Source organism: Calothrix anomala FACHB-343 (assembly GCF_014696435.1).
Lineage (GTDB): Bacteria > Cyanobacteriota > Cyanobacteriia > Cyanobacteriales > Nostocaceae > Aulosira > Aulosira anomala_A.
On the sequence record NZ_JACJQG010000025.1, the window covers coordinates 1 to 57,671 of the forward strand.

Consider the following 57,671-nt stretch of genomic DNA (forward strand, 5'->3'; position numbering starts at 1 on the left):
CCCCATTGTTCAACTGCCCAAGTTTGGAGGTCTGTGAAATTTTCTAATTTCATACTCTGACTCTAATACACCCCATTTCCACTTTAAAAGATGTTGGTAATGACAAGCCCTATAAGGGTGGGGCTAGAAATACGAAGCCTGCCTTCGCAGGCTAAAAGTTTGATGGGAGCATCCCAAATGTGCAAAAACGCCCTCACCCTATAAGGGTGGGGCTAGAAATACGAAGCCTGCCTTCGCAGGCTAAAAGTTTGATAGCCTGCGAAGGCAGGCTTTGTTGGTATAGCAATACCCTAGAAGGGTATTGCGTCAAAATTGGGATGCTCCCAGTTTGATAGCCTGCGAAGGCAGGCTTTGTTGGTATAGCAATACCCTAGAAGGGTATTGCGTCAAAATTGGGATGCTCCCCTTGGTAAGTTAATGATTGGGATACCATGCAAAGAGACAGGGAAGGGGATTGCTTAAAACTACTTTTAGGGTTTTGCTAAGATTGGTTACATAATGTAATGTTAACCTGGCAAATTGCACCCATACTTGAGCAAGACACCTATGCAAACTGCGATCAAATCCGATGAAGAACCCAATAATCGCTTGTTTTCTAATTTGGAATTTGATGGTAAGCGGCTAAGTCATCAACCAGGAAGCGTATTAGGTAGCACAGCATTAATTGCGGGAACTACGGTAGGTGCGGGAATTCTCGCCTTACCGGCGGTAACTTTACCCTCTGGTATTGTTCCATCCACAGTCTTATTAATTGCGGTTTGGGTATACACTCTAGTGTCTGGTTTATTGATTGCAGAAGCCACAGTCAATACTATGAGGCTAGCAGGGCGTCCAAATGTGGGGATGTTAGCGATGATTGAGAACACCCTGGGCTTAATTGGTGGGCGAATTGCGGCGGGTACTTACTTATTTTTACACTATGCCTTACTAGTAGCTTACACCACCCAAGGCGGCGAGATTTTAGGAAATGCGATCGCTAATTTATTCGGCGTTCACAATGTTGTACCTGCATGGGTAGGAACCACTGCGTTCACCCTGGTATTTGGTGGGATTATGTATTTTGGGCGAGATAAGTTTGTCGAAAAGCTGAATAGCGTATTTGTTGCCATTGTTCTAGCTTCATTTTTAGGACTATTATTACTCGCAGGCGGACAAGTTAAGACTACACAGTTTTTCTTTCAGAATTGGAGTGCAGTAGGTAGCGCTGTATCTGTCATGGCAGTAGCCTTGTTTTACCATAACATTGTGCCAGTGGTCGTGACTCAGCTAGAAGCAGACACCAAAAAAATTCGTCAGTCGATTGTCATTGGTTCAGCGATTCCCTTAATTATGTTCCTAGCCTGGAATGCAGTCATTTTGGGAAGTGTCAGCCCAGATATTCTGCATAATGCTGGTAATAGTCAAGGAATATTTGACCCCTTAGAAATTTTGCGCTCTGGTGGTGCGGGAGAATGGTTAGGAGTGCTAGTGTCAATTTTCTCAGAATTTGCGATCGCCACATCATTCATCGGCTTTGTCTATGGATTGCTAGACTTTTTTCAAGAGATATTTTTATCAACTCAAATCCAATTTACCAGCCGCTTGCGCCTCTACTCCATGATTCTTTTACCAGCGATGAGTTTCGGCGTCATCAGTCCCAAAATTTTCTTTACGGCTTTAGATTATGTTGGTACATTTAACATCTCAGTTTTAGGCGGAATCATCCCCGCATTGATGACATGGAAACAACGACAACAACATACAAATAAAGTATATCAATCACTTGTCCCCGGTGGTAAAGCTACACTCACTATCATGATTTTCATCGCATTAACCATCATCAGCAAACAGATTTGGTCAACAATCATCAATAATTCGTAATTCGTAATTCCTAATTCGTAATTCGTAATTTGTAATTCATAATTAAATTAACAAATGACTATTGACTATTGACTATTGACTATTGACCAAAATAATGACAAACCGTTTAATTAAAATCAGTAAATTTCTCAGCAAATATCTGCGCCATCAACCCGAAAGCCTGGGAATTAAACTAGAATCTGGTGGCTGGGTGAATGTCCAAGAATTATTATTAGCTTGTGCAAAACATCAATTCCCCATCACATTGCGGGAATTACAAGAAGTAGTGGCTAATAATGATAAAAAACGCTTTTCCTTCGATTCTACAGGTACTATGATCCGTGCAAATCAAGGACATAGTGTAGAAGTTGATTTGCAGTTAGAACCAGTGACACCGCCAAATGTGTTGTATCACGGTACAGGACACAAATCTGTAGAGTCAATTATGCAAACAGGAATTGCCAAAATGTTACGCCATCACGTGCATTTATCTGCCAATATTGCCACAGCTAAAACCGTTGGTGCAAGACATGGAAGACCTGTAGTTTTTGCTATAGATGCGGCGTCAATGTATCAAGCCGGTTATCAATTTTATTGTTCCGATAATGGTGTTTGGTTAGTTGATAATGTACCGCCTGAATATTTGCAAATAATTTGAAATTCTACTCTGTGTTCTCTGCGGTTCTATAAATCTAAATGCGTAGGTTGGGTTGAACGTAGACGCGGAGCGGCTTCCCGTTCGACGAAGTCGTTCCCGAAGGGTAGGGTAGTGAAACCCAACACAACCCGGAAATGTTGGGTTTCGTTCCTCAACCCAACCTACATCTAATGACTAATGACCAATGACTAATGACCAATGACCAATGACAGCTATCTTTAATCGCGCCTATCTACTTATCAGTATTGTCACTGATTCAAGTTAGCTAAAAACTTGAATAGCATATATATGTAATGTAGTCGGGATAAAACTATGTCGGAATTGTCGCTTCATTGCCAAAATTTAAAAGAACAAGTTGAGTATATCCTAAAACTTTTACAGCAAGAACCGACATTTCGCTCTTACGATATTACACCTATTCAAACTTCTTTAGATAAAGCTATTTCTCCGCAATTTGAAATTGTCTTTGCTGGTGCATTTAGTGCTGGTAAATCAATGCTAATTAATGCACTTTTAGAAAGAGAATTACTATATAGTGCTGAAGGACATGCTACAGGTACAGAGTGTAAAATTGCCTATGCTGAAGCCGAAAAAGAAAGAGTAGTATTCACATTTTTGAATGAAGCGGAAATTCGCGAACAAGCTTTATCTTTATGTAAAGAATTAGGATTTACCACCGTTGCTAATATTAATCAACCAGATGTCATTAATTTACTCAATCAAGGTTGTAAAGCAATTCTCCAACAAGAGGGTGGGGAAAATAAATCGGAACGCGCAAAACAAGCCAAGGCTTTAATGTTATTGCTGGAAGGATATATCGCCAATCGTCAACATATCCACACAGTAAATAATGCTACTTATTCAATGGCACAATTTAACTTTAGCAATATTAAAGAAGCAGCAAATTATGCGCGTCGTGGTAGTAATAGCGCTGTATTAAAACGAATTGAATATTATTGTCATCATCCGCTTTTACAAGATGGTAACGTACTCATCGATACGCCGGGAATTGATGCGCCAGTTGAAAAAGATGCACAGTTAGCTTACGAAAAAATTCAAAATCCAGATACTTCCGCAGTGGTATGCGTGTTGAAACCTGCGGCGGCTGGTGATATGACGAAGGAAGAAACAAAGCTGCTGGAAACGATGCGGAGTAATAATGGAATTCGCGATCGCATTTTTTATGTCTTTAACCGCATTGATGAAACTTGGTTTAATGCGCAACTCAGACAACGCTTAGAAGATTTAATTAGCAATCAGTTCCGCGATACCCACAGAGTTTATAAAACCAGTGGCTTGTTAGGATTTTATGGCAGTCAAATTAAACAAACAAGTCAGCAAGATAGATTTGGTTTAGATTCTATTTTTGCAGCTAGTGTGAAAGCCATCAATGGTGTAGAAGAAACGCCACAGTTTGTCCATGAATTTAACCGCTACTGTGCTGGTAAGTTATCAGCGAGTAAATTCCGGATTGCGGTAAATAACTTTGAAACTCCTAACGAGAACTATATTAGAATTTTAACTGAACAAGGTACGCCATTAATTTTACAGTTAATTCAAGATAGTGGCATTGAAGAATTTAGAACCGCAATTACGCGCTATCTTACCCAAGAAAAACGCCCGCAACTTTTCTTGAATTTAGCGGAAGATTTACAATCTATTTGTATTCAACTAAAAAATCATTATCAAACTGTCTATCGGGAATTAGCGAGTCAACCCCAAGAACTTGAGCCGATGAAGGTACAGGAATTGCAACGCCTGAACCAGCAATTACAGCAAGTTTCCAAAGACTTTACACAGCATATTACAGAAGAAGTCAACCATTTAGTTAATAATACCTGCGATGAATTTGAAGCAGATTTTCGCCAATTACAAGCCAGGATGATTCGCCGTTTAGATGAATTACTAGAAAGCTTTTCTGTAGCTGATGCTTATCGCCGCGCAACTCTCAGCCATCCCCGGAATGCAACTGCACCTTTACTCGCTATTTTAGTAGAAGCATTTTATTATTTATCCAATCAATTGGAAGATAATTTAATGATGTCTTCTCAGCATTTAATTGCTAATCTATTTCAGCAGTTAATCGAAAAAATTCGCAAATCCGAATATTATCGCCAATTATATAGTTTATTAGGTAATGATGGCGGCATTGAAGCTGAAGTTAAAATTGCCGAAAAAATGGTTTCTCAAGCTTTAATTATTGCTGCGAGTGTAGAGTGCGATCGCTTTGTCAGAGAAAGTCCCAGATTTTACGATGAAGGCACTTTTTCTATCTATCAATTTCGCAAAACATTACAGCAAACTTTTCAGGGTTACGACTGCGAAAGCATGATTGAAGCTGAACCAGCTATTAAGCAATTATTAAAATTAGATTTTGAGCCAAAAGTCTCCCACACCGTCCGTAAATCCTTCCGCCAAACTGTCAATCAAATCCTGAAAAATCAGTTATTAGAAATGGCGGATAATCAAGCAGATTATATCTTGCAGCAGAATCCCCAAGCCCGGAATTTTCTAGAAAAAACTCTCGAACAAGAAGCAGAGAAAAAGATTGCTAATAATCACCGTTTATTGCAAGAAGTGAAACAGAAAATTGCTGCATATAATTTAGCTGCGTCCAGTATTAATACAGGTTTACAACTCATGGAAGTAAACGAGCATTTATTACCCTTAATTAAGGATATGGAAGCAGTAGAAGAAAATATCGACCCCAGGACTACTAGCAACGGTTTTCTAATTTCTGATGGTTTGTTAGATATTGTCGATAGGGCATAGGGCATGGGGAAGAATTTACCTCTGTGTACTCTGCGCCTCTGTGGTTTAATAATACCAATTTAAATAGTTTTTGCAGCGCATCAATATATTCTACAGGTCATGGCAATGTCTATTCGTGAGGCTCCGCCTCGAAAGCTGATAAATTGAGGCGGCAGCCCACAGATCATAGCTCCCACGCAGAGCATGGGAGCTAGATGGAATCGGGGTTTCACCTTAAATATGAACGACGTTTTTTAACTAGGCAATGTATAATATTGAGCGATCGCGCTTTTAATTGCTTCCCGACTTTCACTAGCAGAGTTACCATTACCCTTTTCTATTTTCGCCACTTCATCTGCTAAAGATTCATCTTTAATCGCCTCTTTTAACCAACACGAATAATCTCCTTGTTGCAGGTGAAATAACCAAGTTTCATCATCAACACCTTCAGCTATTTGGGTAAATAAAATTAAATTTTGCGCGCGCAGATTTAACTTAGAATCTGGCCCCCGGAAGTAAAAGCTTTTATCTTCCCCTAACTCCCCTTCTGCGTATTTGCGTACATGACGCCGACGTTCAGTTTTTCCTGGGGTAATACGAAAGCGGAAGGGTTCTGCATCTTTTTTACTAAACCAGGCTAATGCTTCCCCTGGTTCTAAGGTTTGGGGTGTTAATTGTGGCGGACAATGACCAATAGTTTCGCAGAATAATTTGATATTCTTTTCTGGTGAGTTCCCCACAGTGAGAATCGTATCCACCAATGATAAACCTGCTGAGGCTACATGATCGGGATGGACTGTAATTAACATCATCCCGTGGAGTTGTTGGGGTAATGTCAGAGAAGCTGGATTCCAAGATGCAGGGATGAGATGATGAGCTTCATCTACGACTATCCAGTGAGGACGACCAGTACGCGATCGCAATTCTAACAATACTGCTAAAAGTTCCGCAAAAAACGCCGGACGATCCTGTAACGCAATACCCAGCAGGTTAACTACCAAATTTTGCTGCGGCTGTTCTAATAAATCTTGTACCTCTGCAATGCGGGGCGATCGCTCAGTATCGCCTAAAATTACTCCAGGCTCAAAGTTTTCGTAGTCTCCCTCTGGATCGATAATACAAAATTGATAGTTTTGCTCGGCAATTCGTTCTAACAAAGCTGTGGCTAAGGTGGATTTTCCGCCACCAGAAGTCCCAGCAAGTAAAATACTTGTACCGTAGGCGTTCATCTGCACTTCGGAACCGTCTGCTTGGGTACCCAACAAAATTTTGTGTCTTTGTAATTTTTCGTCAACTTCAGACACATCATCAGCAATCATTTTGTCGATTAATTCAACGACGCCATCACCCCGATTACCTTGGGTAACAAAATCTACCCGTTCTTTCACCATCGGTAATGCATTTCCCACCGCTACAGATAACTCGCATAAATTGAGAAAAGCGTGGTCATTTTCCGCATCACCCACCCCAACAACGTTATGTGGCGATAACTTCATTTCATTTAAAGCTGCTAACAATCCGGCGGCTTTGTTAATCCCGGAAGGTAGCACCATGACTGCACCTTTGTTAAAAATCACCTGCAATTCTAAACCTAAATCACGGATGGTTTGCAGTACAGTAGTTTCATGGGGATGCCAAGTCGCAACTATGACTTTACCAACTGATAGCGGCTCGACATGGCGATCGCGTAATGCTTGAATAAACTCCGATGGTGGTTGAGAACCTAATAACTTTTCCTGACGAGTAGCTGGTGAATAAAGCAAAGCACCATTTTCTGCTACTACATAGTCAAATAAATCGATATGTTGAAAAACCTGCTGTAAATCATCTAACTGTCTCCCAGTTACTAATATTAGCTTTCTACCAGAAGCCCGCAGACGTTCTAATGCTGCTAACGTGTTTTCGCGGACATGACCATCTGTAGCGAGAGTACCATCATAATCGGTAGCTAATACAAAGTAACGCATAGGAAAATTAGAAAACTGGTAATTTGGTTCACTTAGGGAATTCTAGGTAAAAAATATTTTATTGCTCTTGTTCACCGTCAACCGTCAACCGTCAACCGTCAACAACTGAAAGCGGAATAATTTATTTTTTGGAGTTCCCTTATTAGAATGACTTGCCCTACCAGCTTTCTTTATCCAGCCTGAGAGGTAAAAATTTAGCTGAAAAATCAGCCTTTGAGAAAAGATAAAATATCGTTGTTTAGCTGTTCCCTATGGGTATTGGTTAAACCGTGAGGTGCGCCGGGATAAACCTTGAGGGTAGCATTCTTGACAATTTTAGCCGATGCGATCGCCGCCGCAGCAATCGGTACAATCTGGTCATCATCGCCATGAATAATCAAAGTTGGGACATCGAACTTTTTCAAATCTTCAGTAAAATCTGTCTCCGAGAAAGCCTGAATACAGTCAAATGTATTTTTATGACCAGCCAGCATCCCTTGCAACCAGAACCAATCAATCATACCTTGGGAGACTTGCGCACCCGGACGGTTAAAGCCGAAAAAAGGGCCGCTAGCTAAATCTTTGTAAAGTTGCGATCGGTCGCTTAGGGAAGCAGTGCGCAAACCGTCGAACACTTCAATAGGTGAACCATCGGGATTATTCTCTGTTTTCAGCATCAACGGCGGTACAGCAGATATCAATGCAGCTTTAGCGATTCTACCTGTACCATGACGACCGATATAACGCGCCACTTCACCACCACCTGTAGAGAAACCGATTAAGATAACTTCTTTTAAATCTAGGGTTTCTATCAACGTAGCCAAATCATCAGCATAGGTATCCATCTCATTCCCATCCCAGGGTTGACTTGAACGCCCATGTCCTCGTCTATCGTGTGCGATCGCGCGATAACCGCGATCGGCGACAAAAAGCATCTGATATTCCCAACTATCAGCATTCAGAGGCCAACCGTGACTAAAAATCACAGGTTGTCCAGCACCCCAGTCTTTGTAATATATCTGCGTGCCATCTTTCGTGGTAATTGTACTCATGAAATTCCTCATAAATGGGTAGGGATTTAATTGGATGAATGCAATTATTCAGCCAATAGAAACTCAAAGTTGCCCATAATCGCAAGCAAGCAATTAAATAAATTGCACCAATCATTAAGGTGGGGTGCTTTATGTTGCTTATTTGCCCTTTTTCATATCCAAGCCAATTATGCAGCGTATATACCCACACTTAAAGCAAAAATAGCAATATCTATCTAAAGTAGGAATTTTTGTCCCAATTTGTAAAAAAATGCGACAGATGGTAAGGGCATGGCATTGCCCATTGGTGTCAACTTAAGTTCAAAACCTTTCTCTATCTCGTTTCCAGCCTCCGGCTGGAAATGCGTATTGCGAGGCTCCGCCTCGGAAGCTGATAAATTGAGGCGGCAGCCCACAGATCATCGCTCCCACGCAGAGCATGGGAACCAGTTATATATTGATGTTCTACAAAAGCTATTTAAATTAGTATTACTACAGCAGTTTTCAGCTATTTGAACCACATCTGTCGTAGTAGGGAACATAGACAATCTTTTGGTACATACAATAATTTTACTGGTGCCGTGCCCCTACAGCGTGGTCTATTTACCTAAAAATAGCTGTAAGTGCAAGTTTGCAGACAACATGAAATACAACCAAACAAAAACCCTCACCTTCATCGCAAAAAATAGAAGGTGAGGATTTTCAAATCAGAGAATTAGTTTTACACTCGCGCAGGTAAAGATAACCGTGCTGGCTGGGTTAAATTACCACTTGCACTAGGATTAACCTCATCTGCTGCTAACAAATCCCGAATTAATTTAGTTAAAGCCTTTTGCAACAAGCGATTAGTAATTTGTTGCCCTAAACGCTGTACTCCAGGATTTAAAATTAATTGCGCAAGCTGAGGCGCAAATTGCACTGGATCGAAACCACGAGTATCTCGGAGAATATTCAAAATTCGTTTGATATGCTCTAAGGTTTGTTGTTGTTCAACTGTGGCTGCTGGAGTTTCGTTAATTGCTGTAATTCCTACCTGTTCGCGTAGTAAATAGGTAAAGTTATGCAAAACATTTTTACCTACAGCATTGAGTCCATTGACAAACTCATCTACCAATTTGTCGCGAATAAAACCGCCACGTTCGGAAGCTAGAAAATCTACACCTTGATTGAGTACCAAATTGAAATCGTAGTCTTCATTACCCCGCGCATTTTTTAAGAGGTTTTCTAAGCGATTCCAACGGAATTTACCTTCTTTAAACAGTAAATCTTGCAATGATGCTCTCAATGCTGGTGCGGGATCGGTTAACAAACGTTTGGCGACGTAAGGATAAGCTTCACTCAACACTTTAAAATTGGGATCGATAAATATTGCAATCCCTTCTAAAGTGACTAAAGAACGAATAATTAAAGCGTAGTAAGGCGGAACGCGGAAAGGATATTCATACATCAAAGCTGAGAGTTCATCGGTGATGCTTTTAATATTCAAATCTGCAACGCTTGCACCTTGAGCATCTGCAAAGACTCTAGCAAAGGCGGGAATAATTGGTGTTAAGTCGGTTTCTGGGGAGAGAAAATCTAACTTAACGTAGTCTTTGGCTAAACCATCAAAATCACGGTTAACAACATGGACGATCGCCTCAATTAAACCATAACGCTGGGGTGGCTTAATCTCGCTCATCATGCCAAAGTCGAGATAAGCTAATTTACCGTCAAAGGTGGCTAATAAGTTACCAGGGTGAGGATCGGCGTGGAAAAATCCATGTTCTAGCAACTGACGCAGCGAACACTGTACCCCCACTTCAATTAAATAACGAGCGTCTATCCCTCTGGCTTTAATTTCCGGGGTTTGGGTTAATTTAATCCCGTTAATCCACTCCATCGTCAACACGCGACGATTGGTGTATTCCCAGTATATTTTCGGAACGTAAATGTCTTTAAGATGACCATATAACTGGAAAAAACGCTCGGCATTTTCTCCTTCATGTATATAGTCCATTTCTTCAAAAATGCGATCGCCTAATTCATCAAGAATCCCAACTAAATCGCTGCGTACTCGTTTAAAGCTTTTCTTTGCCCAACCAGCTATGCGACGTAAAATATATAAGTCAATGGTAATTCGTTCTTTTAAGTCAGGACGCTGGACTTTAACTGCTACTTCTTCACCAGTTTTTAGCTTACCTTTATAAACTTGTCCCAAAGAAGCCGCCGCAATTGGTGTGGCTGAAAGTTCTGTATAAATTTCCTCTGGGGGTGCGCCGAGTTCTTCTTCAATAAATTGGTAGGCAATTTCGTTGGGAAACGGCGGTAATTGGTCTTGGAGTTTGGTAAGTTCTTCTAAGAATACAGGAGGAACCAAATCTGGTCTTGTGGATAAAGCCTGACCAATTTTGATGTACGCAGGCCCTAATTTAGTTAATAATTCTCGCAGTTGTGCAGCGCGGCGACGGTCATTTTTCACCACAGTTCCCCGTTTGCTGTCCCACCACAAACCCAAAGCAAAGGAGAGTGTCGGCCCTAAAACAGCAAAAATCCGCCCTAAAACTTGGAGAGGTCTGTCTTGATAATGTGCTGCAATCTCTGCTGGATCGTAGCGCGTCATCTCAGTTTCTCTCTTATTAGTCAAGGCTCTTTGTTGCTCGGCTGCTATCAGTCTTGGCGATTTCACCACCAAGCCTTGGGTGTCATTTGCGGACACAACTTCAGCAACATATAGCTCGTCACGGCGGTTGTTGCTACCGCCATTGTCCTCCTCGATCGGTCGGGAAGCTGGGGGAAGTGTTTTCACAATCATGAAGAATGCCACCGGTCGAATTGATTATGTAAAGTATTGTAACAATATGTTTTACATTCAGCACCCCGATTCAGTTAACAAAGCAGTTTTCTCTCCAGATTATCAGGATTTCTTAGCTGAGTTGCCCCTTAGCAAATAATCCTTAATCCAGGAGAGTGATTAAATTATATTTGTTATGTTTGTTAAATTTTATCCGCCTTCCGGTTAGTGGGTTAGCTTTCCCCATCTCCTATGTCCAAAATTGTCAATTTCGTTAGCGGACACCTTGACCTGACACCAGTAGAGTTTGATACATACTACCGTCCGGAAATCGATCGCGCGATCGCCCAAAATGAATCCTTTATTGTTGGTGATGCCAAAGGTGCAGATACCCTTGCACAACAGTATCTCATAGAAAGAACTCAAGCTGTGACTGTTTATCACATGTTCGCCAGTCCGCGCAATAATCTTGGATTCCCCACCCGTGGCGGCTTTCACAGCGATGTTGAGCGCGATACCCAAATGACATTAGATTCCGATCGTGATATTGCTTGGGTTCGTCCTGGAAGAGAGCGATCGGGAACTCAAGCCAACCGCGATCGCCGATTAAAAACATAAATTACGAATTACTACTAAGCTATTCTGCTTTTAAGTTGCACAATCCATCGTGAGGGGTGTTGACTGTTGACTGTTGACTGTTGACTGTTGACTGTCCTTATGAGTATTTATGCAATTTAGACGCGCATTAGCTTACTCGGCTTCGCCAATTAACGTAAACGCAGACCAATGCAAAGGATTGGTATATTTATCTTTTGCTGTTAACATTGCTTTTCGTAATGCTGTAGCTTTGTCAAGACCTTGTTGCAGATTTTGATAAAATTCGGTCATTAAAAATGCTGTAGAACCATCATCTACAGCCCAGAGAGAAACCATCACGCTGGGAACACCTGCGCTAATTAAAGAACGAGATAAACCAATTACACCATCCCCAGTAATCCGACCTCTACCCGTATCACAAGCACTGAGAACAACTAAATCTGCATTGATTTTCATATCTAAAATTTCTTCCGCATTTAGCAAACCATCATCTTTAGCAGATGGAGTTAAAGCAATAGCACTTCCCAAACCCCGGTTATCATCCAGTAAGCCATGTGTAGCTAAATGAATATATCGCGCTTGCTGCATTTTTTGCGCGATCGCTGTTTCTGTTGCCTCACCACCTGTGATAGCTTTAGTTTTGAGTAGAGGTGCGATCGCAATTGCTTCGCGTTCTGCACCCAATAACGGCGGTAACTTGATTGGTTTTTCTCCTACTTTTAAAGCTACACTCGGCATGGTAGGATTACCGACTACTAAAGCTTCTCCTGTCCCGATTTGCGCTTGCCCATGTTTCAGCTTTTGCTTGCGTGTTAAATCCAATACCTGAATTGATGGCGCAGTTAAGATAGTGTGCTTTTCAATTAAATATTTATTGTCTGCATCTTGCAGCGCTGGGAAAGGAACCAAGAACAGGGAACCCTGAGGTATAAATATTACGCGGTCGTTGGGGTTTTTGGGTAGACTGTCTGCGATCGGTTTAATTAATATTTCATGTAATTGCTTTAAGCGTTGATTTTGGTTAGCTTTATTTACATTATTATCAGCAACAAAGATACCTCTAGCCCGACTGTTAATATCTACCACACCAATAGAAGCGCGAACACTGTTAACTAATGTAGATAAATCTGTATTTTGCTTTTGCCATAAAGGCTTAAGGTCACTGCGATGAAATGAGACTTCACCTGTAGGTTTAATTACCCAAATATATAGTTCTGAGTCTTCCCATTGTGATTTACCTGCTATTTTGAATTCATCATAAATAATCGAATATTGGACAAGGGTAGCATTTTGTGATTTGGCGATTTGTTTAATCTCTGCAATTTTTGGTGGGGTGGGGAATTGTTGTTTGGGGTTAGCATATAACCGAGAAGTAAGTAACTCTACAAAAGCACGTCCCCGTCCGCGTTCGGCTATTTCTAAAGCTGCTTCAGTTTTATTCTGAGCAATGAGGACTTGTTGTAAAGTACGATAGGTGCTACTTTGTTGCTCAAAAATTGAGACCTTCTCACTATCTTTTAATTCTCGACCTCGCAGAGATTCTAAAACTTTTATGCCTTCAAACAAGGTACTCTCTGCTAAAGTGAGATTGCCTTGTTTGTAGAAAGCAAGACCGAGATTTCCCAGTGCTTTACCCTCACTATTACGGTCTTTAATTTCTCGTGCGATCGCCAATTTTTGTTGTAGGTACTCAATAGCTTTGGGGTAGTCTCCCAAGGAAAAGTAGGTAGTACCGAGATTTCCCAGTGCTTTACCTTCTCCTTGACGGTCTTTAATTTCCCGTGCGATCGCCAACTGTTGTTGTAAGTACTCAATAGCTTTTTTGTAGTCTCTTAAGGAACCGTAGGTAGTACCGAGATTTCCCAGTGCTGCACCCTCACTTTGACGGTCTTTAATTTCTCGTGCGATCGCCAACTGTTGTTGTAGGTACTCAATAGCTTTGGGGTAGTCTCTCAAGGAATAGTAGGCAATACCAAGATTTCCCAGTGCTGCACCCTCACTTTGACGGTCTTTAATTTCTCGTGCGATCGCCAACAATTGTTGAGAGTACTCAATAGCTTTGGGGTAGTCTCCCAAGGAAAAGTAGGCAATACCGAGATTTCCCAGTGCTTTACCCTCATTTTGACGGTCTTTAATTTCTCGTGCGATCGCCAACAATTGTTGTTGATACTCAATAGCTTTGGGGTAGTCTCCCAAGGAATAGTAGGTAAGACCGAGATTTCCCAGTGCTGCACCTTCACTTTGACGGTCTTTGATTTCTCTTGCGATCGCCAATTGTTGTTGTAGGTACTCAATGGCTTTTTTGTAGTCTCCCAAATCAAGGTAGGCAGCACCGAGACTTCCCAGTGCTTTACTCTCACTATTACGGTCTTTAATTTCTCGTGCGATCGCCAAGGTTTGTTGTAGGTAATCAATAGCTTTTTTGTAGTCTCCCAAGTTACGGTAGGCAACACCGAGATTTCCCAGTGCTTTACCCTCATTTTGACGGTCTTTAATTTCTCGTGCGATCGCCAACAATTGTTGATAGTACTCAATGGCTGTTTTGTAGTCTCCCAAGTTACGGTAGGCAACACCGATATTGCCCAGTGCCCAACTCTCTCCATCACGGTCTTTGATTTCGCGATAGATAAACAGTGCTTGTTGCCAAGATTCCAATGCTGCTGTAAACTGACTGGTTTCAAACTGCTTAATACCTTGCTGAAACAATCTATCTGCTTCGGCTTTACGTGCATCTGTTGTTTGTGCCAAAACTCGCGATGCTGTTACCATTGGCAAATTAAAAACAGAAGAAGTAAAAACAATCACTAATAAACAAACAAAAATACCAAAGCCACTTTTATAAAAACGCATCATAAATTATTAATGATGAATTATGAATTATGAAATTAGCAAAAAAAGGCAGAGGAAGCATAGGAAAATAGCTATTGCCTATATACAGCGAATTGCAAGTTGGTGAGATACAGATAATCGTTAATTGTAGGGGCATTGGCACTGCCATGCCCCGAAGCGCGTACCTCATTTACCTGAAATATGCTGTATATTCTTCTGCCATCTGCCATCTGCCTCCTGCCTTCTATTACGGCAAACCCACTAATATAAACATCCCCCAATCTAAAGGGTTAGGATGTTGTTTCATTGTCGCCAACATCGCTTGACGCAAAGCTGCTGCTTTATCAGAATTTTTACTTAAATTTTTATGAAATTCCGTCATTAATTCCGCCGTTGGTGCATCAGGAATATCGCCCAAAGTTCCGATTACACTATTTGCACCCGCCACAAAAAACGCACGAGATAAGCCAATTACACCATCACCTGTGATTTTTCCTAAAGCCGAATCACAAGTACTTAAAACCACCAAATCTGCTTTTAACTTCAGCTTATTAACTTCGCTACTAGTTAACCAACCATCATCTTGACTCGAAGGTGTAAACGCCAATAAACCAGGAATTTCTAAAGCTTGTGCTAAAAATCCTGTGGTTGCTAAATGAATCATCCTAGCGTTGGACATTTGCTGGACAACATTTGTCTCTGTTGCCGCATCTCCGATTAACGCTTGAGTATTATAGATATTGGCAATACTTTTTGCTTCCTTTTCTGTACCTGGTAGCGGTGGTAGTTGGTTAAATTTTTCATCCTCATATAAGGGTTTATTAGGTAAGGTAGGATTACCAACTACTAGCACATTTTCATTACCATTGGTATTTGCAGCGCTGCGTTTTGCTAATAAATCTAGAACTTGAATTGCAGGTACAGTAGAAATTGTATATTTTTCAATTAAATATTTATTATTTTCATCTTGTAGCGCTGCAAAAGGTACTAAAAATAACTTATCTTGAGGAATAAAAATTACTCTAGAATCTGGATTTTCTGGTAAAAGGTCAGCAATTGGTTGAATTAGTAATTGATGTAATTGTTTCCAGGTTAAATCAGAATTACTTTGTTTACTTTCTGTAATTTTAATTATCCCTTTATTTAACTCATTTCTCGCCTTACTTGTTGGTTGAATTTGCTTAATTAAATCTGCTAAACTCCTCTTGCTTTTTTGTTGCCAAGCTTGTAAATCAACTTTACGTAAAGAAATTTCTCCATTCGGCGGAATTACCCAAATTACCAATTCTGAATCTTGAGTTTGTCTTTTACCATCAACAGTCACATCCGCCTGTAACAGAGAATATTGCACCAGGGTAGCATTTTGACTTTTAGCTACTTGCTTAATTTCCTCAACTCTGGGCGTATCTGCATTTTTGGTTGGTAGACTTTGAGCTAATAAATCTACTAAACCTCTTTCCCTTCCGCGTTCAGAAATTTCTAATGCATCTGTGGGTTGATTTTGTGCAATTAGAGATTTGAGGAGATTTTGAGATATAGGAGTTTGCTTTTTTAATATTGATGTTTGATTAAGATTTTTTAATGAAACTGGCGCTTTATCTAATGCTATAGTTGAGGCTAAAGGCAATGTCAAGCAAGTAACACAGCTAATAAATACCAGAGCTAATTTGCGTTGCATATTTTCCTATTTGTAAATAAATTTAGTCAACATTTTTCTCTAAATCTATCATTATACCTGGGGATATAATCTCTGATGTTGTGAGAAATTTAATAATTGTAGGTGCATTGTGCTACGCGACAACACACCCCACATTATTAGCAACCATCGCGTAAATTACGAATTACGAATTACGAATTAAAATCTATGCATTCCGTATCCGCTCTAAAGCATCAAGAGATTTTTGAGCCAGTTCTGTTTCCCCGGCTTTTTGGAAAATATTTGCTGCTGTTTGCAAATCAGAAATTGCTTGCTGCTTACTTCCCAAGGCATAATTAGACATACCTCGGAACAAATAAGCATAACCAATATTAGAATTTAGGGAAATAGTTTGGTCGAAATCAGATTTAGCTTCTTGATATTGTTTTAAACTAAAGTAAGCAAAACCTCTACCTAAATAAGCATAGGGATTATTAGGAGCTATGCGGATTGCTTTATTAAAAGCTTGGATAGCGCCACGATAATCATCTTTTTCTAACAATGTAAAGCCTTCATCTATGTAGGCTTTTAGATTATCATTATCAGTTGTTGATTGAGTGAATTGAGGTTGTAAATCATTGGTGGGTAACTTTTCGGCATTAGCTTTAGGAGCGCAAACCATTAAGCCAAATACAACCATCAAAGATGCTAAACCTTTAATACCTTTCATTTCTACTTCTCCAATAAGATAAATGACAAACAGTCGTGAAAATTGCTAGTAGAGACAACGTGACATTGGCTGCGTTAGTTATGCAAAACCTTGGTTTTGGTTGTCTCACTGCTCTATAGTTCTGAGCTAGTAGAACTTATGCAGTTTGAAAAAGTGAAGCAATTTTCCTTTGCTGTTTGTCTATATCTTTAGGAGTGAGGGGGTTATTTGACATACTCCCCAGCCTAAAGGCGTGGGGATTCTGGGTTCAAACAACAGTTGCAGGCATAGCCCGTCTTACACTATCTCGCCCGACAGACAATGCCCTGCCTGTTTCCACAATTCTATCAACAAGCCGTCCTTAAAGCGGCGCACTGAGAGCTACACCCGAAGTGGACGGGGCTTTAAACCCAGGTTTTTGGTAAAAAATTGGGTATAGGGAAGCCGTGACGGGTAAGCAGGAGTCTCCCCAAGTATCTGAATCTTGCATTTGTACCCTTATACCAATTCTCCAAAATGCAGCAACAGATCCCAGATCAAAAACCCTTGCTATATATGGCTTTCTTAATTTTGAATTTTGAATTTTGAATTTTGAATTGGTATTAAAGGGTGTAGGTGCAAGATATTAAATGGGAAACTTTTGCGCCGGATTAACCAAGAAACTGCCAAAGCACTCTATCAAATAGCGCTTTCACGTTTTAAATAGTATTTTTGCGGAATCGCCATTTTTACATTTGTAGGTTTGGGAAGAATTACGTACATAAGTAGCAAATGTAAAAAAATGCATATTAGCATCACGGATGACTTGAAGAAGCGATTTCATGCCAGCTGCGTTATGCGGGGTAAAAATATGAGCCAAGTAGTCATTGAGCTAATCGAGCAATGGCTGGAAAGCAACGAGGTTCACCAAGCAGGGGAGATAAAGAGACTATAGCAGTAAACGAAATTGGATGGTCTGGCTACTGCTAAAACCAGTTCTGAGAAACCTTATCAAATTACATAAATGGAGTTTAAGTAAATGGTACAAACAATCTTAATTTTGACAGCAAATCCTCAAGGTACTTCACAACTACGTTTAGATCAGGAAGTGCGAGATATTGAAGAAGGACTACAGCGAGCAAAGCAACGCGATCAGTTTATCTTAGAACAGAAGTGGGCAGTGCGACCGAGAGACATCCAGAGAGCAATGCTGGATATCAATCCTTCTATTATTCATTTTTCTGGCCATGGCACAGGGGATGAGGGTTTAGTATTTGAAGATGAAACAGGTTCAGCAAAGCTAGTTGATGGCGAAGCCTTAGCGGGATTGTTTGAACTGTTTGCAGAGCAAGTTGAGTGTGTTGTTCTCAATGGCTGTTATTCGGAAGTGCAAGCAGAAGCGATCGCACAACATGTTAATTATGTAATTGGTATGAAAAAGGCGATCCCAGATAAAGCAGCAATTGAATTTGCTGTAGGTTTTTACGATGCTTTAGGTGCAGGAAAGCCCGTTGAATTTGCCCACAAATTTGGTTGTGCTGCAATTCGGTTAGCAGGTATTCCAGAGCAACTCACCCCAGTTCTCAAGAAGAAGCCAAATATTAATGAGAAGGAAAATTTACCTCTAAAGCAGCTTTCAGTCACCAATGAACCAGCATCAGAGACATCTCAAGAACTCACCGATTCTGACAGGGAAATACTTACAGAACTCTTGATACGTAGTGGACGTGCAGAATATTCGGCACGAAAAGCACTTTGTATAAAAATTGGAATTGAAGCCAATCAACTTGGATTTTTAAGACAATCAACCGATGCTGACTTTGCTTTAGAGTTAATTAGCTATTTGCATGATACAGATAACAAAAAAGCTCTTTGCCAAATCTGCAAAGAACTTGAAGTTGTGTTTAAAACAGGGAAATACGCAGCTAATTTAGAAAGTATTAAATCAAAATTAAATTATAAATAGTGTAAAAAGTGAGATGAAAATATTATGGCTCCAAATTATTTACAAGAATCTGATATAGAAACATTAGCAAACTTATTGTTACGTAGCCAACAATCAAGAACAAGAGAAGCACTATGTATAAGAATTGGAATCGATCCCCAGCGAATCGGATTTATAAGAGATTCTTCAGATGCTGACTTTGTTACACAACTAATTTACTATTTAGATAATGTAGGCGATCAAGAAGCTCTTTGTAAGCTTTGTTGCCAGGAATTATTTCCTATATTTAATAAATCAACATATAGAGCCATCTTAGAAGAGATTGCAGTAAAACTAACTTGTAATCATGACTGTGTAAAGAATTCTCCAGATTATAAAACATTAAAACAGTCAAGTTCTCTCAAGCCAAATCTCGTTCCTGAATTCGCAGCCAATTACCCTAATCAACTAGATAAATCAAAACCTGAATCACTGTTTATAAAAATCGGTAACGTTAACAAAAAGTTACTTATAAGTGGTGTAATACTTCTATTAGGTCTAGGAGGGTTTGCACTACATGAGGAAATCAGCCAAACTGTTGTAGATCCCAAATATAATGCCTTAACGGAATTTCTCAAAGCAAGAAAGTGGGAAGAGGCTGATGGCGAAACAGCTACAATCACTCGCAACATAATTGGAAAAGACAAAGCTCATCCACTCTATATTAATGATCTCAAAACTTTTCCTTGCACTGATCTACGTAACATAGAACAACTATGGCTAAAGTATAGTGACAAACGCTTTGGCTTTAGCAAGCAGAAGCAAATCATTAGCAATTTAGTTATCACACAAACGGAACAACAGAAAAAAGAAGACTATGCCTGGAAAGAATTTTCAAACCAAGTTGGTTGGTATAGGGTTATTTCCAAGCAGAATGCCCCCGACGGGCATTTTCCGGCAATAGGAACTTGGTGGAATGCGTATGAACCAGGGTGGTTGGAGGCGCTTTTCTCGCGTATCGATGCTTGTAACGCAGATAAGGATCGCAATCCCTAGTAGGTTGGGTGTAACGTAGCTTGCTTCCCTCAAACATCGAGTTTGCGTAATTGTTCCACTAACTCATTAGATACCATTGTTAACCTTAGCTTTGAATAATTTAATATCAGGTTAAAGAATAGCTTTATTTAATATCAAAAATATAACGATATTTCATCATGATCTGGAACAAAAAATTGGCATGTATCATCTCTTCAGAGAATAAGATGACTACTGTCTCAAAGACACCCAACATTTATTAATGCGATCGCAAAAACCATGTCGGGAGTCGCAAAAATAGCTTTTGATACTACAATTGCTATTTCGGGCATCGCCAAAATAGCTTTTGAGACAAAAATTGCTATTTTGGCGATGTCTACAGCAATTGATACCTACCGAAAATATCTAGCTTGCAGTTCCGACTCAATTTAAACTGTCACACCTTCTAACTCTTCATCGGTTAACTCATACAATTGACGTAACTTATCTAACTTATCTTTATCCGCTTGCCAAAAACCCCGCCCATGCGCCTCTAACATCCTCCCTACTATATTCCGAAAGGCTTCCGGGTTGGCTTTGCGTAACTTTTCCGCCATCTCTGCATCTAAAGCGTAAGTATCCGCAGCTTGGTCATATACCCAGTCGTCAGTAAAATCCGCAGTACCGCCCCAACCAATCAACGCTGTCATCCGTTGAGAAATTTCAAACGCCCCACCAGAACCTTGATTAGCCATAGCTTGCGCCCATTTAGGATTTACCAACTTCGTGCGGTATTCCATCCGCAGTAAATCATCTAAATTTCGCGGTGTGGTGTCTTTCGAGAAACTTTCAACAAAACTAGTGGTTATCTTCTTCCCGCGTTGCTTTTCGGCGGCTTTCTTTAACCCACCAGTATTAGCGTAATATTCTTGAATATCGGTGATACCATATTCTACCGAATCTATTTCTTGAACAATGCGATCGCTTGTTTTTAATAAAGTATTCAAAACCTCAGGTCTAGCCTGTCCCTTATCCTGTCTCCCGTAACTAAACACATTGCGACTTTGCCAAGTATTACCTAACTCCTCACCCGATTCCCAATTACCATCAACAACTTGGTCATTCACCAACGAACCAAAATCCCCAGCTGGGTTAGAAAACAACCTCGCCGATACATTCTCCACCCCTTGCGCCTTTAAAGCTAAAGCATGTTTTCTAATAAAATTCTCTTCTTCAGGTTCATCAGCATCAGCAGCCCGTTGAAATAAATCATCTAATAACTCGATGATATTCACAAAACTATCGCGGAAAATTCCCGAGAGATTTCCTAACACATCAATTCGCGGATGTCCCACATCAGCCAAAGGTTTCAACTCATAACGAACAATTCTCCCCGTTCCCTCCTTCACAGGTTCAGCACCCACCAATTCCAACAAAATCCCTAACGATTCACCCTTAGTTTTAATCGCATCTAAACCCCATAACATCACCGCCACAGTCTCCGGATATTTCCGATGTTCTTGTAAATGCTGGGCGATAATTTTTTGCGCTATTTCCCTACCCCGTTCATAGGCAGCAGGCGACGGCATTCTATAAGGGTCTAAAGCATGAATATTTCTCCCCGTAGGTAACACCCCCGGCCCATCCCTTAACAAATCACCACCAGGCGCAGGCGGAATATACTCACCATTTAAACCCCTCAACAAATTCCCCAACTCATCCCTAGATTGCATTAATAAACTTCTTATTTCTTCTCCTTCGCGCCCTTCGCGTCTTCGCGGTTCGTTCCCAAAATAAGCCTCCAAATACCCCGCCAACTTTTCCTCATCAGGTTCCTCCCCCAAAACATGCAACCCCGAAGAAAACAAGCGCCCTTCTAAAACCTGCAAATACTCATACAACTTCACCAAATAATCATCAAAAACATGGGCACTAAACATCCGCACATTTTCATAACTAAAAGGAATCCCCAACCTTTTTGCATCTTCTAACGGACAATCCGCATCCAACCCAGTATCAACAATTTTTTGACAAATCCCTTCCTGCAAAACATAATTCTTTTTTGGATCTTCCCGATACTCAGAAATCAAATCCCTTAAAGCCAACAATTCCTTATACAAACCAGCACGACCATAAGGGGGGACATTATGAGAAATTAGCACCCCATAACCGCGACGCTTCGCCAAAATTGACTCCGAAGGATTATTTGCCGCATATATATATAGATTAGGGATATCTCCTAATAAAATATCCGACCAAGAATAACCCGTATTTCCTAAAGGCGAACCCGGTAACCATTCCACAGTTCCGTGCATTCCAAAATGCACCACAGCATCAGCTTGAAAATCATTTTGTAACCACTTATAAAAAGCCGCATATTGAGGGTGAGGTGTTAAATCTCGCTCAAACATTAACCGCATCGGGTCGCCTTGTAAACCCAAAGGCGGCTGCACCCCTATCCAAATATTTCCTAACTGTACGCCACCAATTTGAAACTCATCACCATAAGTTTTAATCCCCGTTCCCGTGAGAGATTTCCATTGCTTCTCAATGCGAGAAGTACGGAGATAACCTAACCATTTTTCCAGGGTGCGAACGTTAACTGAAGCAGGGATTATGTCTTTCTCTCCTTCATTGATACTTTCATCTGCTTCCTTTACCCAGCGAATTAACTCTTCCCCATCATCCGGTAAATCGCTTATGGTATAGCCTTGTTCTTTTAGTGCATTGAGGAATTTTAATAAACTGCGTGGCACATTTAATAAAGCAGCCGTACCCACAGCCCCATAACCGGGAGGAAAACCATATAAAATAATCGCTATTTTTCGTTCCGATGCAGATTTTTGGCGTAAATTAATCCAGCTTTTTACCCTACCAATTAATCGCTGTACTCGTTCGGGAATCAAATAAATATCTTCACCCACCAAACCACCCAAGGGAACCGTATCAATCGCCCCATCGAGTTCAGGTAAAGCATATAAAACTACACTTTGTAAACCCCCAATTCCTTGACGAGTCCAAGAATAAATATCTTGAATTAATAAAGGTGCAGCGACAAAATAAGGTACATTTTTCGCTGTTAAAATGCGTTTAGCAACTTCTACCTGTCGCCCTGCTTCCATTGAACCGGCGGGGCCGCCCACTAAAGGAAAACCAATTGTAGATACAACAGCATCAACTTTCACCGCTTCTTTGGAAAGAGAAGGAGTTTCAATATTACCCAATTCTCTTTGCTGAATTTCATAATCAGTTGTCATCCAATCTCTGACAGCTACATGTCCTTCTACACCATTGATAAAAATTGGTAAAGGAATTAAACCAGCCGCTTCAAAACGTCTAATTAATTGGGGAATATATGCTTGTTTTGTAATAACATGTTTGCGATACAGCAGAATTCCCACAACTGGATTGTTAACATTGAATTTCTGCTGATACCATTCTAAATATACTTTTGGTGATTCAAAAAAACCTTGATAATCTGGATGCAATAAACCCATATTTGGCGTTTCCACAGGTGCGGGAATATCGCCAATTTTTAAGCCTAAATATTTTTCTGCTAATGTCCAAAATAATGACGCAACGTTATCTACGCCACCAGCATTCCAATAACCGTAGATAATTAACCAGTTGCGTAAATCTTGAACTTTTTGCACGGGCACATATTTGAGTAATTTCGGCCCTACTTTTAAAAAGCTAATATAACCAGCGAGTTTATCTTCTTCTCTACCATTACTAAATTTATCGAGAATAAATTTTACTGGCTTGGGCATACCTTTGGGTTTATCGCCAATAGCAAAATCGCCCAACTTGGTTAAACTCATTAATTCTAAAGCCGACTCAAACACCAAGCGGATGGGAATTTGGGAAATGCGATCGCGAAGCCACAAAACCTGGTCATAATCAAATATTAAACTGCCAAAAAATACCTCAGCGCCTTGGAGTGCGGTTTCTACTTCCTGACGCTTGGTGGTAATATCGCGATCGCTAAACACGCGAATATCCAAATCAGAACAGCGAGAGTTAGCTAAAAACGCCGCTTTTCTATACAAGTCAGCGTTAAAGGATTCAAACCCAGCAATCAAGACGATGCGTTTCATGCAGTAAGTTATAAAATATCTCTTGATCTCGATCTTAATTCGCTTTTCAAGGTAAAACCTCACAACTTACGCACTCAGATCCCCCAACCCCCTGCAAAAGCCAGGGTCGTTTTATTGGTATTTTGTCATTATACCTAAACTTACGGTTGCAAATTTACCTTATTTGCTGTAATAAATCTGCAAACAAGGTAATTTCTGAGATTTGTTGTTATGAGGCTGGCATAAAATTACACCGCCATCCCTGGGCGATGCTGTAACCAAGGGTTAGCAGCTTCTAATTGTGCGGCTAGACTGATGAGTGTTTCTTCCCCACCAGGTTTACCAATTAACTGTACGCTAATGGGTACGCCGTTACTATCAAAGCCGACAGGAATGGCGATCGCGGGTTGTCCTGTCGCATTTGCTACTGGGCATGGTGCAATCCAGTTAATAATATTTTGGAATGTCTCTTCTGGACTTAAATCCGCCCATTCTCCCACTTTAATTGGTATATGTAAATATACTGGAAGTACCAACACATCCACGTTATGAAAAAACCCGATGATTTGCCGCGATACCATCTGCATTTGCGCCACAGCTTTTAAATATTCTGCCGCCGAACCCGATCGCGCTAACAAAAATTGGTTGAATGGTTGTAATGCTGGCGCAGGAATTCCCGCCGCACCGACTCCAGCTTGCCACACAATTTGAAATGGTTCGATTAAGCCGCTAAAATCTGGGGATTTTTGTTCTATTTTATGCCCCAGCTGTTCTAATAACTTAACAGTTTGCAATACGCCTTGCTCGCAGTTAGCATCTGCTGTACCTAGAGGCGGAATGATAGTGGTGTAAGCAATCTGTAATTCCCCTAGTGGTTTTTCTGTCGCCGCGAGAAAAGATGACTGTGGTTCTGGTAACCAATAAGGATCGCCCAGGAAATAACCTGATATAGTATCTAAAAGTGCTGCTGCATCCGCAACAGTACGGGCAAGGGGGCCATTAGTGGCAATTCCCGCCAAGCGATCGCCTACAGGCGCGTTTGTCACCCTTCCCCGTGATGGTTTGATACCTACCACACCACAACAAGCCGCAGGCCCCCGAATGGAACCACCCCCATCGGAACCTTGGGCGATCGCGCACAACCCTGCGGCGACGGCTGCGGCAGCACCACCACTAGAACCGCCCGGGGTGTAATCTAAATTCCAAGGATTTCTCGCCGGAGGAAAACCCGCAGGTTCACTGTAAGGAAAAGAACCTAACTCTGAGGTGGCGGTTTTACCTAAAATCACAAACCCAGCTTGTTTAATTCGCGTTACTACCCCATCATCATAGTTGAGGATATTGTTAATTAATGCCGGATTGCCGTAAGTACAGGGGACACCTGCGACAGCGTTTAAATCTTTGATAGAAATCGGTACGCCAAAAAATGGCGGGAGTTGGGAATTAGTGGCGAGAAATTCAGTTTTGGCTTTTGCATCTGCGATCGCTAAATCTGCCGTCACTGTAAAATAACTTCCTAATTGCGGATTTAATCGCTCAATTCTTGCTAAATAAATATTTACCAATTCTACAGGCGAAATTTCCCGGCGACGGATTAATTGCGCCAAATCTAATGCGGGAGTAAAAGCTAAATCAGTTTCATTCATGCGTTAACTACGAGGTAGTTGCAAAATTTCTGCAAAATTCTAACTTAAGTTGTTACTTTAACAGGATTTTTGGGAACTATATCTTTACAGTTCCTGAGATTTTTTCATCAACGAGGATACTCAGCTGCAACAGGCGTGGTTTTTTTGTAATACCACATGCGGAAATAGCCTGGTTTGAGATTTTGGTAATTCCAGAGATTTTACATCCCACATCTCTCAAATCCCCCATCTAAAATCTCAAATCTCAAATCCAAAATTGCGATCGCCAAGCCGCACAGTCATTTTAATTGTTTGGCATAATCTTTCAACCCATCCCCAAGGGGTATTTATGGCGAATCTGGAAAAGCTGCTACATGAATTGACAAAACTTGTTGAGAGTCTTAAGCTCACTATTGGTGATTCTCATGCGATTAAGCAAGAAATTATCCGGCTAAATTTTATTCAAGAAAAACTGCGCAATTTAAAAAGTGCGATCGCAGAAGAATTAGCTGTTGCAAAAATTAATAGTTCAGTAGGTAGCGCAGCTGCTGGAAGTACAGAAAATTCTCTATTAAGTTCTGATAGTTGTTTCGTTGCACCTTTACTCACAACTGGCGAAAAATTCATCGCCGAAAAATTTGGTACTGGTGCTAATAAGCTATCTTTCAACGATTTAGAAGCAAAAATTAGCCGTTGGTTAGAATGGGGAGAATTACTACAGACAATTTCTGAAGATATTTTAAGTAATGCCCAATTTATTAACCAACTTAGTAGTAATATTAACTATCCTAGCTTATCCAGCCAATTCCAAAAACTCGAAGCCAAGCTGCAAATAGACTTAGCTTATGGTAAATCTAGAGTTTTACAGCAGCAACATCAGCAAATTGTTAATTCTCAAGAAGAATTATTGCAACTACAGCAAAAATCTACAGAAGTATTTGAAAATATTAAAAATACGCAAAATATTTTATTAATACTACTCAATTTATCAGCCTTTTGCGGTAATTCTGGCTTAGAACTAGAGTGGTTTGACGATGAATATGGATTCATCATCTCTAGCGGTGGTAATTGCCAAGCATTAGCCGATATTATTTATGAGTGTGAATTATTTCAAGAAAAAATTCACAATTTAATTGTAGATACAAAGATTTTATTAGAGCAGGCAGAAATAGCCTTAAATAATCTACCAAAACATCCAACAATAGCAGGATTAAAACAATTAATCGCTGACAACAGAACACAGAAATTTTTCGCTGTGGGTGTAAGTGTATTGGTATTAGGCTTTAGCACTTGGACAGCAACAAATTATATTATGCATATCCAACAAGAGCAAAAGCTTAAACAGGAAAAGACTTCTGTATCTAATTTAAAATCTGCTCAAAAGCTGGGTATGGAAGCAGCAGTTTTAGTGCAAAAAACTCCCTTACCGCTCAAAGATTGGCAACAAGCACAAGATAAATGGCAACAAGCCGTCAAATTGCTAGAATCTTCGCCTCAAGGTACATCTGTTTCTAATAAAGTTCAAACTCAATTAGCTACATATCGGGGTAACTATACGACGATTAGCAAAAGAGTAAACCTAGAGAAAAATGCAGCCTCAAAATTAGAAACTGCCGATAAATTAGCTCAAGAAGCGGCTTTTATCATCAAAAATGCGCCTAAAGAAGCAGTAATTATGACGCAAGCTAAGGAGAAATTACAGGAAGCAATAAATTTATTAAAAGCGATTCCTGAAGGTACGTTTGTGTCGCCACAAGTGCAAGAGAAGTTAGCTACTTATCAACAGAACTATCAGGAAATTAAGGGAGAATGAACCAATTCAAAATTCAAAATTCAAAATTCAAAATTTAGGATTGTTGACTGTTGACTGTTGACTGTTGACTGTTGACTGTTGACTAATAACAAATAAGAGACAATAGAAAACAGTAGTCTTGAATATAGGGAGTCATAACCATGACCGCTACTCAAAATCGCCTGTGGACGGTGGAAGAGTATCATCGGATGATTGATGCTGGTATTCTGAATGCTAACGATCGCGTTGAACTCTTAGATGGTCGGATAATTCAAATGAGTCCACAAAAACCACCCCATGCGGGTACAACCCAGCGAGCATGTGATTATTTTAAAGCCCAACTAATGGGAAAAGCTCATGTAAGAATGCAGCTACCTATTACTTTGGCGACTTCCGAACCAGAACCAGATATCGCCGTAGTCTCTATCGATCCAGCAGCCTATGGCGATCATCACCCGACATCCTCAGAAATATTACTGTTAATTGAAGTTTCTTATAGCACTTTTGACATTGATTTTAATGAAAAATCTCTGATTTATGCTAAAGCGAATATCGCAGATTACTGGATTTTAGATGTTATTGAACGCCAAGTTTATATTTTGCGTCAGCCAACAGAATCAGGCTATCAAGATATAGTTATTTTAGCTGAAGATGCAGTTATAGCACCATTAGCTTTTGGCGAAATTACCATACCATTTTCAGAATTATTTCTTCCCTAATTTAAATTTAAAATTTCATCGTTAGCACTTTAGTTATGTAAAAATCTATGCCGCAAACAACAGCAATTACAGAAGCAATTACCACCCTAAAAGATGCGGAAATTCGATTTAATGTAACTCGGAATGAATCTGAGGAATTTTTTACGGAATGGTTTACAGAATTACCAGAAATTACTGAATCTGAAAAAGCTTCTCTGGATGTGTTGCGCCGTAGATATCTTTATCATCGTGGTGAAGGTGATTTATTAGAAGGGACAGTCATGTTATTGGTAGTGTCCCCCTTATTAGCATTAGCAGGTTTTTACGACCCACCTTTTAAGATTCAGGCTGAAGCATCTGTAGAATTGGTGCTGAATGATGGGGAGGAAATATTGCGGGGAAGAATTGATGTTTTGGTGCTGCAAAATCAGTTTTGGGTATTGGTATTAGAGTCCAAAAAAACTACGCTTTCGGCTTGGTCAGCTATACCGCAAGCACTAGCTTATCTCATGGCTAATCACCACCCCAATAAACCTGTGTTTGCAATGGTGACTAATGGAGATGATGTTTTATTTATTAAATTAACGCAAAACCCTACGCCACAATATGATTTGTCGCGGGTATTTGCTTTATTTACTTCTAATAGAGAACTGTATGCAATTCTCCAAATTCTCAAGCGAATCACTCACGCGATCGCACTTTGATTTATCTGCTTCAAATTACAAACTACTTGCGCTCAAAGGTTGCAATCAAAGAATTTTTAGCTAATAACATTTGATTGAGAGCAGCGATTGCTGTTGCTTGAGAAAAAACATGAGCATCGATAAATAACTTTATTATTTCTGCAATCAAATTTCGCAGTTGTTCTTCTGGCTGGGTAGCTGGAAAATCGAGAAATGGTCTAGCTGTGGTGGAATCAAAAGGGTAGCTAAAAGAAAAATGGTTAGCTCCTTCTAGCAGCAGGAGATAACTATCACCTCTACCGCCTGCGATCGCTTCCTGGAATGTACGTATAATCGGAGTTGTTGGTTGTTCCCAAGTTACGCCATAGCGATGGCTACTGTTAGCAATTACGCCATCACAGGTACCACCAATTAGTAGTAGGGGTAAAGAATCGGGTAAAGGTAAAATTGTGCCAGACGCATACCCTAGTGCTTCACCTGCGGCTGTATGCGCACCATAAGCAAAAGCAGCTACCACTTGTGAGCAAAACTCCGGCTTTGCACTTTCAATGGCAACTTTACCGCCAGCAGAATGCCCGCCCAGAATGATATGTTCTAAGTCGAGCAAGCCAGCTAAAACCCCTTCGGCTTGTAAACGCTCTAACGCCTGCAGCAGTGTTGGTAAAGCGGAGGCTGTTGGAGCTTTACCATACATACTAGGAGCCATCATTTTAATATCAACACCTGGAGTTAAAGCCACCATTCCAGGGAAATTTTCCGCAATCCAAGAAAACGTTACAACAACAAGTCCATGTGCTGCTAATTTAATAGCCAGCCATTGATACTGTTCAGGGCCACAGTTAAAACCGTTGAACAGAATTACTACTTTCAAGGGAGAACGTTGGGAATCAGCCGCAACAGTACCGCGATTCTGTTCTAGCTCGCTACCTGACATCTGCGCTGGGTAGAAAACCTTCAGGTGAATATTGTTGTAAGGGGGAGATGCATCTTCAACTGTAGCAGCTTGGAAAATTGCTTTAACGTTCACGGTCTGCTGATACTGAAGTTCAATCCAATTTTACCCCAGCTAAAACTACTCAAAACTCACAATTCCTGACCACTGAACTTTTTTCTGTTGTTCTCGGCGGTAAGAAAAGAAATGCTCTGGTGTTTGATAGGTACAATAAGGTGCGATCGCAATTTGTTCGCCGCTAATTCCCAAGCTTTCGATTTGTAAAGTATTTACCCGCCGCACATCTAATTTAACTTTACCAGCCTCATCATCAGCAATTAAGGGAGAATTAGGCAGTTCGTGCAAAGCATCAACTATTGCATTTGCGTCTTCATGTGATATAATACTACCCCCAACTTCTGCCGCTACTTCCACAGAGACTTGGTAAACCTCACCAGCGATCGCAGGCCCCATTGCAATCCGCAAATCTTCTAGTTTGCTACCTTGGGCTTGTAAACGGGCGATCGCTTGGGGGACAATTTTTTTCGCCGTTCCCCGCCAACCTGCGTGAATTGCGGCTACCTGTCCGGTTTTGAGATCGCCAATCAACACAGGCGTACAATCAGCGCTGGCTACCCACACAGCTTGCAAAGCTTTCTCGCTAATTAAACCATCTGCAGAAGCTAAAGCAGATTCACCTTCCCCATCTACATCATCCCCACCTGTAGTTAACTTCGTTTCAACTTCCTGTGGGGTGAGTACAGTATTGCCATGAACCTGTTTCAAGCGATAAACTGATGCCTCTGGTTGTAGCACCTGTGTTAACTCTTGGGGCGATCGCGGCCAAAATGGATGGGTAAAAAAGCCGTGTGACCAAGGTTCCAGGAGACTACAAGTAAGGTAGGGCATTCCTTGCCAATTGCGCCAGTGCCAAGCGTGCATCTTAAACCAAACCTAAACAGAAAAACATCAGCCAATTAATGCTAACTTGTAGAACGGGATTTAGGTTAACTGCGTGGGATTTGATTTGCAAACTTTGACAGCAGCCTTGGATTCAGGGCGGCAGTATTCATATTTACCATTTTCTTTGCATATTTTTGATAGTGTAGCTTCAACAAATCAAACCCTCTGGAACTTGCTAGCACAGGGGGCGGAACCAGGATGCGTAGTGATTGCGACTCAGCAAACGGCTGGGCGCGGACAATGGGGTCGCCAGTGGATTTCAGCAGATGGGGGATTATATGTTTCCGTAGCTATTCACCCCAAAATAGCAGCGACAGACAGTTACCAACTCACCTTTGCTACTGCTTGGGGGATTGCAGCACAATTGCGTAACTGCGGTATCAACGTCGGAATTAAATGGCCTAACGATTTAGTTTTAGACAGTCGGAAGTTAGGTGGTATTTTAACGGAGACTAAAGTTAATCAGGGAAAAATCACCCAAGCAGTCATCGGTGTAGGAATTAACTGGGCAAATCCAGTGCCAGACACCGGAATCAACGTAGAATCATGGCAAGCCTCCCAGCTTGTAAAACCGATTGCTTGTTTAGAAATGTTAACTGCTCAAGTTTTATTAGGGATAGAATCCGGTATTCAGTGCCTTTTTGAAGAAGGAGTAAACGTACTCTTATCTCGCTATCTAGATTTACTGACGAATATGGGCGATCGCATCCAAGTTAACGACCACGTAGGCACAATAGTTGGGGTGACACCTCAGGGTAATTTACGAGTTAATCTAGAAACTTATAATACAAAGGAAACAATTCTACCAGAAATTTACATTCAACCCGGTACAATCAGTTTGGGTTACCAAAAATCTTCGGTTTAATTTAAGGTTTGTTTAAAATTTCGCTCTTTGGGCAAGACAAACCACCGGCATCATTCTGTTTAGATTATTTAGCAAAAATTTGAGAGAACAAATGACGCAGCCACATAACTCTGCCCATAAACGTTTGCTAGTGACAACAAAACGCTTTGCTTCCACGCTACCAGCACAGGGCCTCTGCTGGCTGAGTAGCTTTAGCCTTCTGGGTAATAGTTTGGTGCTAGCGCAAACGGAAACTTCTATAGACAACATCGTTCCTACTATTGAAAATTCTCAACCGACTACCCCAGTTAAAATTCCAGTTAAAAAAGATACTGTAAATTCAGAGGTAACTCGTCCCCAAGTAGAATTTTCAGAACGACGTGCCAGACTGAAAAAGAGATTACAACGGGGGACTGTCTCCCAATCTCCACAACCAGTTAGACAGGCGCAACCAACGAAAACAGAAGCGACTGAACCTGTTGTAATCAGACAGGCTAAACCACAAGCAGAAACTTCTCAGGTAGCGCCAGCCAGAGTCAATCAAGAAAAACCTGCACCAACGCCACGCACTGTACCTGAGAAACTTCCCGAAGTTGCTCAACCACCCCAAACTACCAAAAGCCCAGTGGGTAGCACGGAAGTAAAACCCAAGGAAGATTACAACAACGCTTATATTGACCCCACTGATTACAAAGTTGGCGGCACTTATCAAGCGCCTAATTCTGTCATCATTACCGAACGCTCTAGTGGCTGTAAAGCGACTTTACCCACAGGACAAGCTATATCAGATAGTCTTTGTGGCAAAGCACCCAGTAGCCAGACTGTAGCTGATGGAAATAGCAAAACCCCGCCCAGTTGGTTGCGAAGAAGCCAAACTGCGAATTTAGGCAACACCAACGTTGTTAGACCAATCGCCGCTACTGGTAGCAGTCGCAGATGGCGTAATCTGCCAACTCCTACGAATAATGTTGCAAATCGGATTGCTTCTAGCGTAGGTAAGAGCGACTATAACCCCAATCGCTTTATTCCTAGCCCTGGTTATTTTGCGAATACAACCACAGTCAGTGCAACGCCAATCGCTCCCAGTGCAGGTAGTTTATCAGCACCAATGGCTGACGGTAACTTTGCACCCCGGCCTAGCACAGTTGCTTACGACTTTCCATTATCATCCACCTTACCGCAAATTCCTTATGCAGGTAGAGTTGCTTATAGCGGTCAGGGAATGATGTTCCCCCTATCTATTCCAGCACCAATTACCTCATTATTTGGCTGGCGGATTCACCCGATCACAGGCGATCGCCGTTTCCACGCTGGTACAGATATCGGCGCACCCACAGGTACACCAATCCTAGCTGCTGCTAGCGGTCAAGTAGAATCTGCTAACTGGATGGGTGGCTATGGTTTAGCCGTCACCATCAACCACAGTTCAGCCCAGCAAACTCTCTACGGTCACATGTCACAAATATTTGTGCGTCCCGGTCAGTTTGTGGAAGCGGGAACTGTCATTGGTCAAGTTGGTAGCACTGGTAACTCTACAGGCCCCCACTTGCACTTTGAAGTCCGCCACCTATCACCCAATGGTTGGGTAGCAACTAACCCAGGCGTATACTTAGAAACTGGCTTGAGCAACTTGCTCCGCAGCCTGCAGACAGCGCAGCTGGATAAGCAGCCTGGTTCGTAGAGGGGCTAGGGAAGGGGGACAAAATCAATTCAAAATTCAAAATTCAAAATTCAAAATTCAGAAATATTTTTGACTTTTGACTTTTGACTTTTGACTTTTTATGCCCCATGCCCTATGCCCCCCTAAATATATCCATGTTCTGCCAGGAATCCTGGTGTAATTCCTTCAGAATGAGAATCTTCTTGAGAATTGGGATTTGGTTTGCCAGAATAAAGGAATTTCTCGACATATTTGCCGAGAATATCTCCTTCAAGATTTACCAAACTCCCAGATACTAAATAACGGAGATTGGTGTCGGCGTAGGTGAGGGGAATTACCGCCACTGTAAATTGGCACAGTTCTGGTTCGTAGGCGGCTACTGTGAGGCTAATGCCATTGACAGCAATACTACCTTTGGGCACAATGTACCGAGCGATCGCCTCAGATGCTTTAAAGGTCATTTCCCAAGAAGTAGCTGTTTGTTCTGCTGATATTAACCAACCTACGCCATCTACATGACCCATGACAAAATGACCGCCAACTTTACTCCCTACCCGTAACGAAGCTTCGAGGTTAACATATTTTTGTGGTGTGTCCTCTTGTCCCAATGTGGTGCGGCGTAAAGTTTCTGGTGATGCAGTGGCAATAAAACCGTCCTTTAAAACTTCTTCTACGGTTAGACAAACACCATCAACAGCAATACTATCGCCATAAGCCAGATCCTGCATAATTAAATCAGATGACTGACTTACACAAGTGATTTGCCAAGAATCTCCCCCTAAGGGTTTCATGGTTCCTAAAGCTTGGATTAGTCCTGTAAACACAGCTTGTTCGCCAAAGTAAATCTATTTATTGCCTAATTTTGCCTAAAATCTCCTCGTCATTCCCTCCATAAATGTTGCAAAATCAAAGTATATTTTCTGACTTTATTTAAGATAGGGATATTATCACATTAACATCCTGAACAAGGCATACTTGGGTAATCAGGATATTGTCTAAGTAGACCACTTTGACTTAATCTGGTGTTCACATCAAGTTCAAGTTCAATATCAGCAATTATAGAGAACAAATGCCTATGTTTATTTCTGTGCCGGACTTAACCCATCAAGGGTATTATTTGTTACTTCCTAACCAAGTACTCCAAGGAGCGTAGAGGCAAGCGCCAATGATTGAAATGAGAGTCGCTGGCATAGCATTAGATGCCATAACCCGCAGCCCAATTGTACTTCTCAAAGATTCATCCGATCGCCGGGCTTTACCAATTTACATTGGTCAAGAACAGGCGAGAGCGATCGCGGGAGCAATTGAGAGCCAAAAGCCTCCACGGCCTTTAACTCACGATTTAATTGTAAATATTCTCGAAACCTGGAATTTGACTCTAGAAAAAGTAATTATTCATTCCTTGCAAAAGGATACATTTTATGCAGCATTAGTAGTCAAGCAAGGCGAGACCACAAAAGAAATCGATTCCCGTCCTAGCGATGCGATCGCCATTGCTTTGCGTACAAATACCCCCATTTGGGTAATGGAAGAAGTCATTGCTGATGCTTCTATCCCCGTAGATCGTGACGCCGATGAAGCAGAACAACAAGCCTTCCGCGAATTTGTCTCAAATCTCCGTCCTGAAGATTTGATCAAACGCTTTGGTAACGGTGAAAGTTAGAAAGTTCAGTGTTAATTGCTCAATCAAAAACAATAAACAAACTCAACAATAAACAACTAGGAAGAAGAAGTAAAGAAAAGCACACAATTTCTTTATTTTTTCTTCTTTTAGGGCATTGGGCATTGGGCATTGGGCAAAAAACAAATGACTAATGACTAATGACTAATGACAAAATATATGCAATATCGACGCTTTGGCAAAACTAATTTAAATTTGTCTGTTTTTTCTCTGGGAACAATGCGCTATTTAGCTAATGCTGAAAATGCATATCAAACCATTGAAAAAGCCTTGGCGTTAGGTATTAATCATATTGAAACAGCTAGAGGTTACGGCAAAAGTGAGGAGTTTTTTGGTAAAGCACTCCAAGCTGGGTTGTCTGTACCCCGTTCCCAACTTTATATCACTACCAAAATTCCGCCGACAGTCGATGCTGATACGATGCGTCGCTATATTGATGAATCTCTAGAAAAATTGCACCTAGATTATCTCGATTGTTTGGGAATTCATGGTTTAAATACTTGGGAACATCTCGAATTAGTGCAAGCTGGTTGTATCCAAGCTGTACAGGAAGCGATCGCGGATGGTAAGGTGCGACATGTGGGGTTTTCTACTCACGGAGCGTTAGATCTAATTCAAGCGGCAATAAATACAGATTTATTTGAATTTGTCAATCTGCATTATTACTATTTTTTTCAACGCCACGCACCAGCAATTCAATTAGCTGCTGAGAAAGATATAGGGATTTTTATCATTTCTCCAGCAGATAAAGGGGGAAGACTGTATACACCACCCCAAACTTTGAAAGATTTGTGCGCACCATTTTCACCCTTAGAGTTAAATTATCGGTTTTTATTGAGCGATTGCCGTATTACCACTTTAAGTGTAGGGCCAACCAACCCAGAAGAATTAATTGCACCTTTGCAAGTTGCTGACAATATTGATGAATTAACAGCAGCAGAAATAGCAGCTTTTGAACGGTTAGCAAATCAACAGCAAATTGCTTTAGGAACCGAGAAGTGTAGCCAGTGCTATGCTTGTTTACCTTGCCCTGAAAATATTAATATTCCTGAGGTATTGCGATTACGAAATTTAGCAGTAGCCTATGACATGACAGATTATGCTAAATATCGCTATGGCATGTTTGAAAATGCCGGTCATTGGTTCCCTGGAATGAAAGCGAACCGTTGTACAGAATGTGGAGATTGTTTACCCAGATGTCCGGAAAATTTAGATATTCCCGCTTTGTTGGAAGATAGCCATGAGAGATTAAATGGCAAAGCTGGCAGGAGATTGTGGGGTTAACCGCGTTAGACTGTTCGTTACATGCAATGTTAAATGCGATCGCTATTCCCAAAAATTATGCCAGTCACACAACAGCGATACTACACCCCAGAGGAATATTTAGAGTTAGAGGAAGCTGCTGACTACAAAAGCGAATATCTTGATGGGCAAATAATTCCAATGGCACATGAATCCATCAATCATAATTACATTGGGGGAAATTTTGCGGCTGCGTTAAATTTTGCATTTAAAAAACTAAATTACCAAGTTTTCTTTTTTCAGATGCGGTTGTGTATACCTAAAAAAAGAATTTACACTTATCCCGATGTCATAATTGTGGCGGGTAATGTAGATTGCTATCACAAGCGTACAGATATAATCCTCAATCCACAGGTAATTATTGAAGTATTATCAAAATCAACCAAAGCCTACGATTATCATGATAAATTTGAGGCTTACCGAACAATTCCCACTTTTAAAGAATATTTATTAATCGACCAAAACCGGATTTACGTAGAACAATTTTCTAAGACGGGTAAGAAACAATGGGCGCTGCGAGAATATGATGAAGAAGATGAAGCAATATCACTTGTAACCGTACCTTTTGAAATTTCCTTGCAAGATTTATATAACAAAGTACGATTTGAGCTTCGAGAGTCAGAAGGTGAAAGCACTGATATGGAGATTATAGAGGGATGAGATAAAAGCGACAGATTGCTTTACCTCTCGAAAATAGTTAATTACTTTCTTTTTTAATTTGAGAATTAAGAAGTTTTGGTAATGTACAGCAGATTGCCAGTTGATGAGGTACAGATTATCGTTAATTGTAGGGGCACTGGCACTGCCATGCCCTGAAACGGGTACATCATTTACCTGAAATATGCTGTATCTCAACTCAATTCATGTTTAATAGTGTAGGCAATTTTCTTGCTTGTTTCAGGAAGTTTAAATCACTTGTCGTACTTCTCTCTATATTTTTGAATAGCAGATTTAAGTTTTCCTTTCAGTACTGGCGGATTTTGCATTACTGACATAAACAAATCTCTGTCACGATCGCTTAACACTAAACCTTTAGATTCTTTTAACATAGTTAATTTATAGATTCAGCGTATTTATCTTAGTTAACACTGTATACACAGTATTTATTTTGAGCATCACATCGTGTTTTTATCTTCTCTAATGAAAAATTAAATTGTGATGGATTAGATAACGATCGCACTTTTTACCCCACAATCCCTATCTAACTTCGATAAAATCACCAAGATAATGGGTCTGAAGCCTCGTCCTTCTAGGACGGCTTTTTATTGATCTTCAACTTCCGAACTAATTCTCTAAGCACGTCGGACTTTGTTCTTTTGGTTGCTTGGCAGTAATCCTCAAGGTGTGTCAACTCCTCTTGTGTTAACCGGAAAAACACGCTTTTATCCATTGTTTTATATATCAAAATGATATATAATTATAACAGATTTCAACAAAAGCGATGAAAGCCAGATATCAATTCCGCTTCTACCCAACAGACCAACAACAACAGCTTTTAGCCAAGTTGTTTGGCTGCGTGCGTGTAGCTTGGAATGACGCGCTGGCTATTTGCAAACAATCCGAAAAACTTCCCAAGAATAGCGAATTACAAAAGCTTGTAATTACGCAAGCCAAAAAGACTGATGAACGCTCATGGTTGTCTGATGTTTCAGTAACTCCATTACAGCAGTCAGTAGCCGATCTAGGAGTTGCTTATAAAAACTTTTTTGATTCGCTCAAGGGTAAACGAAAAGGCACGGCAGTCGCTACAACGGGGGGAACCCCCGCAACGCGCTGCCTCAAAAAAGTAGGAACTCCGCGATTTAAGAGGAAGACAAGCAAGCAGTCTGCAAGATTCACTCTAAACAGTTTTTCAATCAAAGGAGATGAAATATATCTAGCCAAAATTGGCAATGTTAAGCCTCTAAAGTCAAGACAGTTGCCGTCTGCGCCAAGCAGTGTAACTGTTATCAAGGATTGTGCTAATCGCTATTTTCTCAGTTTTGTTGTAGAGATAGAGCCTATTCAATCTGTTAGCGCCAGCGGTAGCGAGGTACGAGCGTCAGCTAAAAACCAAAGCATTGGTATTGACTTGGGAATCAAAACTTTTGCGGTTATGAGCAATGGGGAGAAAGCAGTTAGCCCTAATTACTCAAACAAAGACCGCAAAGTTCGTAAACTACAACGCAAGCTAGCGAGGCAACAGAAAGGTTCTAAGCGTCGTGAAATTACTCGCTTAAGAATTGCCAAGCAACACAACCAAATTGCAGATACCCGTAAAGACTTCTTGCACAAACTCTCAACCAAAGTAGTTAGTGAAAACCAAGCTATTATTTTGGAAGATTTAAATGTGTCAGGGATGGTTAAAAACCGCAAGTTAGCAAGAGCGATTAGCTTGCAAGGTTGGCGGGAATTTCGGGTATTTTGTGAGGCTAAATCTGAAAAGCTTAATCGGGACTTCAGAGTAATTAGTAGATGGGAACCCACTAGCCAAACTTGTTCTTGTTGTGGGTATAGGTGGGGCAAGATTGATTTATCTGTTCGCTCAGTACTGTGCTTAAACTGCAACACTGAACACGACAGAGACGAAAATGCGGCAAAAAATATAAACAAAGTCGGGATAGGGCATTGCCACGACTCTAAACGGACACGGATCGACCATAAGACTACTTCGGTAGCAAGTTGAAATGATGTGTCAAGAATCCCCACGCCTTTAGGCTGGGGAGTATGTCAATATGGTGCTACTTAAACCTTTCCTAGCCTGATGAAAAGCGATCGCCCTCTCACTCCTCAACCCAACTCACTCACCCTTCAACGTCCGGAACTACTCGCACCAGCAGGTAACTGGGAATGCGCCAAAGCTGCTGTGGAAAATGGAGCAGATGCAATTTACTTTGGCTTGGATCGGTTCAACGCCAGAATGCGGGCGGAAAATTTTACTGAGGCGGATTTACCTCAATTAATGGCTTTTCTTCACCTGCGGGGTGTGAAGGGATATGTCACAGTTAATACACTAATTTTTCCCCAGGAACTACCAGAAATAGAGCAATATTTACGTTCAATTATTGCTGCTGGTGTGGATGCAGTCATTGTGCAAGATGTCGGTTTATGTCGTCTGATTCGTCACCTATCCCCTGATTTTCCTATCCATGCTTCTACGCAGATGACTATCACTAGCGCGGCTGGGGTGGATTTTGCTAAATCTCTCGGCTGTCATTTGGTGGTGTTAGCACGTGAATGTTCTCTCAAGGAAATCAACAAAATTCAGCAGCAAATCCAGCAAAATGACGCTTCATTGCCTTTAGAAGTCTTTGTTCACGGTGCTTTGTGCGTCGCTTATTCCGGTCAATGCTTGACGAGTGAAGCGTTAGGTGGACGTTCTGCGAATCGGGGGGAATGTGCCCAAGCTTGCAGAATGCCCTACGAGTTAATCGCTGATGGAGAAAGTGTTAATTTAGGCGATCGCAAATATCTTCTTAGTCCCCAAGACTTAGCCGGGTTAGATGTTCTCCCTAAGTTGGTGAAGTCGGGGGTAACTTCTCTCAAAATTGAAGGTCGGCTGAAAACACCAGAGTATGTTGCTAATGTTACTCGCGTTTATCGGGAAGCTTTGGATCGGGTGATGGGGGAAGGGGGACAAGGAGGACAAGGGGGACAAGGGGGACAAGGGGGACAAGGGGGACAAGGAGGACAGGAGAATAAGCGGGAACGGTATAACTTGGAAATGGCGTTTTCTCGTGGGATTTATACAGGGTGGTTTGGGGGAATTAACAATCAAGAATTGGTACATGGGCGCTTTGGGAAGAAGCGCGGGGTTTACTTGGGGGAAGTGATTCGCATTAGTAACGAACAGGTAGCTATTAAATTAGAAGCGCCTGTGAAACCAGGGGATGGAATAGTCTTTGATTGCGGTCATCCAGAGGCGAAGGAAGAAGGCGGGCGCGTTTACGCAGTTACCCAGAAAGGAAGGGAGACATTGCTGACATTTGGTCGCAGTGACTTAAATTTCCGGCGGGTGCATGTAGGCGATCGTGTTTGGAAAACTAGCGATCCAGAACTGGATAAGCAACTACGCCAAAGTTTTGCGGGCGAAAATCCCCAATTTCAGCGTCCCATTGATTTAGAGATTTATGGCGAACTTGATGGATTATTAACTGCGATCGCCCGCGATAAACAAGGTCATGTAGTCCAGGTAGACTCTACAATATCCCTGGTAGAAGCACATACCAAACCCTTAACTACAGAACGTTTACAAGAACAATTTGGTCGTTTGGGTAATACTCCCTTCTGTTTAGGAAACCTCACCAATCACCTCAATGGTGCAGTAATGATACCTGTGAGTGAGTTAAACAGAATGCGGCGCGATATCGTCTCTCAATTATCAGAGTTACGCAGTCAACCCCAACGTTGGGAATTACGTTCTGATGTTTCTTTCAAAGATTTACTCCCCCCATCCCCCCATCATTCCCCATCTTCCTTCCCCTCACTCATCGTTTTAGTCCGCAACCTCAAGCAACTCCAAGCCGCACTTAAAGCTGGAATCACTACGCTGTACTGTGAATTTGAAGACCCCCGTTTTTATCGGGAAGCAGTGCAGATGGTGCGACAAGGAAGCAGTCAACAGTCAACAGTCAACAGTCAACAGTCAACAGTCAACCGTCAACAGTCAACCGTCAACCGTCAACAGTCAACCGTCAACAGTCAACCGTCAACCGTCAACAGTCAACAGTCAACAGTCAACCGTCAACAGTCAACCGTCCCCTCTATTTGGGTTGCACCTCCGCGAATTACTAAGCCTGGGGAAAATTGGATTTTGCAACAGGTGCGTGATTGTAATGCAGATGGGTATTTGGTGCGGAATTACGATCAGCTACAATTTTTTGCGGCAGAACGCTGTATTGGTGATTTTTCTCTGAATGTGGCTAACGCTTTAACCGCAGACTACTTTCAGGGGCGTTATGGTTTGGAAAGGTTAACCGCATCCTACGACTTAAATATTAGTCAACTCGAAGATTTGCTGACTAGTTGTCCGCCCCAGTGCTTGGAAGTGACAATCCACCAACACATGCCGATGTTCCATATGGAGCATTGTGTATTTTGTGCTTTTCTTTCTAACGGGACAGATTACACTAACTGTGGCAGACCCTGTGAAAAACAGGAAGTGAAATTGCGCGATCGCGTTGGTAGCGAACATGTTCTTAAAGCAGATGTCGGTTGCCGCAATACTGTATTTAACGGCACAGCCCAAACTGGAGCAGAATACGTACAGCGCCTTATAAGCTTAGGTGTACGTCAATTTCGCATCGAGTTTGTCAATGAAACACCAGAGCAGGTGAGTAAAACCATACATTGCTACCAACAACTACTGCAAGGTGAAATTACAGGTTCTCAACTCTGGCGAGAATTAAAGTTGCAAAATCAGCTAGGTGTAACTCGCGGGCCGATGGGAGTGTCTGGGCTAGGGACTAGGGGCTAGAGATTTTCTCGTGAATGGCTGATTTGCAATCAGAATTTGACAGATTGTCATTGGTCATTTGTCATTGGTCATTTGTCAAATATCTTTACCGCATACCAATTTTAAAAAAGAATGCGACAGATTGTAGGGGCATGGCACTGCCATGCCCTCTAGAATATATTGATGTGCCGCTAATTAATGAGTATCAAAGACTCATTCACGAGTATCAAAGACTGATTAATGAGTATCAAAGACTCATTCACGAGTATCAAAGACTGATTAATGAGTATCAAAGACTCATTCACGAGTATCAAAGACTGATTAATGAGTATTAAAGACTCATTCACGAGTATTAAAGACTGATTAATGAGTATCAAAGACTCATTCACGAGTATTAAAGACTGATTAATGAGTATCAAAGACTCATTCACGAGTATTAAAGACTGATTAATGAGTATCAAAGACTCATTCACGAGTATTAAAGACTGATTAATGAGTATCAAAGACTCATTCACGAGTATTAAAGACTGATTAATGAGACTAAAAACTGCATAACTGCATAACCAATAGAGATATAGTAACTTGACATCAAGCTAATATAAAATCTTGACAATAAAAGCCTTTCAACTATGTCAACAGTCAACAGTCAGTAGGGGCGGGTTTATAGAGAATTATCGTTGATCGGTGAGGATATTTGTGAACCCGCCCGTACAGTTGTCAACAGTCAACACTCAACAGTCATCAATCAACAGCTATATGTCTAATAATTGGAATACTACTCTTTATCAAGACAAACACGCCTTCGTATGGCAATATGGTGAGGACTTATTGCAGTTACTCAACCCCCAACCTAGAGAGTTAATTTTAGATCTTGGTTGTGGAACGGGACAACTCACAGAAAAAATTGCTCAAGCTGGCGCTGAGGTAATGGGAATTGATAACGCCGCAACGATGATTGAAAAGGCGAGACAAAACTATCCCCATATCCAGTTTAATGTTGCGGATGCGACGAACTTTCAAGTAGCACAGCTATGTGATGCGGTATTTTCTAATGCTGTTTTACATTGGGTGAAACCACCAGAAAAAGCGATCGCATCTATATACCAAGCACTTAAACCTGGCGGCAGATTTGTGGCTGAATTTGGCGGTAAGGGAAATGTCAAAGCCATCGCCACAGCTTTAGAAAATGCGATCGCTTCTTTGGGAATTCCTGAGCCAAAAACACGCAATCCTTGGTACTATCCCAGTATTGGCGAATATGCTACCCTCCTAGAACAGCAAGGATTTGATGTCATATATGCCAATTTACGCGATCGCCCCACTCCCCTAGCAGACAAAGCAGCAGGTTTAGCCAACTGGATTGATATGTTTGCTGGTACATTTTTTATTGGCTTATCTGCTGAACAAAAATCACAAGTAATTCGTCAAGTCGAACAACAATTAAAGCCAACTCGCTATCAAGATGAAACTTGGATAGCAGACTATCGGCGTATTCGCATCCTTGCAATCAAACTTTAGAGAACAATCCCCAATTATGTCATAATTAGAACATATTTACCTATTTCTTATTTCTCATACCACTTTAAATAGTGTTTGCGGCACATCTCTATATTCTAGAGGGCATGGCATTGCCATGCCCCTACCATCTGCCGCATTCTTTCTGTTGTCTTTGCGTAAGTCCGTAATTATTCAAAATTATAAGATTATGTTTACTCAACAAAATTCTGGTCGCAAAACATCGTTACCACTATTACTATCTATCAGTCTTTGCATCACGACTTTTCTACCCATCCCTCCCACACTAGGAGAAAATAAAGATTCCCTCAAGGCTTCTACTGCACCTTTAGAACTCAGTTTATTAGCCAAACCAAATAACTCTGTAATGACATCTGCTACTATTAGCCAGAGATATTTGACTATTCCTAGTTTATGGCGTGCCCAAAAAAGTGCTGAAAATAAATTATTAGCAGATTGGATAGCATACCCAGCTTCCGCAACGGAACCAGCAAGAGTAGATATAATAGTGAATCAGCAAATTTGGAGTTTATTAGATTATCTAGAACGCTACGACTTTATTAATCGTTTGGGTACATCTGTGAGAAAAGATAAGTATAACGTGCGCGTATTTAATTATCAGGAAGAATTTTTAGGCAGCTATACTTGTGATTTTAATGTCGAGTCGGGTTTATGTAAGATAGATATCCCGAATCAAAATAAATTTGGTTGGCAACGTTCCTCTTAAAATTATCTGGATTTTTAAATCTGTAATCAATGATGTAGGGGCATTGGCACTGCCATGCCCCGAAGCGCGTACCTGAAATATGCTCTAAATCTAGAGTAGAGTATTGAATTTCTGAAACCATGTTTTAAAAAATTAAAACATGAGAGAAAAAGCCAAGACAACTTTTTTGCATTCTCCTTTCTTCTCCCCCTGCCCCCTGCTCCCTGCCCCTCTGCCTTTCTTTCACCCCCTCACGACTTCCCCGTCGGATCGGCTGCGCGAACTAATTCGGGCGCTTCTATGTTTGGTAGTTGAATAACTTGCTTGGCTGATGGCCTATCGCGACGCTGAAACTCTCCCAATTTTACAGGCTGTCTTGTTTGCGCCGATTGGTAAATAGCACGAATAATCCGCACATCTGCCAAACCTTCTTCGCCAGATGGCTCTGGCTCTTGATTGTTCAATATACAGTCAGAAAAATAGATAATTTCTGCCGCAAACTGATTCCCTGCTGGATAAGATTTTTCTTCAATTTCATCATTAACAGTAATTTTGTGCTTCAGTTCTCCCATATAAGAATATGGTGAATCCATCTGCAAATTACCCTTGGTACCCAGAAGTTGTAAGCTGGAAGCTGATGCCGCCCCAAAACTAGAAGTAAAGTTTGCTACTCTCTCACCCGGAAAACGCAAAATTGCACTTGTCATTTCATCAGAGTCATCAAAACGCTGATCGTCTTGGCTAGCACTGATGGCAAACACTTCATAGGGTTCATCTCTAAATAAATAACGAGCAGCATTTATACAATAAATGCCCATATCGTAAACAGTACCGCCACCATTAGATATCGCTTCCAGGCGGACATTACCTTCGGCAACGTTTTGTGAAAATACTGAGTTGAAGATACGGAGGTCGCCAATTTTACCAGATTGAGCAATTTCTACTGCTTGCATATTTGCTTGGTCAAAATGCAAGCGATAAGCAATCATCAGCTTAACGCCATTATTTTGAGCTGCACGAATCATCTGTTCGCACTCTTGTTCTGTCACTGCCATTGGCTTTTCGCACAGTACATGAACCCCAGCATTTGCAGCCCTCACAGTGTAATCGCAGTGTAAATGGTTGGGGAGTGCAATATAAACTACATCAATTTCGCCACTTCTCAAGCAATTGTCATAGTCTTCATAAGCATAAGCCTTGGCTTGATACTGCTGGCTTAATTCTTCTCGCTTGAGTTCATCGTCAGAAAATAAGGCAACTAGTTGAGAATTGTCAGTTTCGGCAAAAGCTGGCAGTACAGTTTCCTGGGCAATCCAACCTAGTCCCACGACGGCATAACGAATTTTGCGCTTCCCGTTTGTAGCTGCCATTTTTTTACCTCCGAATTAAGTATTTGTTTGCTCACAAACTTGGCAATGCTGCTAATTTTCCAGGTTAAAAATTTACAGCTTTGGCTCCATCCTCCTACCGATTGATTCGGCTAGTTGAGGAAGTCTGTTATGCTTTGCGGTAGCTTGCACAGGGAATTGTGATGAGTTTACCCATTCAAGAAATTGTACTAGCGCCAGGAGAAGGCACTCACCTAACTATTGGGAATAGCGAAGTCATATTTAAAGCTGTTGGTGCTGATACTCATGGGCATGTGGGATTATTTGAAAATGTACTCCCACCAGGGGGAACCTCGCCTGTATTGCATATTCACCGCCAGATGGAAGAAATGTTTTATGTTCTAAAGGGAGAAGTTGAGATTCAAGTGGGTAATCAAACAGTGCAGGGTAAACCTGGAGCGTTTGTATTAGTTCCTCGTGGTACACCTCATACCTTTGCGAACCAAGGAACTACAACCGCCAAGTTATTGATTATGTTTTGTCCTGCAGGCGATCGCGAACAGTATTTTGCAGGTTTAGCCAAACTCCTGCAAATGGGACAAACGCCAGATAGGGAAGCTTTGATAGAGTTAATGCGCCAATTCGATCAAGAACCAGTAGACGGTTAAGCACCATCTGACCTATTACCTATTCTCTATGCCTGCATAGATTAAAGATATAAAAAAGTTGAATATTAAGTTCTCTAAACAAATTGCTTAATCCCTGCCTATTTGGGATTTTCGATGGCTAAATAATCAGCTTGCCTAATATTATTTAAGTTTTTAAATTAATCGAGCTTATATTTTACGGCTCAAATAAGAAATTTCTGCCAAGCAATAGCGATCGATATAAAAGCTTGTACTAGGTATATGAAAGCTTTACCAGGCATCTACGTATAATCACTGTATGAAATGTTTGTTTTGTCTATGATTAACGTATCCGGATTTAGAGTTGGGCTGTTGTAGAAGTAATCATGAACACAAGTAAAACTACTTGAGTTAATCACCCATAACAAAATACAGCGAAAACAAAAAAGCTGTCAAATTACAAAACACATCATTAATAACAGGTATAAGGAGCGAACAATGGCAACTTTAAATTTAATGGACGATCAAACATTAGTTAGCCAATTTGTACAAGGAAAAACCAGATTAGCATCTAACCCAAATTTCCGCATCGAATCAATCTCAACAACAGTTCAATTATTCAGTAAAAAAGGTTTATTACTAGCAAGTATTAATTTGGCTAGCGAATCTAAATTTTTCTTGGTTCGCCAAAATTGCCAACATTTAGATTTAATCAACGCAGTGTTGCTCAAACATAATTTTCTTCCTACTGGCAAGCTTGAAAATGGCTTAATGCGTTATGAATATTACCATATTCCTGTTGGCTATAAAATGAATTATACTGAAATGAAATCTCTATGGAAGTTTTGGCGTTCTCAAATGAATTTTAGAGAAAGAAATCAGCAAAACGTTAGATTACTGATTTTCACTGGTAATGGCTTCCAAAAAGTTCTCGATATGGCATTTAACCAAGAAAGTTTCTATATCAAAACTACCAATCATGAAGTTTTAGTCCAAGTAGAAGATCGCGTGATTTGGATGAGTGCTGAACAATCCCAATCAGAACCCACAACAATGATTCAAGCACATAAAGCACCAGGCTCAAACTTGCTAGGTTTATACCAAGAACAAATTCAGCCTAGCGAACAGTTATTTTCAATGGCTGCAATCACAACTAATAATATTGTCCGTTTCGATCAAGGTAAACTTTATATTCAAACAACTGAAGGTGAAATTGTTGTTGAAGGTTCTAACCTCAAATATTTTCTCAACGAGCGCACAGTCGAAAATTGCAATAGATAGTCGGTGTAACGAAAATACTGGTAAGGGTTGTCATTTGTCATTTGTCATTTGTCATTTGTCATTTGTCATGAGTGATGATGAAGCTTATCGATAATGTTAATTGCGGTTAAGCTAATTTAAATAATCTGGTTGGAGATATATCAGCATTTTAGCGATCGCTATTTCTCATCATCATAGTCAAAGGTTACACAAGGACTGTCAATTTCCTGGGATGGTTGAAATGAATTGCAAAAAATTACTTGAGAACAATTAACCTGCAATTCGTCTGGGTGAATACAGTCGAGAACGCCTTCTCTGTGAATATGAAAAGCACAATCTTGGCAAATAGTTTGGCGTTGTAATGTTTTGTCATACTCGGAAATTAGTTGATATTGATTATCGATTGAGTCTGACATAAGCCAAAATTATCATGAATATTTTATACAGAGAAATAAGCGATTGATGATTTAGGGCTGAAGTCTGGAGTAGTAACTAATTTACTCTCTCTGTGGTAAGCTCTCTTAAGGTTATCATCCGATTGCTATCAATAGTTCATGATGGAGCTAGCGTTAATTAAGCTGGGAGGGTCGTTAATTACTGATAAGGATCGACCTTATACAGCTAAACCCGAAATTATACAACAACTAGCCGGGGAAGTGAGCGCGATCGCACTTCAAAATCCCCATCTGAAATTGATTATTGGCAATGGTGCAGGTTCTTTCGGTCATCAGTCTGCTAAAAAATACAATACCATCAATGGCATTAGCACTGATGTTGATAAATTTGGATTTTGTCTAGTTCACCAAGATGCTATTGATTTAAATCGGCTAATAGCTAAGGCTTTTTTACAAGCGGGTTTACCTGTAATTAGTCTCCCACCTGTAACTATGGGAGTGACTGAAAACAAAAAGCCAATAAAATTTAACTATTCAATTATCGAAAATACTTTAGCAGCAGGTTTGATTCCCTTAGTATTTGGGGATGTAGTTTTAGATAAAATAATTGGCGGAACAATTCTCTCTACTGACACAGTATTAGCAGAATTAGCGAAACATTTTCATATAAAAGAAAATTTGCGCGTGCAATTAATCAATGTTGGTAACTATCCGGGTGTGTATGATCAATATGGACAGGTAATATCTGAGATTACTTCAGCTAACTATCCACACATCAAAAATTTTCTGGGTGAAAGTAAATCGGTAGATGTTACGGGTGGTATGCTCAGGAAAGTGAAAGAATTTTTAGCTATAGCCGATTTAGGAATTGATTGTTGGATAATTGATGGTGCTGTACCAGGTAATTTAACTAATGCTGTGTTGGGAAAGTCAGCGTTAGGTACTTTGATTAAAGCTTGATATTCTATCTTTGTCGTTGGCGATGGCGTTCGTAATCTTCAAAGCGTAACTTAGCGATCGCACTTCTGGTAGTTGTTCGCGCTACAATTCCTTCGGCTCTACCGCCTGCACCTGCATCCAATGCCACGTTTGTCTGTGGTAGCATGGCTTTGAGAAATTCATGGGTTTCGGAAATCGTCACGGGTAAAGATGTCACTGTTGCAATTCGCGGTGTTAGCGCAAATCTATAGTCAATACTTGCTTGAGTCAGTTGCTTTTCATCAAGAAAAACTTGTCCCCCGTTATCTCGCCATGCGGCTATTTGCTTGATAGGTTGTGCAAATAGGGTTTCTATATCTGTGATGACTGCGACATCAAATAATCGCCAGCCAACATTTTGTTGAGAAGTATATTGCTTGCTGGCTGAGGTAATTTTTCCGCCATATAATTCCAGGTAGGTAACCATAATACCCGAATGCGATCGCGCTAATGAATCTGCAATATTTTTGAGTGCAGCGACAATCCCCAGTGCAGGATTACCAATCAAATCGCCTTTAGCAAATAATAGTTCTTCTCTGCTACCTAAAACAAAGTTACCATCAGGTAAAAGAATAATACGAGAGTTTGTCCCATCTACTTTTTCTGTAAGAATTACCTCGTCATCATCAATATTAAAGTTAACTGTCTGTTCTAGCAAAGTTCCTTTATCACCTAGTGCATGATATGTAGGGATACTCGGATATTTTGTCATAGAGTTGAGTTTGTTTAAGTCACAACTCCGCAGTGAAAAATCATAACTCATTTAGCCTAACTATATATTTTAATAATACAAATATAATACAATTATAATTTTAAAGTTAATGACTGTCAATTGACTTAATGAATGTGACTATTCTTTCTACTTCTTGAAAACCTACTTTGCAGTGAAATTCATAACTGGCGGTGTTTTCTAATAAAGCATCTGAAGCGAGTTCTAAACATCCTTTTTCTCGTCCCCATTTTTGAGCATGTTCAATTAAATATCTACCTATCCCTTGTCGGCGATATTCGCTTTTTAAATAAATTCCTTCTAAATAGGCAACGGGACTAGTAGTAGCGCCGGGTACATAATCATATCTCAAAGAGAGATTCATAAAACCAATTGCTATTTCATTGTCATCTGCAATTAAAAATCCTGCTTCCCGTGGAGATTGGAGAATTGTGATTAGAGAATTGCGTCTTTCTTCAGGAGATTCATCTGGCCAAAGTTCTAAGGTGAGATTTAACCATGTATCAAAGTTATTTTGGTTAATTGGGAAAATTTTCATGGTTATTTATCTTCGGTTCAGATTCGTTTTTATTGTAAGATAAATTCGCCATGATGCCGTTAATATTTATTTGATTAACCGCCCTTCGGGTTCAGCAGTTCGCAATCGACGCAAAGCGCCAAGACTGCGACTGCTTCACCAAGTACGCCAAGTACGCCAAGAGAAAAGAAGCTATTATTAAGTGCGAGTTTACAGAGAATTGATATAAGATGCAGACTAATGCATTGAATAATTTTATGGTGCGTTATAACGAAGTTTAACGCACCTGTACAAGTGAGAAAATAAATCTAAAATTTAAACACGACAAGCAGCGAAACTTTTACCATTAACGGCACTTCTCATACCCAAAACAACAGCTTTCACACGTTGTTCTGGCGTACCGTGATGGTGTCGGCTACCCCAGTCATAATCACCAATATGATAAGCTAGGCTGGCAATTTCTAGCGTATCGCGTTCGTCAAATACAATGTTAGGAATTAAGCCTAAATACACTCCAGCTAAACAATCTGCTTGCAGTTCTGATATGGGTGTAATTCTAGGTTCAAATCCATAAGCTGTTTGCATAGCATGGGCATATTCATGGGCAACTATATAGGCTAAAGCTGCATCGCCAAAATGATATGCCATTTGAATATCTTGTCTGGTTATATAGACAGTATGGTTTAGTTTACAATACAAACTACCGTAAACTCTTCCACAGCGACTAGGAGAACCTTTGGCAACATCCCAAATTAATCTTGGTGTAGCTTTATAGCCATGAATATGTTGAATACCTGCATAAACTCCATCAACAACGGCTTTTGGTGCCCATTCTGCTTTTACAGGAATATTTGCTAGTACAGTGCTAAGACTGACTAGTGCTGTTGTCAAGGCTTTGAGTGCTTTCATTGCGTGTGTTTGACTGTTGAACTTAGGGCGAAATTATTCAAAGTCTGATGACGGATTGTTAGCGGAAAAAGTGCTGAGGCTTAAAGAATCTTGAAATATTAATATATAGACTAGATCCCCGATTTTTTGCAGAAGTCGGGGATCTGAATGAATGCTTGTTACTATATCAAAACAATTTATTTATTTAACCGATAGCAAATAGCTTTATCAAATTGAACCCGAGTAAATGCCGAATCTAAATGAATGGTGGTTTCAGCATTGCCGAGAAATAAGTAACCATCTGGATTTAATTTATGTTTAATTTTTTTTAATAAGTCTTTTTTTGTAGCGGTATCAAAATAAATTAAAACATTGCGTAAAAAAATTACATCTTGTTTGGGTAATGCTATCCAAGATTCTACAAGATTAAACTGGCGAAATTCTACCATCTGTATAATTTCGTTATGAATTTGCCAGTTATTATCTAGTTCTTGAAAATAGCGATCGCGTAAATTGCTCGGTAACCCACGCTGGATTTCTAGCTGGTTATAACAGCCTTGTTTCGCCTTGGCTAAGACTTTATGGGAAAAATCGCTGGCTATTAGCTTTAAAGACCATTTGCTCAGTATGGGAAAATATTCTTTAATCAGCATCGCTATGCTGTAGGGTTCCTGCCCGTTAGAGCAAGCTGCACACCAAATATTAAGCGATCGCTCTCTGCTTCTTTTAGCAATCAATTCTGGTAGTACATACTCTTTCAGCGCTTCAAAGGGATAGCGATCGCGAAAAAATGATGTTTCATTTGTTACCAATGACTCAACTACCTGGCTGTGCAGTTCGCTTAAAGGTTGAGTTTGTAGATAGTGAACTAATTCGCCAATTGACGTAAATCCAAGCGCTTCCGTAATTGGTTGTAAATATAGTTCTGCTAAATAGGTTTTTTCGGGTTGTAAAACTACTGCCGATTGCTCGTAAACTAATTGACAAATATATTTAAAATCAATAGTGTTTATACTCATAGTCTGTTTCATCACAGACCTGAAAAAGGTACTTGATTGTCACGAACCCGGTGGATAATTTCACCTGCTATTTGCTTGAGGGGAAGAACCTCATCGGCTAGCCCAGCATTGACAACAAAACTGGGCATTCCCCAGACTACGCTACTAACTTTGTCCTGGGCTAGTATTTGTCCGCCAGCTTCCCGGATAGCTTTACAGCCATGTAAGCCATCTTGTCCCATACCTGTGAGAATAACAGCGATCGCTCTTTGACTGTAAACTTCGGCTACAGACTTAAATAGTACATCTACCGAGGGACGACAAGAATTTTCTGGTGGTGCTTGATTAATTCCCAGGCGCACTACATCATTTTGACGCTGTACCACCATGTGAAAATCTCCTGGCGCAATCCAAGCTTGCCCAGGCTTGATTTCAGCACCAGCAACGGCTTCATCAACATGAATTTGGCATTGAGAATTTAATCTTTCTGCTAATAATTTGGTAAACATTGGTGGCATGTGTTGCACAATCAAAATCGGAACCCGGAAATCGGCTGGAAGTGCGGGAAGTATTTGGGCGAGAGCATTCGGCCCGCCTGTTGACACCCCAATTGCCACAACATCTACCTGTTCTTTACCCTTGGGGACAGCAGGAAAAAGCGAATTAGTAATTGTAGTTTGTAAGGGAAATAAACTATTTCCCAAAGCGAATAACTTAATTTTAGGAATTAATTCCTCGATAATATGTTGGTTACTAGCCTCCACACTTCCTAGATTACTAGGTTTTGTCGCATAATCAGAAGCACCTAAAGAAAGAGCTTCGATAGTAGCGATCGCTCCTGTATAGGTAGAGGTGCTAAACATAATCACAGGTAGCTTGGGATACTTTTGTTTGATAGCTGTCAAAGTTTGTAAACCATCCATCTCTGGCATTTCTACATCCAAAACAATCACATCAGGATGAAGGTGGGGTATTTTTGCCAAAGCAATACCCCCATGAGCAGCCACGCCCACTACCTCTAATTCTGGATCGCTGGCTAAAATTTTACTGACGCGACTGCGAACTACCACAGCATCATCAACTATGAGTACCCGGATTTTTAGCATTGGGATGAGGGTCAAACCTGTCCGTAATGTAGTTTGATTTTGGGGAATTGAGATGATTTGCTTGCGCCCCTAACTCCAAAGCGCCTCATCTTCTAAATTTTCCAATTGTGACGTTTTCATTAGCTTTATTGATGGCCTGCTCAATTGTAAAATTAATTTCTTGACCATAGGAAACTTCTAAGGTGTGACCATCAGGATCGCGGAAAAAAGCCCAGTAACCGACAGGAAAACCCCAGTCATGGGGCCCATCTATCAACACACCTTCCAAACGTGCCTCATCGCAAAGGCGGTCTATTTCCTCACGAGTTTGACAAGCTACTCCCAGATGGGATGCAGGCGCAAGGGTGCATTTTAATTCTGCAACTTGAATTAAAACAATTACAAATGGTCGAGTTAAATCGCTAATCCAAGCAACATCTACATGCTTTGCTTTATCAGTGCGACGATGCACCACTTGCATTGCGGCATACTTAGCATAAAACGATAGACTGCGATCGATGTCGCTTACCCCCAGGGCGATATGAGTAAAGCCTAGATCTGACATTAGCTTTTACCTTTTCATAAATGAGCAATATCTTCCAGATTAAGATTAGGACTTACGCAGTGTCATATATTTTTCATGCTTTTTGTCAATGGTCAATAGTCCATAGTCCAAAAAGCTGAATTTTGACCATTGACTTTTGACTTTTGACCACCCTTGTGAGGGTTTTTGTGTTCGGTGCGTAAGTCCTAAAGATATTGCAAATCGGTACAAGTTTGGCAGAGGGGCAGGGGGCAGGCTTCCGCCGTGAGCGTCAGCCGAACGGGAGCAGGGGGAAAGAATTAAATTAATATGAGGTATGCAGGTAGGGGCAGTACCATGCCCATTGGTGTCAACTTAACGCGAAACCCAGTTACCGCAAGTAACTGAAGTTCCTTGCTAATAGTCAAAGTCATCGTCAGATGACTACATATCCTCAAAATCTTGAGTCTACTTCAGTAGGGGCGGGTTCACAGATATGCTCCAATAATTCACGACTATCTCGCTTAACCCGCCCCTACTTTGGCTATGAGCCTGAGAATTCATTCTCAGGCGGGTGACAAAGCTAAGACAGAGGCTATTTTTAGCTTAAGTTGACACCAATGTACCATGCCTCTACAGTCAAAGATTATCTGTATCTCACCAACTTGCAATCTGCTGTATGTAAAAAACTTCGAGTTTCCCTTTCGGAACTCGGAGTTTGCTGTTCGGAACTCGAAGTTTCCCCTTCTGAACTCGAAGTTTCCTGTTTTGAACTCGAAGTTTCCCTTTCGGAACTCGAAGTTTCCTGTTTTGAACTCGGAGTTTGCTGTTCGGAACTCGGAGTTTGCTGTTCGGAACTCGGAGTTTGCTGTTCGGAACTCAAAGTTTGCTGTTCGGAACTCGGAGTTCCGCGTTCCAAGCTCAAATTATCGCCATCGCCGCTCGATTAATCGCCTTTTTTACGGGGTAGGTTGGGTTGAGGAACGAAACCCAACACCGAAAAACCTTGGCATAGTTGGGTTTCACTGGGTTCAACCCAACCTACATCTGACTTAACTCGATAGTAAAGTGATAAGCTCTGATTTCTAGACGCTGCTTAAAGTAAAAACGATGAGCCGCGAAGCGCTGAACCCCGGAATCGAGGTGTAATTGTTGGCAAGCATTAGCTTGAGCATAATCTATTAGCCAATTGAGGAGATTTGAACCGTAACCTTGAGAGCGATCGCGTTCTTGAGTTACCAAATCATCCACATAAACAAACTTACCCCAAGATAAGGATTCAGCGATTCTAAATCCGGCTACAGCCTTGATGCTTCCCCCATCTTCTAAATAAGCTAGGTGAAAACCTTGCTGTTGTTGTCTGCGAATGCGAGTGACAAACTCACTAGCGACAAGATGGGGACGAAGCAATTGCATAGTGGGGAAACAACGCTCAATTTCTGCATCAGACTGTGCCAGATTAATGTGAGTCATTTAGTCTCGGATAACTTGAGAATTTTGAGTTTTTGGTAATGCTAAGGGTAATTGCGAATCTGGATCTATAGCAAGTTCTGGCGGGTAAGTTTCTCTAGTAGAACTTCTGAGATATTGTCCATCGTTGACAGGTTCTACAGGCTTGAGGCGATGATTAATACTGTAATAGCGGTGAGTTTGTTGGCTGATATGACGTTCTTGAATGCTTTCATTCGCAATTTTCTTTCGCAATTTAATAATTGCATCGATGACAGCTTCCGGTCGAGGCGGGCATCCTGGTATATAAACATCAACTGGAATTAATTTATCTACACCCCGCACGGCGCTAGGAGAATCAACACTAAACATTCCTCCTGTAATGGTACAAGCACCCATCGCGATGACATATTTAGGTTCCGGCATTTGTTCGTACAGCCGCACGAGATTCGGCGCATACTTCATGCTAATTGTGCCAGCCGTAATTAACAGATCTGCTTGTCGCGGAGTCGCTCTGGGAATCATCCCATATCGTTCTAAGTCGAAGCGCGACGCATAAGCAGCCATAAATTCCATAAAGCAACAGGCTGTACCAAACATCAAGGGATACAGACTGGACATTTTTACCCAGTTGTAGATGTCATCTACTGTGGTGAGAATTATATTTTCCGATAATTGTTGCGTAATTTCCGGACGCTCAACGGGGTTGATAATTGAACTAGTCATAAGTTGAGTTCCCCAATAAATATTTGTAGAGCAATTTATTGCTACATCACTGCTAACGACAATTTCCGAAAACTCTCCCCTTGTAGCTTGAAAATAGGGGCTAGGGGAAAAGGATTTTTATGTTTGGTTGCGGGATTTTATCACAATCAATTTCTGGCGATCGCATACCTGCAGTCAGTGCAAAAAGCAATTAGCTAGAAGCGTTGTAGAGCGATCGCTATTTGATTTCGGAGTGAGATAACGTTACTTGCATTCCATAGTCATAACGATTATGATTTAAATACGAAGTAGTTATGAGTATGATGTAGTTGGTTTGCAGACCAAGATTAAGTTTGGGTAATCTGACTTATATGGAGAATTTCTCTACCTATGACTGAACTGCAAAAGTTGACCACTGCTGATGGTATCTCCGTTGCTGACAACCAGAACTCACTAACTGCTGGCCCCCGTGGCCCGGTATTAATTCAGGATTTCCACTTAATTGAAAAACTGACAATCAACAATAATATCCAAAAATAATAGCTACATTATCAATATTTACTACTGAAGTATAGTAGTAAATATTTAGAAGTAATTATACAAATTTTTATATCTACTAAATGTGTGCAAAGGCTTGACTATACAATCAAGATAACTGTTAGTATCAGATATTTAGTATCAATTGCAGCTACAGAAAATTATTTAATAACTTTAATTGTTTTAAGTTAAAAAATATTAACTACAATTACTATACGTAAAATCATTGAAAATAATTTATCTGGCAGATCGGGAATCATTTGGCCTAAAATGTCGTCTACAGTTTAATCAAAATTAACTTCTCCCTGATTCCAGCGAAATCTTCCTGATTTATTATTTAAAGATTAGAGGATTTGTATAGTGACTAACAGTAGTCTGAACCAAGGGCAAATGCTCAACAACTCTTCACCAAACGCGATTGATATCAAACAACTCACTACAATTCTGTATCACAGACGTTATCTCATATTAGGTATTTCCTGTGCAGTTATCTCAGTAGCTAGCGTCTTGGCTATCTTGGCGAAACCAAATTACCAAAGCTCGATGCAAATACTGGTAAGTTCCAAGTTAGATCCAGGCTTAGATGCAAATAAAGTTCAGGGAAAAACAGATAGTCAAGGAACTGAAGATCTCAACGTTCAAGTTGTAGACTATACAGCTCAACAAAAACTAATGGAAAGTTCTCCATTAATTCAAAAAGCTGTAGATTTACTGCGTCCTAATTACCCCAACATTACTTTAGAAGATATTAAAGGTAAACCAGGACAATATGAAAAATCGCCGTTAAATGTCACTCAGATAAAAACTGCAACGGGAATTAACGATCTAAACAATCAAATATTTGAGATTTCTTTTAAAGATAAAGACCCAGTTAAAACCCAAAAAGTGTTGCAAGCACTACAAATTGTTTATCACAATTACAACATTGAAGAACAAAAGGAGCGATTAAATCAAGGGCTGGCTTATGTTAACGCTCGCTTACCCGAAGTCAGAAAACAAGTTAGCCAATCAGAACAGAAATTAGAAAAATTTCGCAAAAAGTATAATTTAGTCGATCCAGAGGTACAAAGCAAAATTCTGCTGCAATCTTTAGCGGATATTCAAAAACAATTACAAAATACTCGCGCCCAAATTCAAGACATCAAAGCGCGCCAAGCCGGACTACAGCGAAAAATGGTGTCTTTATCCCAAAAAAGTATAGTTTCTTCGCGTTTGAGCCAATCACCGCGCTACCAAACTTTACTGAATGAAATTCAAAAAACCGAATTAGAACTTTCACAACAAAGACTACGATATACAGAAAATTCTCCTGTAATCGAAACCCTAAAACAGCAACGCCAAAGCCAATTAGCCTTACTGCGACAAGAGGTAGGAAGATCTGCAGAAGCAAATGATACCAATACAAATAATTCTAGTCCCGGACAAATTGCTGGGGTTGATTTAAAGGTAGTAGAAGAATTAAATCAAATACAAACTACTTCTTTAGGACTGATAGCTAATGAAAAAAGTTTAGTTGAAGCCGAACAAAAATTACGTGTTGAACTGAGCAAGTATCCTAGCATTATAGCTGAGTATAATCGTTTATTACCAGATATAAGAAACAGTCGTCAAACCTTAGAACAATTATTGCAGCAGCAACAGTCTTTAGGAATGACAATTGCGCAAACTGGATTTGATTGGCAATTATTAGAAGCACCAGAAAAGGGAACATATATCGGTAGTGGTAGGTTGTTTTTGTTAGGTGGAGCTTTAATAACCGGGCCGATTTTAGGAATTATTACAGCTTTAATTTGGCAAATATTTCATGATGTGATTTATTCGCCACAACAATTAAGAAGGCTGACAAATCTGCGACTATTGGGAGCAGTCCCGAAGATTGTTGAAAAGAGTCGAAAAAGACGATGTTTTAAACCATTTAAGCATCAGGAATCAATGGCAATTTTAGGAGAAACTATCCCTAGTTTGCCAGACCACGAAAATTTTGATTTAGTCTATCAAAATATTCAATTATTTAATTATCCTGTTGCTTTTAAATCGCTGATGTTGACTTCAACCCTAG

Annotated in this window: 48 protein-coding genes and 1 pseudogene (1 of these 49 running past the window's edge); 27 read left to right on the forward strand and 22 right to left on the reverse strand. The window is 40.6% G+C overall.

The genetic code is table 11. The annotated features are described in order from the left end of the window. Positions 1-546: 546 nt before the first annotated feature. From H6G08_RS15815 to H6G08_RS15825, 3 genes are all read left to right on the forward strand, one after another. Positions 547-1,860, forward strand: coding sequence for an amino acid permease (locus H6G08_RS15815; protein WP_190544356.1), 1,314 nt, complete (start codon positions 547-549; stop codon positions 1,858-1,860). A 94-nt stretch (positions 1,861-1,954) separates the two neighbouring features. Next, positions 1,955-2,497: an RNA 2'-phosphotransferase gene (locus tag H6G08_RS15820; RefSeq protein WP_199322606.1), complete on the forward strand. Its 543-nt coding sequence runs from the start codon at positions 1,955-1,957 to the stop codon at positions 2,495-2,497. Between the two features lie 312 nt (positions 2,498-2,809). Continuing rightward, on the forward strand, positions 2,810-5,269 hold the full coding sequence (locus tag H6G08_RS15825; RefSeq protein WP_190544359.1) for a dynamin family protein: 2,460 nt from the start codon (positions 2,810-2,812) through the stop codon (positions 5,267-5,269). 233 nt (positions 5,270-5,502) lie between these two features. On the opposite strand, the gene H6G08_RS15830 is transcribed toward H6G08_RS15825, so the two are convergent. From H6G08_RS15830 to H6G08_RS15840, 3 genes are all read right to left on the reverse strand, one after another. Further along, entirely contained in the window at positions 5,503-7,215 is a 1,713-nt protein-coding gene (locus tag H6G08_RS15830; protein WP_190544362.1) for an HAD-IIB family hydrolase, read from the reverse strand. A 206-nt stretch (positions 7,216-7,421) separates the two neighbouring features. Then, positions 7,422-8,246, reverse strand: coding sequence for an alpha/beta fold hydrolase (locus H6G08_RS15835; protein WP_190544365.1), 825 nt, complete (start codon positions 8,244-8,246; stop codon positions 7,422-7,424). A gap of 700 nt (positions 8,247-8,946) precedes the next feature. Continuing rightward, entirely contained in the window at positions 8,947-11,016 is a 2,070-nt protein-coding gene (locus H6G08_RS15840) for an ABC1 kinase family protein (protein ID WP_190544368.1), read from the reverse strand. A gap of 231 nt (positions 11,017-11,247) precedes the next feature. On the opposite strand from H6G08_RS15840, the gene H6G08_RS15845 reads away from it, so the two are divergent. Beyond that, entirely contained in the window at positions 11,248-11,613 is a 366-nt protein-coding gene (locus H6G08_RS15845; RefSeq protein ID WP_190544371.1) for a hypothetical protein, read from the forward strand. A gap of 132 nt (positions 11,614-11,745) precedes the next feature. On the opposite strand, the gene H6G08_RS15850 is transcribed toward H6G08_RS15845, so the two are convergent. From H6G08_RS15850 to H6G08_RS15860, 3 genes are all read right to left on the reverse strand, one after another. After that, complete coding sequence (locus H6G08_RS15850) at positions 11,746-14,442, reverse strand: CHAT domain-containing protein (RefSeq protein WP_190544605.1); 2,697 nt, start codon at positions 14,440-14,442, stop codon at positions 11,746-11,748. A gap of 226 nt (positions 14,443-14,668) precedes the next feature. After that, entirely contained in the window at positions 14,669-16,099 is a 1,431-nt protein-coding gene (locus tag H6G08_RS15855) for a CHAT domain-containing protein (protein ID WP_190544374.1), read from the reverse strand. Positions 16,100-16,283: 184 nt separating this feature from the next. Then, on the reverse strand, positions 16,284-16,787 hold the full coding sequence (locus tag H6G08_RS15860; protein ID WP_199322607.1) for a tetratricopeptide repeat protein: 504 nt from the start codon (positions 16,785-16,787) through the stop codon (positions 16,284-16,286). Between the two features lie 721 nt (positions 16,788-17,508). Between H6G08_RS15860 and H6G08_RS15865 the strand changes: the two genes are divergently transcribed. The 4 genes from H6G08_RS15865 to H6G08_RS15880 all read left to right on the forward strand — a co-directional run bounded on the left by H6G08_RS15865 (position 17,509) and on the right by H6G08_RS15880 (position 20,136). Next, positions 17,509-17,700, forward strand: coding sequence for a plasmid partition protein ParG (locus H6G08_RS15865; RefSeq protein ID WP_277877833.1), 192 nt, complete (start codon positions 17,509-17,511; stop codon positions 17,698-17,700). A gap of 84 nt (positions 17,701-17,784) precedes the next feature. Next, positions 17,785-18,711 carry a CHAT domain-containing protein gene (locus H6G08_RS15870; RefSeq protein WP_190544380.1) on the forward strand — a complete coding sequence of 309 codons (927 nt, stop codon included), beginning with the start codon at positions 17,785-17,787 and terminating at the stop codon, positions 18,709-18,711. 24 nt (positions 18,712-18,735) lie between these two features. Continuing rightward, on the forward strand, positions 18,736-19,725 hold the full coding sequence (locus H6G08_RS15875) for a GUN4 domain-containing protein (protein WP_190544382.1): 990 nt from the start codon (positions 18,736-18,738) through the stop codon (positions 19,723-19,725). Between the two features lie 258 nt (positions 19,726-19,983). Further along, complete coding sequence (locus tag H6G08_RS15880; protein WP_190544385.1) at positions 19,984-20,136, forward strand: hypothetical protein; 153 nt, start codon at positions 19,984-19,986, stop codon at positions 20,134-20,136. Here H6G08_RS15880 and bchH read toward each other — a convergent pair. Both bchH and H6G08_RS15890 read right to left on the reverse strand, forming a co-directional pair. Further along, positions 20,133-23,780: a magnesium chelatase subunit H gene (gene bchH / locus H6G08_RS15885; protein ID WP_190544388.1), complete on the reverse strand. Its 3,648-nt coding sequence runs from the start codon at positions 23,778-23,780 to the stop codon at positions 20,133-20,135. The two genes, H6G08_RS15880 and bchH, sit on opposite strands and share 4 nt — an antisense overlap. Before the next feature lie 227 nt (positions 23,781-24,007). Beyond that, the gene (locus H6G08_RS15890; RefSeq protein ID WP_190544391.1) at positions 24,008-25,405 is read right to left on the reverse strand and encodes an amidase; all 1,398 of its coding nucleotides are present in this window, start codon (positions 25,403-25,405) and stop codon (positions 24,008-24,010) included. Between the two features lie 256 nt (positions 25,406-25,661). Here H6G08_RS15890 and H6G08_RS15895 point away from each other — a divergent pair, with 256 nt between their 5' ends. The 3 genes from H6G08_RS15895 (at position 25,662) to H6G08_RS15905 (ending at position 28,578) form a co-directional block, all read left to right on the forward strand. Next, positions 25,662-27,197, forward strand: coding sequence for a hypothetical protein (locus H6G08_RS15895; RefSeq protein WP_190544394.1), 1,536 nt, complete (start codon positions 25,662-25,664; stop codon positions 27,195-27,197). 140 nt (positions 27,198-27,337) lie between these two features. Further along, positions 27,338-27,895 (forward strand): Uma2 family endonuclease, encoded by a 558-nt coding sequence (locus H6G08_RS15900; RefSeq protein WP_190544397.1) that lies wholly within the window; start codon positions 27,338-27,340, stop codon positions 27,893-27,895. 47 nt (positions 27,896-27,942) lie between these two features. Continuing rightward, on the forward strand, positions 27,943-28,578 hold the full coding sequence (locus H6G08_RS15905; protein WP_190544399.1) for a type I restriction endonuclease: 636 nt from the start codon (positions 27,943-27,945) through the stop codon (positions 28,576-28,578). Between the two features lie 22 nt (positions 28,579-28,600). On the opposite strand, the gene H6G08_RS15910 is transcribed toward H6G08_RS15905, so the two are convergent. Together H6G08_RS15910 and pgeF are read right to left on the reverse strand one after the other, a co-directional pair. Continuing rightward, complete coding sequence (locus H6G08_RS15910; RefSeq protein WP_190544402.1) at positions 28,601-29,584, reverse strand: alpha/beta hydrolase family protein; 984 nt, start codon at positions 29,582-29,584, stop codon at positions 28,601-28,603. A 45-nt stretch (positions 29,585-29,629) separates the two neighbouring features. Beyond that, on the reverse strand, positions 29,630-30,430 hold the full coding sequence (gene pgeF / locus H6G08_RS15915) for a peptidoglycan editing factor PgeF (protein ID WP_190544405.1): 801 nt from the start codon (positions 30,428-30,430) through the stop codon (positions 29,630-29,632). A 73-nt stretch (positions 30,431-30,503) separates the two neighbouring features. Here pgeF and H6G08_RS15920 point away from each other — a divergent pair, with 73 nt between their 5' ends. Then, positions 30,504-31,316, forward strand: a complete 813-nt coding sequence (locus H6G08_RS15920; RefSeq protein WP_190544407.1) for a biotin--[acetyl-CoA-carboxylase] ligase — start codon at positions 30,504-30,506, stop codon at positions 31,314-31,316. Between the two features lie 91 nt (positions 31,317-31,407). Next, a complete protein-coding gene (locus H6G08_RS15925) occupies positions 31,408-32,976 on the forward strand; it encodes a peptidoglycan DD-metalloendopeptidase family protein (RefSeq protein ID WP_190544410.1) in 1,569 nt (522 codons plus the stop codon). Between the two features lie 122 nt (positions 32,977-33,098). On the opposite strand, the gene H6G08_RS15930 is transcribed toward H6G08_RS15925, so the two are convergent. Continuing rightward, positions 33,099-33,779 carry a riboflavin synthase gene (locus tag H6G08_RS15930; protein WP_190544413.1) on the reverse strand — a complete coding sequence of 227 codons (681 nt, stop codon included), beginning with the start codon at positions 33,777-33,779 and terminating at the stop codon, positions 33,099-33,101. 341 nt (positions 33,780-34,120) lie between these two features. On the opposite strand from H6G08_RS15930, the gene H6G08_RS15935 reads away from it, so the two are divergent. The 3 genes from H6G08_RS15935 to H6G08_RS15945 all read left to right on the forward strand — a co-directional run bounded on the left by H6G08_RS15935 (position 34,121) and on the right by H6G08_RS15945 (position 36,598). Beyond that, positions 34,121-34,618 (forward strand): bifunctional nuclease family protein, encoded by a 498-nt coding sequence (locus tag H6G08_RS15935; RefSeq protein WP_190544416.1) that lies wholly within the window; start codon positions 34,121-34,123, stop codon positions 34,616-34,618. 177 nt (positions 34,619-34,795) lie between these two features. Next, positions 34,796-35,920: an aldo/keto reductase gene (locus H6G08_RS15940; RefSeq protein ID WP_190544611.1), complete on the forward strand. Its 1,125-nt coding sequence runs from the start codon at positions 34,796-34,798 to the stop codon at positions 35,918-35,920. Positions 35,921-35,977: 57 nt separating this feature from the next. After that, positions 35,978-36,598 (forward strand): Uma2 family endonuclease, encoded by a 621-nt coding sequence (locus H6G08_RS15945; RefSeq protein ID WP_190544420.1) that lies wholly within the window; start codon positions 35,978-35,980, stop codon positions 36,596-36,598. Positions 36,599-36,849: 251 nt separating this feature from the next. On the opposite strand, the gene H6G08_RS15950 is transcribed toward H6G08_RS15945, so the two are convergent. Next, complete coding sequence (locus tag H6G08_RS15950; protein WP_199322609.1) at positions 36,850-36,987, reverse strand: type II toxin-antitoxin system TacA family antitoxin; 138 nt, start codon at positions 36,985-36,987, stop codon at positions 36,850-36,852. Between the two features lie 392 nt (positions 36,988-37,379). Here H6G08_RS15950 and H6G08_RS15955 point away from each other — a divergent pair, with 392 nt between their 5' ends. The 5 genes from H6G08_RS15955 to H6G08_RS15975 all read left to right on the forward strand — a co-directional run bounded on the left by H6G08_RS15955 (position 37,380) and on the right by H6G08_RS15975 (position 43,614). Next, the gene (locus tag H6G08_RS15955) at positions 37,380-38,603 is read left to right on the forward strand and encodes an RNA-guided endonuclease InsQ/TnpB family protein (protein ID WP_190544423.1); all 1,224 of its coding nucleotides are present in this window, start codon (positions 37,380-37,382) and stop codon (positions 38,601-38,603) included. A 78-nt stretch (positions 38,604-38,681) separates the two neighbouring features. Next, positions 38,682-41,393: a U32 family peptidase gene (locus H6G08_RS15960; protein ID WP_190544426.1), complete on the forward strand. Its 2,712-nt coding sequence runs from the start codon at positions 38,682-38,684 to the stop codon at positions 41,391-41,393. A 131-nt stretch (positions 41,394-41,524) separates the two neighbouring features. Then, positions 41,525-41,707 carry a hypothetical protein gene (locus H6G08_RS15965; RefSeq protein WP_190544429.1) on the forward strand — a complete coding sequence of 61 codons (183 nt, stop codon included), beginning with the start codon at positions 41,525-41,527 and terminating at the stop codon, positions 41,705-41,707. A 421-nt stretch (positions 41,708-42,128) separates the two neighbouring features. Further along, positions 42,129-42,890 carry a class I SAM-dependent methyltransferase gene (locus H6G08_RS15970; protein ID WP_190544614.1) on the forward strand — a complete coding sequence of 254 codons (762 nt, stop codon included), beginning with the start codon at positions 42,129-42,131 and terminating at the stop codon, positions 42,888-42,890. A gap of 187 nt (positions 42,891-43,077) precedes the next feature. Beyond that, the gene (locus tag H6G08_RS15975) at positions 43,078-43,614 is read left to right on the forward strand and encodes a hypothetical protein (protein WP_190544432.1); all 537 of its coding nucleotides are present in this window, start codon (positions 43,078-43,080) and stop codon (positions 43,612-43,614) included. Between the two features lie 230 nt (positions 43,615-43,844). Here the strand turns inward: H6G08_RS15975 and H6G08_RS15980 are convergent, their stop codons facing one another. Beyond that, entirely contained in the window at positions 43,845-44,963 is a 1,119-nt protein-coding gene (locus H6G08_RS15980) for a Gfo/Idh/MocA family protein (protein ID WP_190544434.1), read from the reverse strand. Positions 44,964-45,124: 161 nt separating this feature from the next. Here H6G08_RS15980 and H6G08_RS15985 point away from each other — a divergent pair, with 161 nt between their 5' ends. Together H6G08_RS15985 and H6G08_RS15990 are read left to right on the forward strand one after the other, a co-directional pair. Continuing rightward, the gene (locus H6G08_RS15985) at positions 45,125-45,589 is read left to right on the forward strand and encodes a cupin domain-containing protein (RefSeq protein WP_190544437.1); all 465 of its coding nucleotides are present in this window, start codon (positions 45,125-45,127) and stop codon (positions 45,587-45,589) included. 456 nt (positions 45,590-46,045) lie between these two features. Continuing rightward, entirely contained in the window at positions 46,046-46,828 is a 783-nt protein-coding gene (locus H6G08_RS15990) for a hypothetical protein (protein WP_190544441.1), read from the forward strand. Positions 46,829-46,986: 158 nt separating this feature from the next. Here H6G08_RS15990 and H6G08_RS15995 read toward each other — a convergent pair whose 3' ends face one another. Then, the gene (locus H6G08_RS15995; protein WP_190544444.1) at positions 46,987-47,223 is read right to left on the reverse strand and encodes a hypothetical protein; all 237 of its coding nucleotides are present in this window, start codon (positions 47,221-47,223) and stop codon (positions 46,987-46,989) included. A 138-nt stretch (positions 47,224-47,361) separates the two neighbouring features. On the opposite strand from H6G08_RS15995, the gene H6G08_RS16000 reads away from it, so the two are divergent. Continuing rightward, a complete protein-coding gene (locus tag H6G08_RS16000) occupies positions 47,362-48,162 on the forward strand; it encodes an isopentenyl phosphate kinase (protein ID WP_242046170.1) in 801 nt (266 codons plus the stop codon). A gap of 4 nt (positions 48,163-48,166) precedes the next feature. On the opposite strand, the gene H6G08_RS16005 is transcribed toward H6G08_RS16000, so the two are convergent. From H6G08_RS16005 to H6G08_RS16030, 6 genes are all read right to left on the reverse strand, one after another. Next, positions 48,167-48,892 carry an RNA ligase family protein gene (locus H6G08_RS16005; RefSeq protein ID WP_242046171.1) on the reverse strand — a complete coding sequence of 242 codons (726 nt, stop codon included), beginning with the start codon at positions 48,890-48,892 and terminating at the stop codon, positions 48,167-48,169. A 106-nt stretch (positions 48,893-48,998) separates the two neighbouring features. After that, positions 48,999-49,448, reverse strand: a complete 450-nt coding sequence (gene aac(6') / locus H6G08_RS16010) for an aminoglycoside 6'-N-acetyltransferase (protein ID WP_190544452.1) — start codon at positions 49,446-49,448, stop codon at positions 48,999-49,001. Positions 49,449-49,742: 294 nt separating this feature from the next. Next, entirely contained in the window at positions 49,743-50,336 is a 594-nt protein-coding gene (locus H6G08_RS16015; protein WP_190544455.1) for a neutral zinc metallopeptidase, read from the reverse strand. A gap of 176 nt (positions 50,337-50,512) precedes the next feature. Further along, on the reverse strand, positions 50,513-51,334 hold the full coding sequence (locus tag H6G08_RS16020; protein ID WP_242046172.1) for a CheR family methyltransferase: 822 nt from the start codon (positions 51,332-51,334) through the stop codon (positions 50,513-50,515). Between the two features lie 11 nt (positions 51,335-51,345). Continuing rightward, positions 51,346-52,419 carry a protein-glutamate methylesterase/protein-glutamine glutaminase gene (locus H6G08_RS16025; protein ID WP_190544462.1) on the reverse strand — a complete coding sequence of 358 codons (1,074 nt, stop codon included), beginning with the start codon at positions 52,417-52,419 and terminating at the stop codon, positions 51,346-51,348. A gap of 85 nt (positions 52,420-52,504) precedes the next feature. Then, entirely contained in the window at positions 52,505-52,963 is a 459-nt protein-coding gene (locus H6G08_RS16030) for a VOC family protein (RefSeq protein ID WP_190544465.1), read from the reverse strand. A 578-nt stretch (positions 52,964-53,541) separates the two neighbouring features. On the opposite strand from H6G08_RS16030, the gene H6G08_RS16035 reads away from it, so the two are divergent. Continuing rightward, on the forward strand, positions 53,542-53,871 hold the full coding sequence (locus H6G08_RS16035) for a hypothetical protein (protein WP_190544468.1): 330 nt from the start codon (positions 53,542-53,544) through the stop codon (positions 53,869-53,871). Positions 53,872-53,962: 91 nt separating this feature from the next. Here the strand turns inward: H6G08_RS16035 and H6G08_RS16040 are convergent, their stop codons facing one another. Together H6G08_RS16040 and nuoB are read right to left on the reverse strand one after the other, a co-directional pair. Beyond that, positions 53,963-54,394: a GNAT family N-acetyltransferase gene (locus H6G08_RS16040; RefSeq protein WP_190544471.1), complete on the reverse strand. Its 432-nt coding sequence runs from the start codon at positions 54,392-54,394 to the stop codon at positions 53,963-53,965. Beyond that, positions 54,395-55,096 (reverse strand): NADH-quinone oxidoreductase subunit NuoB, encoded by a 702-nt coding sequence (nuoB, locus tag H6G08_RS16045; protein ID WP_190544474.1) that lies wholly within the window; start codon positions 55,094-55,096, stop codon positions 54,395-54,397. Positions 55,097-55,465: 369 nt separating this feature from the next. On the opposite strand from nuoB, the pseudogene H6G08_RS16050 reads away from it, so the two are divergent. Continuing rightward, positions 55,466-55,588: pseudogene (locus H6G08_RS16050) on the forward strand (catalase); the annotation flags it as partial. 384 nt (positions 55,589-55,972) lie between these two features. Further along, positions 55,973-57,671, forward strand: the 5' portion of a protein-coding gene (locus tag H6G08_RS16055; protein ID WP_190544476.1) for a GumC family protein. The gene runs 500 nt beyond the window's last position; only the first 1,699 of its 2,199 coding nucleotides appear in the window; its start codon is at positions 55,973-55,975; its stop codon lies off the right edge, out of view.

Coding starts and splice junctions, on each gene's coding strand:
- H6G08_RS15815 (WP_190544356.1), top strand. CDS start 547: ATGCAAACTGCGATCAAATCCGATGAAGAACCCAATAATCGCTTGTTT.
- H6G08_RS15820 (WP_199322606.1), top strand. CDS start 1,955: ATGACAAACCGTTTAATTAAAATCAGTAAATTTCTCAGCAAATATCTG.
- H6G08_RS15825 (WP_190544359.1), top strand. CDS start 2,810: ATGTCGGAATTGTCGCTTCATTGCCAAAATTTAAAAGAACAAGTTGAG.
- H6G08_RS15830 (WP_190544362.1), bottom strand. CDS start 7,215: ATGCGTTACTTTGTATTAGCTACCGATTATGATGGTACTCTCGCTACA.
- H6G08_RS15835 (WP_190544365.1), bottom strand. CDS start 8,246: ATGAGTACAATTACCACGAAAGATGGCACGCAGATATATTACAAAGAC.
- H6G08_RS15840 (WP_190544368.1), bottom strand. CDS start 11,016: ATGATTGTGAAAACACTTCCCCCAGCTTCCCGACCGATCGAGGAGGAC.
- H6G08_RS15845 (WP_190544371.1), top strand. CDS start 11,248: ATGTCCAAAATTGTCAATTTCGTTAGCGGACACCTTGACCTGACACCA.
- H6G08_RS15850 (WP_190544605.1), bottom strand. CDS start 14,442: ATGCGTTTTTATAAAAGTGGCTTTGGTATTTTTGTTTGTTTATTAGTG.
- H6G08_RS15855 (WP_190544374.1), bottom strand. CDS start 16,099: ATGCAACGCAAATTAGCTCTGGTATTTATTAGCTGTGTTACTTGCTTG.
- H6G08_RS15860 (WP_199322607.1), bottom strand. CDS start 16,787: ATGAAAGGTATTAAAGGTTTAGCATCTTTGATGGTTGTATTTGGCTTA.
- H6G08_RS15870 (WP_190544380.1), top strand. CDS start 17,785: ATGGTACAAACAATCTTAATTTTGACAGCAAATCCTCAAGGTACTTCA.
- H6G08_RS15875 (WP_190544382.1), top strand. CDS start 18,736: ATGGCTCCAAATTATTTACAAGAATCTGATATAGAAACATTAGCAAAC.
- H6G08_RS15880 (WP_190544385.1), top strand. CDS start 19,984: ATGTCGGGAGTCGCAAAAATAGCTTTTGATACTACAATTGCTATTTCG.
- bchH (WP_190544388.1), bottom strand. CDS start 23,780: ATGAAACGCATCGTCTTGATTGCTGGGTTTGAATCCTTTAACGCTGAC.
- H6G08_RS15890 (WP_190544391.1), bottom strand. CDS start 25,405: ATGAATGAAACTGATTTAGCTTTTACTCCCGCATTAGATTTGGCGCAA.
- H6G08_RS15900 (WP_190544397.1), top strand. CDS start 27,338: ATGACCGCTACTCAAAATCGCCTGTGGACGGTGGAAGAGTATCATCGG.
- H6G08_RS15905 (WP_190544399.1), top strand. CDS start 27,943: ATGCCGCAAACAACAGCAATTACAGAAGCAATTACCACCCTAAAAGAT.
- pgeF (WP_190544405.1), bottom strand. CDS start 30,430: ATGCACGCTTGGCACTGGCGCAATTGGCAAGGAATGCCCTACCTTACT.
- H6G08_RS15925 (WP_190544410.1), top strand. CDS start 31,408: ATGACGCAGCCACATAACTCTGCCCATAAACGTTTGCTAGTGACAACA.
- H6G08_RS15935 (WP_190544416.1), top strand. CDS start 34,121: ATGATTGAAATGAGAGTCGCTGGCATAGCATTAGATGCCATAACCCGC.
- H6G08_RS15940 (WP_190544611.1), top strand. CDS start 34,796: ATGCAATATCGACGCTTTGGCAAAACTAATTTAAATTTGTCTGTTTTT.
- H6G08_RS15945 (WP_190544420.1), top strand. CDS start 35,978: ATGCCAGTCACACAACAGCGATACTACACCCCAGAGGAATATTTAGAG.
- H6G08_RS15950 (WP_199322609.1), bottom strand. CDS start 36,987: ATGTTAAAAGAATCTAAAGGTTTAGTGTTAAGCGATCGTGACAGAGAT.
- H6G08_RS15955 (WP_190544423.1), top strand. CDS start 37,380: ATGAAAGCCAGATATCAATTCCGCTTCTACCCAACAGACCAACAACAA.
- H6G08_RS15960 (WP_190544426.1), top strand. CDS start 38,682: ATGAAAAGCGATCGCCCTCTCACTCCTCAACCCAACTCACTCACCCTT.
- H6G08_RS15965 (WP_190544429.1), top strand. CDS start 41,525: ATGGCACTGCCATGCCCTCTAGAATATATTGATGTGCCGCTAATTAAT.
- H6G08_RS15970 (WP_190544614.1), top strand. CDS start 42,129: ATGTCTAATAATTGGAATACTACTCTTTATCAAGACAAACACGCCTTC.
- H6G08_RS15975 (WP_190544432.1), top strand. CDS start 43,078: ATGTTTACTCAACAAAATTCTGGTCGCAAAACATCGTTACCACTATTA.
- H6G08_RS15980 (WP_190544434.1), bottom strand. CDS start 44,963: ATGGCAGCTACAAACGGGAAGCGCAAAATTCGTTATGCCGTCGTGGGA.
- H6G08_RS15985 (WP_190544437.1), top strand. CDS start 45,125: ATGAGTTTACCCATTCAAGAAATTGTACTAGCGCCAGGAGAAGGCACT.
- H6G08_RS15990 (WP_190544441.1), top strand. CDS start 46,046: ATGGCAACTTTAAATTTAATGGACGATCAAACATTAGTTAGCCAATTT.
- H6G08_RS15995 (WP_190544444.1), bottom strand. CDS start 47,223: ATGTCAGACTCAATCGATAATCAATATCAACTAATTTCCGAGTATGAC.
- H6G08_RS16000 (WP_242046170.1), top strand. CDS start 47,362: ATGATGGAGCTAGCGTTAATTAAGCTGGGAGGGTCGTTAATTACTGAT.
- H6G08_RS16005 (WP_242046171.1), bottom strand. CDS start 48,892: ATGACAAAATATCCGAGTATCCCTACATATCATGCACTAGGTGATAAA.
- H6G08_RS16015 (WP_190544455.1), bottom strand. CDS start 50,336: ATGAAAGCACTCAAAGCCTTGACAACAGCACTAGTCAGTCTTAGCACT.
- H6G08_RS16020 (WP_242046172.1), bottom strand. CDS start 51,334: ATGAGTATAAACACTATTGATTTTAAATATATTTGTCAATTAGTTTAC.
- H6G08_RS16025 (WP_190544462.1), bottom strand. CDS start 52,419: ATGCTAAAAATCCGGGTACTCATAGTTGATGATGCTGTGGTAGTTCGC.
- H6G08_RS16030 (WP_190544465.1), bottom strand. CDS start 52,963: ATGTCAGATCTAGGCTTTACTCATATCGCCCTGGGGGTAAGCGACATC.
- H6G08_RS16035 (WP_190544468.1), top strand. CDS start 53,542: ATGTACCATGCCTCTACAGTCAAAGATTATCTGTATCTCACCAACTTG.
- H6G08_RS16040 (WP_190544471.1), bottom strand. CDS start 54,394: ATGACTCACATTAATCTGGCACAGTCTGATGCAGAAATTGAGCGTTGT.
- nuoB (WP_190544474.1), bottom strand. CDS start 55,096: ATGACTAGTTCAATTATCAACCCCGTTGAGCGTCCGGAAATTACGCAA.